Genomic DNA, 57,671 nt, shown 5'->3' on the forward strand with positions numbered 1-57,671 from the left:
AACACCCGCCCGCAGGTGCCACTGCTCGTGCTGCAAGCCGACAACGATGAAGTGGTGCCGGCGCCGCTCACCAGCAAGATGGTGACGCGGTTTAAAACCTTGGGGGTGGACGTGCAAGCGCGCAATTACAAGATTGGCGACAAGGGCGCGGCGCGCACCTATCACCAGGCGACAGTGCCGGCGGTGTCAGCCGATGCCATGGCGTGGGCGCAGGAGCGGTTACCGGCTGGGCGGTGAGGAAAGTCAGCGACTGCCAAACGGCAGCACGATGCGCCGAAACGCCGCCAGCACGCGGTTAGGCCCTTTCGGCGCAGTGACTTTGCGATAGACCCTCAGCACCTCGTCTGCGGCGTCCTGAATGTCCTGCATGCTGCGCCGCGACTTGGTCATTTCCCGGATGACGGCCAGGGCGATTTGTTTTTCGTTCTCAGGGAGATCGTTCATCCACTGTCACCTTTGCCCATTTGATCAGCCCAACGGTTGATTGCCATCAACCTAATAGGCAGGAGTAATCCGTAGCGCTACCTGCAAGAGCGTAGACAGGGTGGCGCAGCAAAGTGGGAAAGAGGGAGAAAACCTGACTCTAGAAGGAGGCAACCCCCACCAGCCACACCCCGGCACACAATGTTCCCGCTGTGGCTGCTTCCTTCCGGACCTGACCAGGTTAACGGGTAATCGTTGCGGGGGGACCGATGGGGGTCACCATAACGCGTGCCTTCAAGGCTGAAGGCCGCGCCATTGTACCGGCTTGTCGATAACTTACAACCGCCTCGTGCGGTTTAAAAAAGCATCCGCTACAAGCACTTGCGACGCCCTGCCCTATAACCCGCAGCCGGCGTATTTGTGCCCGGCGGTGGCGTTTGGCAGGCCGAGGAAGTCGAGGATATGCGGGGTGGCGCCGTCGATTTGCAGCAGCGGGGTGGCGCTCATATCGCCGACGCAGTAGGCGGTTTTGCCGGGGTTCTGGTAGCTGTTGTTGAGGATCAGGATGGTGCTGCGCTCGCCGGCGCTCTGCCCACCGTGGCCGCTGTTCAGGCCGCCGTGGTCGGAGGCGACGACGATCAGCCACTCTTCGTTGGCGTAACCGGGGCGCGCGGCCAGGGTGTCGAGCACTTGCTGGATCTGCGCGTCTTCGCCGCGAATCTTGCTCTGGTAGTTGGCGTTCAGCGGCGCGTAGCTGGCGGCGTGGATGTCGACGTTGTGCAGGTAGTAGAAGATCGCGGTGGGCGGGTTCTTCCAGGCGAGCCAGCCCTTGACGGTGTCGGTGGCTTGCTGGGAGTTCTTGGCGCTGTTGGCGACGACGAAGTCGGCCCCTGCGGGTTTGAGGTTGTGGGTGATGTTGTACCAGTCGCCCACCACGCCGACGGTGGCGGTTGGGTAGCTTTGTTTGAGCAGGTCGAAGACGTGCGGTTTGAGCATCGGCAGGGTTTCGCTGTTGCTGGTCACGCCGTGGGCGTCGGCCCAGAAGCCGGTGAAGTTGGTGGCCCAGCCGGGGCCGCTGACGGTATCTTGCGGGCCGCCGGCCAGCACGTTGCGGTGAAACGCGCCGCCGTTGGCCAGGGCGCTCAGGGCCGGGGTGACGGCGCAGCCTTCGCAGAACAGGGCGTCGCCGCGCAGGCCGTCGATACCGATGAACAGCACGTGTTTGTTGCCCGGCACCGGGCTGGCGATGCCCTCGCCGGCCACCACGAAGTAGTGGTCATAGGGGTTGCCGCTGTAGTTGGTTTTCAGCCCGCCGACGTCGCTGGCACGTTTGTCGCTGAGGTCGCAGGCGCTCGTGGTTTTGTTGTAGTCGAAGGATTTGCACCAGCTGCTGCGGCTGGCGTCTGTGCAGGCGCTGGCGCAGTCCTTGGGGGTGACGCTTTTCAGGTTTTCCACGTTGTAGCCGGAGATGGCGGCATTGCTTACGCGGGCGAACGCTTTGAGTGGATCGGGCTTGAGCGAGTAGTGGTCGTAGGGGTTGTCGCTGTAGTCGGTTTTCAACCCGCCGACGTCTTCGGCGCGTTTGTCGCTGAGGTCGCAGGCGCTGGTGGTGCGGTTGAAGTCGAACGACACGCACCAGCCGGAACGCTCACTGCCCTGGCAGGCCTCGGCGCATTGCGCGGGGGTGACGCCGGTGAGGTTCTCGCGGTTGAAGCCGGAGATGGCGGCGTTGGCGGTGAGGGTGAAGTCGGCCAGGCCGCTGGCTTGAGCAAACAGGGGAAAACAGGCGGCTAGTGAGAGGCTCAGGAAGATCGGTTTCATGGCAATTCCATAGCGATGAAGGAGCTCGCACGGTAGGAAAGGCAGATGACCGGGGGGCTATCAAATCGATATGGAAATTGGCGGGTAGGTATTGAGTGGGGCTATGGGAGCTTCTTTTTCAGGTCCGGCCAATCACGGCTGAAGCCGCTCCTACAGGACCGTGGCATCGCACGATTCGTAGGAGCGGCTTCAGCCGCGATGCTGTTAAACGCGGAAGCTGCCCACCAGCTTGGCCAACCCGGACGACAACTCGGAAAGACGCTGACTGGCTTCGGTGCTTTTTTCCGAGGTGGCGGCGGCTTCGTTGGAGAGGTCGCGGATGTCGCTGATGTTGCGGGCGATCTCTTCGGTGACGCTGCTTTGTTCTTCGCAGGCGGTGGCGATCTGCGCGGCCATGTCGTTGATGCGGCCCACCGAGTCGCTGGACTCGGAGAGAATCTGGTCGACTCCGGCGGCGCGGTCGACGCTGTCGCGGGCTTTGATGCTGCCAGAATCCATGGCCTTCACGGCGTTCTGCACGCCCACTTGCAGGCGTTCGATCATGTTCTGGATGTCTTTGGTCGAGTCCTGGGTACGTGCTGCCAAGGCGCGTACTTCGTCGGCAACCACGGCGAACCCACGGCCCTGCTCCCCTGCCCGTGCGGCTTCGATGGCGGCGTTTAGGGCGAGCAGGTTGGTCTGCTCGGCAATGCCTTTGATCACGGCCAGCACCGCGCCGATGTTGGCGGTTTCCTGTTCCAGGGTCTGGATGGTGCCGGAGGCGCTTTCCACTTCATGGGCCAGTTGGCGCATGGCGGTGATGGTGGCGCCGACCACCTGGGCGCCTTCGCGCGATTGGGTTTCGGCGGTGCGTGCGGCATCGGCGGCGTTCTGCGCGTTGCGCGCGACTTCGTTGACTGCGGCGCTCATTTCGGTGGCGGCGGTGCTGACCTGGTCGACGGCGGCGTGCTCGCTGCTGATCAGGCGGTCGTTGGCGGCGGCCATGCCGGCCAGGCTCTGGGCCGAGGCGGCGACTTCGCCGGTCACCCGGCCGACTTCTTTGATCAGCGGTTGCAACTTGTCGAGGAAGCGGTTGAACGCGGTGCTGAGTTTGCCCAGTTCGTCGCGGGACAACACGTCGAGGCGCACGCGCAAATCGCCATCGCCGTCGGCGATCTGTTCGATGCGGTGCAGCAGGTTTTCCAGCGGACGGGTCACCAGAATCGGGAAGCCCACCACCAGAATCAGGCACACCAGCAGGCCGAAGCCGACGATGCCGCCTTGTTGCCAGGTGAGCTCTTCACCCTGGGTGATGGCAGAGGTGCCTTCAGCGTTGGCGGCGTTGTCTTCCAGCTCGCCGAGTTTGTCGATGGCATCGCGCATGCTCTCGAACTGCTTTTCGCTGTCGCCGAAGCTGAGCACGCTGGCGGCGTCCGGGTCGCTGGTGGTGAGCGAAACCACCTTGAGGGTGGTGGCTTTCCAGATCGCGTAGCCCTGGTCGAACTGGCTTACCAGGGCCTTCGCTTCGGTGCTGGGGTCCATGGCGGCGTATTTGTGTACGCGGTCGTAGGCTTGCTGCAGGTTTTCGGCGTGGGAGCTTTTCAGGGCGTCCATGTGCGAACTGGCACCCTCGTCCAGCATGCTCCGCTCGGCGACGAAGGCCTGGTACAGGTCACGGTCGGCGTTCAGCAGCAGGCTGATGGCGGGCAAGTAGCGGTTGGTCAATTTGCTGCTGGAGTCAGCCACTTGGGTGATGCCACGCACCCCCAGTACGCCCATCAGCACCAACAACACCGCCAGTACCAGAATCGGCAGGGCGATTTTCCAACGAAAACCCAGGTCGGCGAACACACGCAGCATGATGACTCTCCCAACGACAGGACAACTAGTGCAAGCGTAGACGCTTGCCGCGGTTTTATCGGGCGCCGTGCAGGCAAAGTGAGATCAGTGCAACGCGCCCCGCTTGTCTGTCTTATCGGCCACTACTGGCGGGCGCTTGAAGGGAGGGATGAAAATTCCGTGTCACGCCTGAATGGCCAAGGCTTTTGTGCTAGCGTGCCGGCTTTCGCGCAACACCCCTCAAGAATCCGTTTAAGGAAGCACCAGCATGGCCATGAGCAAAGACCAACTGATCAGCGATATCGCCGAAGCCACCGACGCCTCGAAAGCGACCGTGCGGGCGGTGTTGGAACAACTGAGCGAGATCGTCAGCGATGCCCTGGAGAACTACGACGAAATCACCTTGCCGGGCATCGGCAAGCTGAAAGTGGCCGACCGCCCGGCCCGCACCGGCCGCAACCCGCAGACCGGCAAAGCGATCGAAATCGCGGCGAAAAAAGTGGTCAAGTACGTACCGGCCAAAGCGTTGACCGACGCGATCAATTGATTCACTAGATCAACAGCATCGCGGCTAAAGCCCCTCCCACAAGAATCGCGTTTTTTTGTGGGAGGGGCTTCAGCCGCGACTCCTGCAAACCTCGGTTGGCAGGGTCAAACCTCAATGCCGTAGCCCGCCAACGCCTTCAAGAACTCGGCTTCGTCGAGTACTTTCAGCCCCAGCTCATTGGCCTTGGCCAACTTCGAGCCAGCCCCCGGCCCCGCCACCACGCAGGTGGTTTTCGCCGAAACAGAACCCGCCACCTTCGCCCCCAGGCCTTCGAGTTTTTCTTTGGCGATGTCGCGGCTCATGATTTCCAGGCTGCCCGTCAGCACCCAGGTCTGGCCCGCCAGCGGCAAGCCTTCGACCACGCGTTTTTCGCTTTCCCAGTGCATGCCGAACTCGCGCAGTTGCGCTTCGATGGCCAGGGCACGCTGCTTGTTTTCTTCGACCGCAAAGAACTCGCGCACAGCGTTCGCCGGCTTCTCGCTGAGGGCTTGGCGCAGGTCGAGCCAGTCAGCGTCGAGCACCTTTTGCAGCGACTCGCCGAACTTGGCCGCCAGGGTTTTCGCCCCAGTGGGGCCGACCGAAGAAATGTGCAGTTTGTCGAGCAAGCCAGCCAGCGTGGTGCTGGCGGCATACTCTGCGCCGAGCTCGCCCTGGCCCTGGATATCCAGCACCTGTTCGAGCTGCTCGATCACGCTCTGGTTGTGGCTGTCGCTGAAGAACTCGTGAATCTCATGCGCCACTTCCAGGCCGACGTCGGGCAGGTAGGTGAGCACTTCCGGCAGCGCTTGTTTGATTCGCTGCAACGAGGCCAGTGAACGCGCCAGGACCTTGGCCGTCTCTTCGCCGACATCGGGAATGCCGAGGGAGAAAATGAACCGCGCCAGCTCAGGTTTGCGGCTGTTTTCGATGGCGGCCAACAGGTTTTTGCTCGACAGCTCGGCAAAACCTTCGAGCTCAACGATCTGTTCGAAGGTCAGTTTGTACAGGTCGGCGGGCGAGCTGATCAGCCCTTCGTCCACTAGCTGTTCGACGCTCTTGTCGCCCAGCCCTTCGATGTCCATGGCGCGGCGCGAGACGAAGTGAATGATCGCCTGCTTGAGCTGCGCGCCGCAGGCCAGGCGGCCGACGCAGCGGTATACCGCGCCTTCGCTGACGGTTTCACGGCCCTTGCTGCGTTTCACCAGTTGCGTGCGCTCCACATGGGAGCCGCATACCGGGCAGTTTTCCGGAACATGCACGGGTTGGGCGTCGGCGGGACGACGGTCGAGCACCACTTGCACCACTTGCGGAATCACATCGCCGGCACGGCGGATAATCACGGTATCGCCGACCATCAGGCCCAGGCGCGCCACTTCGTCCATGTTGTGCAGCGTGGCGTTGGCCACCATCACGCCGGCCACTTTCACCGGGCGCAGACGTGCCACAGGGGTGACGGCGCCAGTGCGGCCGACCTGGAACTCCACGGCAAGCAACTCGGTCAGCTCTTCGCTGGCGGGGAATTTATGCGCGATGGCCCAGCGTGGTTCGCGGGCACGGAAGCCCAGTTCACGCTGCCAGGCCAGGTTGTTGACCTTGAACACCACGCCATCGATTTCGTACGCCAGGGCGTCGCGGCGCTCTCCGATATCGCGGTAGTAGGCCAGGCATTCCTCGGCGCCCTTGGCCAGCTTCAGCTCGCGGCTGATGGGCATACCCCAGGCTTTGAGGGCGTTGAGGATGCCAATCTGGGTGTCGGGCAGTTCGCCCTGTACCTGGCCGATGCCATAGCAGCAGAACTCCAGTGGGCGCTTGGCGGTGATGCTCGAGTCGAGCTGGCGCAGGCTGCCGGCAGCAGCGTTGCGCGGGTTGGCGAAGGTCTTGCCGCCCAGCTCCAGTTGGCTGGCGTTCAGGCGTTCAAAACCGGCGCGGGACATGAACACTTCACCGCGCACTTCCAGCACCGCCGGCCAACCGCTGCCCTGTAACTTGAGGGGAACGTTGCGGATGGTGCGTACGTTGACGCTGATGTCTTCACCGGTGCTGCCATCGCCGCGGGTGGCGCCGCGCACCAGCAGGCCGTCGCGGTACAGCAGGCTGACAGCGAGGCCATCGAGTTTGGGTTCGCAGCTGTATTCCACATTGGCACCGCCGCCGAACAGGTCGCCGGCCGGCAGCTCATCGGCCAGGCCTTCGCGCACGCGGCGGTCGAAGTCGCGCAGGTCGTCTTCGGCGAAGGCGTTGCCGAGGCTGAGCATCGGCACTTCGTGTTTGACCTCACCGAACGCCGACAACGCCAGGCTGCCAACGCGCTGGGTCGGCGAGTCGGCAGTGACCAATTTCGGGTGCTCGGCTTCCAGCGCCTTGAGCTCATGGAACAGACGGTCGTACTCGACGTCCGGAATGCTCGGCTCGTCCAGCACGTGGTAGCGGTAGTTGTGCTGGTCCAGCTCACTGCGCAATTGGCTGATACGGGTGGCGGCGGTTTGGGCGTCGGTCATAACGGGCAGCTCTCATTTGGCAGGCGACGAGTCACCTGCCGGCAAAACGAAAAAGAGCAGCCGAAGCTGCTCGATTAAAACGTTAAAACGCGCCGGATGAATCAGCGCTTGTTGGTCAGTGCCTTGCGCTCGAACTCGACGATGCGCTGGCGGTAGTGTTCGATGGTCTGCGCGGTCATTACGCTGCGCTGGTCATCTTTCAGTTCACCGCTCAATTCATGGGCCAGTTTGCGCGCGGCAGCCACCATCACGTCGAACGCTTGTTTCGGGTGACGCGGGCCGGGCAGGCCGAGGAAGAAGCTCACGGCGCGGGTGCTGAAGTGGTCGATGTCGTCCAGGTCGAAGGTGCCGGGTTTAACCCCGTTGGCCATCGAGAACAGCACTTCACCATTGCCAGCCATGCTTTCGTGGCGGTGGAAAATATCCATCTCGCCAAAGCGCAGTCCGCTTTCCAGAATGTTCTGCAACAGGGCCGGGCCGTTGAAGCCTTCGCCCTCTTTGGCCACCACGTTGATCACCAGCACTTCTTCTACCGGCGGCAGATCGCGGCTGTCTTGCGGGACGGCGGGGTTGCGTTTTTTCGGTTCATCGTCAACCGGGTTGAGCAGGGTTGGCACCGGCTCGTCGAGGCCCAGGTTGAGGTCGCCCTGGCTCGGCTCTACCACTTTGCCGCGACGACGATTGAGTTCGCGCGGGCTCATGGCCGGCAGGTCTTCTTCTTCGATCTTGGGTTCGGCATGGCGCTCAAGGACGCGCGGCGGGCCGAGCAATTCGGGGGCGCCATCGTCATCGGGAAGATTGGAGAAACTCCGATCCAGCTTGAACTTCAACTTGCCTTTGCCACCGCGCATACGGCGCCAGCCATCAAACAGAATGCCAGCGATAACAATGATGCCGATGACGATCAGCCACTCACGCAGACCGATTTCCATGTAATTCTGTAGCCCCTGAAAAAATAATAAAGAAGGGCATCCGCCCTGTGACTCAACGCTATAACCCAACAAAAACTGCCGTCAGTAACTTCGGACTGCGTGTATCAACTCCATGTTCTGACTGACATTTCCCGGATACAAAAAAGAGTGGGCAATAAGCTAGCACGACGAAAGGCAACTTTACACCGCTGCACGCGTTATGCCTCCACCAAAGCCAAGGCTTCCTCGACATCTACTGCGACAAGCCGTGAGCAGCCAGGTTCATGCATTGTTACGCCCATCAACTGATCGGCCATTTCCATAGCGATCTTGTTGTGGGTGATATAGATGAACTGCACGGTCGCTGACATCTCTTTCACCAGGCGCGCATAACGTCCAACGTTGGCGTCATCTAATGGCGCATCCACTTCGTCGAGCATGCAGAACGGCGCCGGGTTGAGTTTGAAAATAGCGAATACCAGAGCCAATGCGGTTAGCGCTTTTTCACCCCCGGAGAGCAGATGAATGGTGCTGTTTTTCTTGCCCGGTGGTCGCGCCATGATGGTTACGCCGGTGTCGAGTAAATCGTCACCGGTTAATTCCAGGTAGGCATTGCCGCCACCGAAGACTTTCGGGAACAACGCCTGCAGGCCACCGTTGATTTGGTCGAAGGTTTCCTTGAAGCGATTGCGGGTTTCTTTGTCGATCTTGCGAATGACGTTTTCCAGGGTGTCGAGGGCTTCCACCAGGTCGGCGTCCTGAGCATCCAGATACCGTTTGCGCTCGCCCTGCTGCTGGTACTCGTCGATCGCCGCGAGGTTGATCGGGCCCAGACGTTGAATGCGCGCAGCGAGGCGTTCCAGCTCTTCGTCCCAGGACTTTTCGTTCGCATCATTGGGCAACGTACCAAGCACGCCGTGCAGGTCGTAGTTATCTTCCATCAGCTGGTCGTGGATGGCTTTACGCCGCACATTCAGCGACTGCCATTCCATCCGCTGCTGTTCCAACTGGGTACGCAGCAGCTGCGATTGCTGCTCGGCCGAGCTGCGACGTTTTTCCGCGTCGCGCAGTTGCCGGTCGGCATCTTCCAGGGCCAGGCGCGCCAGCTTGAGTTCGTCTTCCACGCCCATGCGTTTGTCCAGCAACTCTTCGAGCTTCATGCGCAGCTCTTCCAGCGGCGCCGCGCCCTCGTCGAGGTTGAGGTTCAGTTGCTCGCGTTTTTCGTGCAGGCGCTCGGCTTGTAGTTCCAGGCGTTCCAGGGCCTGGCGCGTGGAGTCGTGCTGGGCCTTGAGCGAGCCCAGGCGCACGGCCAACTGGTGGGCGTGGTCTTTGTGCTGGCGGGCTTCCTGACGCACCCGGTCGAGGCGTTCGCGCAGGGCGTCACGCTGGGCCATCAGCAGCTCACGCTGCTCGGTGTCGATGGCCATGGCGTCGAGGGCGTCTTGCAGTTGCAGGCGCGACTCACCCAGTTGTTCGGCTTCGATGGCGCGTTGCTCGCCGAGCTCGCTGAGTTCTTCGTCGAGACGGCGGCGGCGCAGGGTCAGCTGTTCGACCTTGGCCTGACCTGCGGACAACTGCGCCTTCAGCTCGCCCTGACGGCGCGCTTCATCTTGTAGGCGGCGGCGTTGCTGTTCGCGGGCCTCTTCTTGCTGCTGCTGAGTTTCGCGCAGCGCTTGCAGGCGTTCGTCGAGGCTGGCCAGGCTGGCTTCGCGTTCATCACGCTCAAAGCCCAGGCGCTCGATTTCCTGGCCACGCGCCAACACGCCACTCTCGGCTTCGCTGGCACGCCGTACGCGTAAAAAGTGCCGACCAACCCAGTAGCCGTCGCGGCTGATCAGGCTTTCGCCGTCGCCCAGTTGGCCGCGCAGGGCCAAGGCCTGGTCCAGGCTCTCAACCGGCTTGACCTTGGCCAGCCAGGGCGCCAAGTCGACGCTGGCGTCGACCTTGTCGAGCAAGCTGCCGGCCACCCGCGCGCCGCCCTTGGCTGGGCTGAGTAGGCGTAAATCACCTTGTTCGAAACTGGCCAGATCGAGGCTGGACAATGCTTGCGGGTCGTCGAGCAAGACCGCTTGCAGGTCGGCGCCGAGCACGGTTTCTACCGCCAGTTCCCAGCCTGCTTCTACCCGCAGGCCTTCGGCCAGGCGTGGACGTTGATTGAGGTGCTGTTCGCGCAGCCAGTCGGCGGTGCCTTTGCCCGGGTCCAGCGCGGCTTGTTGCAGCGCCTCCAGGGAAGCCAGTCGGCCGTTCAGGCGCTGCAGTTCGCCTTGCGCCTGCTGCTGGGCCTGGCCGGCTTGCAGCAGTTCGCCGCGCAATTGTTCCAGGCGCTCGACCAGGGCCTGCTCGGCGCTTTGCAGTTCCTCCAGGGTCAGCTCGCTGCTGGCTACTTGCTCGCTAAGTTCGAGAATCGCGGCGTCTTCCGGGTCGGCAGACAGCAGCACCAACTCATCATTCAGGCGGCGTTGGCGCTCGGCCAGGCGTTCCAGGCTCTGTTCCAGTTGCTGAATGCGCGACTGCTGCACTTCGGCCTGACGCCGAGGCTCGGCAGAGCGCTGGTTGAAGTCGTCCCACTGGCCCTGCCAGCCCTGCATGGCGCTGTCGGATTCTTCCAGGGCAGCGGCGGCTTCTTCGGCGGCGGCGTTGGTGACTTCCTGCTCGGGCTCGAGCGCCGCCAGCTCTTCACCCAGGGTGGCGAGCAAGGTGCGGTCGTGGCCTAGGTGCGATTCGGTTTCCAGGCGCGCGCGTTCGGCTTCGTTGAGGTCGTCCTGCAGTTGGCGCAGGCGCTGCTGGCCGTGCTGGATGCTCTGCTCGACGCGGGCGATATCGCCGCCCACGGAATAGAAGCGGCCCTGCACCTGGTTGAAGCGCTCGGACAGCTCGTGGTGGCCGTCACGAAAACGCTCGATGCTGGCGTCGGCATTGCGTTGCTCGGCGACCAGGGCTTCGAAGCCGATTTCCTGGTTGCCAATGATGGCTTCGCGCTGCCCCACCTGCTCGTTCAGTGCCTGCCATTTGAGCGCCGACAGCTGGGCCTTGAGCTGACGCTCTTCGGCTTTGTATTCCTGGTACTTCTCCGCCGACTGCGCCTGGCGATGCAGGCGGTCGAGCTGGCGCTCCAACTCTTCGCGCAGGTCGGTCAGACGCGCGAGGTTTTCGTGGGTACGGCGAATGCGGTTTTCGGTTTCGCGGCGGCGTTCCTTGTACTTGGAAATGCCGGCGGCTTCTTCGATGAAATTGCGCAGGTCTTCGGGCTTGGCTTCGATCAGCTTGCTGATCATGCCCTGCTCGATGATCGAGTAACTGCGCGGCCCCAGGCCAGTGCCGAGGAAGATGTCGGTGATGTCACGGCGCCGGCATTTGGTGCCGTTAAGGAAATAGGTGTTCTGGCTGTCGCGGGTGACCCGGCGGCGAATCGAGATTTCGGCATAGCCGGCGTATTCGCCGACCAGGGTGCTGTCGCTGTTGTCGAAGATCAGTTCGATGCTGGCCTGGGTCACCGGCTTGCGGGTATTGGAGCCGTTGAAGATGACGTCGGTCATCGACTCGCCGCGCAGGTTCTTCGCCGAGCTTTCGCCCATCACCCAGCGCACGGCGTCGATGATATTGGACTTGCCGCAGCCGTTAGGCCCGACCACCGCCGCCATGTTGCTCGGGAAGTTGACCGTGGTGGGGTCGACGAACGACTTGAAACCCGCCAGCTTGATGCACTTCAGCCGCATAGAACGCCTTCCTTAGCCACGTGGGTTTAGCGCTCAGCCATGGCGGCAAGCACCATCTGGCAATTGTGTTTGCTGTAGGCGGTGAGGGTTTCACGCACTTGGGCCGGGTCGCGGGCAATCACCGCTTGCAACAAGCCGGCAAACGCATTGAGGAACTGGCTCATCTCGGTTTTGCGTTTTTCCAGGGCCAGGTGGTAGGTGCGGCTCATCGCTGGCAACAGGTTCTCCAGGGTTTCCTGCAAGTACGGGTTGTTGGCGAACGGGAAGGCGGCACGCATCACATCGAAGCTGCTCTGCACGAAGCTGTCGATGTCACCCTGGGCGGCGTTGTCGCTCAGGCGCTGTTGGATCAGTACAAAGGGCTGCAGGTCTTCAGTGGTTTTCCAGCGCTCGGCGACGGCAAAGCCGAGCAGGATGTACAGCTCGACCACCAGCGTGTACAGGCTCTTGACGTTATGCGGGGTCAGCTCGCTGACGTGGGCACCACGGCGCGGCAGGATGGTGATCAGGTGCCGGCGCTCGAGTATCAGCAAGGCCTCGCGTACCGAACCCCGGCTGACGTTCAGCGCCAGGGTGACTTTCTGTTCTTGAATCCGCTCACGTTCTTTCAATTCCCCGCGAATGATGCGCTCGGCCAGATGATGGGCGATCTGCTCGGCGAGACTGTCAGGGGCTTTGAAAGTCATGTTGGTCCTTCAAGGGAGAAAGTGGGCAAACGTAGCGAGCGAAGGGTAGGCAAGGCAAAAAGTCGGTGAAAAAGCGGAGTTGGCTGTAGCCAATGAGCATTTTTCACCGACTTTTTAACGCCGCCTAACCGAGCGCAGTAGCTTGCCAAAACGCGCGGGAGTGTAACACAGCGTGTTACCCCGCCAAGGTTACAGCCAAGCGGCTTGCCGTCCAAAAGGTTGGGTTGGGAACGGACTTTCGGCAAGTGGATTGTCCTACAATTTTGCCGGTCGACTCCCCTCTCAAAAACAACGGAGCTCACCATGTTTGCGTACCTGCCCTCCTCCTGGATGATCGCCCTGAAAAAAGCCGGTTACTGGATCTGGCTGATTCCCGTACTGGGCGTGCCCATGAGTTTTTACTGGTCCATTGGCAGCGAGCATGCCGATGCCTGGGCCTATCTGGTCGTCACCATCGTGTTTGGCGTGATCCCGATTCTGGATGCCATTGTCGGCCGCGACCCGGCCAACCCCGACGAAGTGGCCGATGTGCCGAAGATGGACAAGCAGGGTTACTACCGCCTGCTGAGCCTGGCCACTGTGCCGTTTCTGCTGGGCATGCTGGTGTGGGCCGGCTGGGCCTTTGTGCACTATGAGGCGTGGAGCTGGGTCGGCCGCCTGGGCTGGGTGCTCTCAGTGGGCACCGTGACCGGCGCCATCGGCATTACCGTGGCCCACGAGTTCATCCACAAAGACCCTCAGTTGGAACAGAACGCCGGCGGCCTGCTGTTGGCGGCGGTGTGTTATGCCGGCTTCAAGGTCGAGCATGTGCGTGGCCACCATGTGCATGTCTCCACCCCGGAAGACGCCTCGTCGTCACGCTATGGCCAGAGCCTGTATGCGTTCCTGCCGCACGCCTATAAACACAACTTTCTGAATGCCTGGGCGCTGGAAAAAGAGCGCCTGCAACGCCGCGGCCTGCCGGCCATGCATTGGCGTAACGAGTTGGTCTGGTGGTACCTGATCAGCGCGGGTTTTCTGCTCGGTTTCAGCCTGGCGTTTGGCTGGATGGGCGCGCTGTTTTTCCTTGGCCAGTCGTTCGTGGCGCTGACCCTGCTGGAGATCGTCAACTACGTCGAACACTACGGCCTGCACCGGCGCAAGCAGGACAACGGCCGGTATGAACGCACCAACCCCAGCCATTCGTGGAACAGCAACTTTCTGCTGACCAACCTGTTCCTGTTCCACCTGCAACGCCACTCCGACCACCACGCCTACGCCAAGCGTCGCTACCAGGTGCTGCGTCACTTCGACGACAGCCCGCAGTTACCCAATGGTTATGCCGGAATGATTGTGCTGGCGCTGTTTCCCCCGCTGTGGCGCAAGGTCATGGACCCGCGGGTGCGCAGCTACTACGCAGGGGAAGAGCATCAGTTGAGTGAATCGCAGCTGGCCTGAAACCTTGGAATAAACAACCGTCGTCCCAGCGCAGGCTGGGACCCAGACTCCTGGAACGTACACCATCATCTGCAAAATTCTGGATCCCAGCCTGCGCTGGGATGACGGTGTCTGTTGGCGCCCTACAGGTTTTACTTCCGGCAGCCGGCAAACATATCCAAGCCCTTGTCGTAGACCTTGGTGTTCACCTGCAACAACCCCAGCATCGAGCTGAACAAATTGTCCTGGCTCACCGGCTGCTCCCGCTGGGCACGCAGGCAGTCGGCATCCACTTGAAACTCCTGCTGATAACTGTCGGAGAACCAGGCCACCATCCCCACGTGCTTCTGTTGCTCCGGCGCCATCATGTACGGCGTGCCGTGCAGGAACAGGTTGTACTCACCCAGCGACTCGCCATGGTCAGACATGTACAGCATGGCGCTGTCGACTTTGTCCTGGTTGCTGCGCAGCACGTCGATCAGGGTCGACAGCACATGGTCGGTGTACAGAATGGTGTTGTCGTAGCCGTTGACGATGCTTTCGCGTGAGCATTCATTGAGGGCGTTGCTGGTGCACACCGGGGTGAACTGCTCGAAGGCTTTGGGGTAACGCTTGAAGTATTCCGGGCCGTGGCTGCCCATCTGGTGCAGCACCAGCACGGTGTCGTTCTTCAGGTTGTCGATAAAGCCCTGCAGGCCTTGCAGGAGGATTTCGTCGTGGCACTCGCTGTTGGCACACAGGGTCGGGTCTTTGAAGTTGCTGACGTCTTCGAAACTCACCCGGTCGCAGGTGCCTTTGCAACCCGATTGGTTGTCGCGCCACACCACATCAAGCCCGGCACGCTTGATCACATCCAGCAGGCCTTCCTGGGAATAGGCTTTGCTCGCGCTGTAGTTGCTACGCCCCAGGTTGGAGAACATGCAGGGCACCGACACGGCCGTTTCAGTGCCGCAGGAATGGGCATCCGGGTAGGCGATGACGCCCGCCTGCGCCTTCAGTTTCGGCGTGGTGTCACGCTCGTAACCGAGGATGCCGAAGTTATCAGCGCGGGCACTCTCGCCCACCACCAGCACGGTCAGCGACTTGTGCCGACGGCTCTGCCAGGCCGGCGCCTTCACCGCGTCTTCGCCGAGGGTGCGAAACGCTTGCTCGCCGGTGGCGATTTGCTCACGCAGCAGGCTGAACGAAGCGCCGACGTAGTTGCTCGGCACCACCATCAGGCGCAGTTCATGGTGGTTACGAAACAGCGAGGCCAGGCCCTGGTAGTTGACCAGCGCCACGCTGCCCAGCACCGCAACACAGGCCACGCTCACCAGCACCTTGCTCAGCAGCTCACGCGGCCAGCTGCGATAGTTCACCGGGGTAAGCCACAGCAACACGGCCGGCAAAATGCCCAAAAACAGGACATAACCCGCCAGCTTGAGCGACAACAGGTCACGCACTTCGGTGGGGTTGGTCTGCGCGGCGTTGCGCAGCATGCCCAAATCGATCAATACGCCGTACTGGCTCATGAAGTACGCCACACCGGCGCTGACCAGCAACAGCAGGGTCAATACCGGCTTGAGCAGCCAGCGAAACGCCAGCACCGTCAGCACCAGGTTGAACAGCGCCAACACAATCAGACCAAAGGCCACGCGCATCATCAGACCCGCACCGGTGCTCGGCGTAATGCTGAAGATATGCCCCCACAACACCGGGTTGCAGGCCAGCAGGAGAAATGCGCTGCCGATCAGGGTCAGCATCTCTGGGCGTATCGCCTTTACTTTCAGCATTGCGTTCACGTCGTCCTTCCGCCCTTGGGCTAATGGAGGCGGATGCTAGAAACGCAGCGATCAAATTTTCGTGAAAAAAACCTGAACAAAGGGTTAGCCCGAAAACCCCAGGAGCACGCGGGCTAAACCTATTTCGTCAGTGCTGGGAAAAGACTGATCGTCGGGCACGCGGATTGCTTGACTAAAGAGTCAAATATTTTATTGACCCAAAAGTCAGAATTCTCTAAATTCGCCAAACAAATTCAACGGCTGTTCACCCCTCTCCCGCCTGCGGGAGAGGGGCCGGGGGAGAGGGTTAGCCATAACGCAACCCTCGCCCCGCCCAAAAACGCGTGCCATACAAAACAAGAAAGTGCCTGGAGGTCGTCCTTGATCCAGTTTTTACTCAACCGTGAGCTGCGTACTGAGCAGCGTCTCGACCCAAATGTCACCGTGCTCAATTACCTGCGTGAGCACGTGGCCAAACCCGGCACCAAAGAAGGCTGTGCTTCCGGTGACTGCGGCGCCTGTACCGTGGTGGTCGGCGAGCTGGACAACTCGTCCGGCACCCCGCGCATCCGCTACCGCACCCTCAACTCCTGCCTGACCTTTGTTTCCTCGCTGCACGGCAAACAGCTGATCAGCGTTGAAGACCTCAAGCACCAGGGCCAATTGCACAGCGTTCAGCAAGCCATGGTCGACTGCCACGGCTCGCAATGCGGGTTCTGCACCCCAGGCTTTGTCATGTCGCTGTTTGCGCTGCAAAAGAACAGCGACGGCTTCGACAAAGGTCAGACCATGGAAGCCCTCGCCGGCAACCTCTGCCGTTGCACCGGCTACCGCCCGATCATCGATGCCGCCGAACAGGCCTGCTGCCAGAAGCAGCCAGATCAGTTCGACGCCGCCGAAGCTGAAACCATCGCCAAGCTGCAAGCCATCGCGCCACAGGAAACCGCCGAGCTCAACAGCGGTGACAAGCGCTGCCTGCTGCCGCTGACCGTCGCCGACCTGGCCGACCTGTATGCCGCCAACCCGCAAGCCCGTCTGCTCGCCGGTGGTACCGACCTGGCCCTGGAAGTCACCCAGTTCCACCGTGAACTGCCGGTGATGATCTACGTTGGCCACGTGGAAGCGATGAAACGCGTCGAGTTCACCGACGATGCCATCGAGATTGGCGCCGCCACAGCGCTGTCCGACTGTTACGGCGCACTGGCCAAGGAATACCCGGACTTCGGCGAGCTGCTGCACCGCTTCGCTTCGTTGCAGATCCGCAACCAGGGCACCCTCGGCGGCAACATCGGCAACGCCTCGCCGATCGGTGACGCCCCGCCCCTGCTGATCGCCCTCGGCGCCCGTGTGGTGTTGCGCAAAGGTGGCCAGACCCGCAGCCTGCCAATCGAAGATTACTTCCTCGATTACAAGGTCACTGCCCGTCAGGAAGCCGAATTCATCGAGAAGGTCGTGGTGCCGCGCCACCAGACCAACCAGGCTTTCCGCGCCTACAAGGTGTCCAAACGTCTGGACGACGACATTTCTGCCGTGTGTGCCGCGTTCAATATCGTGGTCGCCGATGGCGTGGTGCAAAGCGCCCGCGTCGCGTTCGGTGGCATGGCCGCGATCCCCAAACGTGCTGCTGCGTGTGAAGCCGCGTTGCAAGGCAACGCCTGGGACATGGACGTGATCGAACAGGCCTGCGAAGCCCTGGCCCAGGACTTCAGCCCGCTGAGCGACTTCCGCGCCAGCAAGGAATACCGCCTGCTCACCGCACAGAACCTGCTGCGTAAATTCTTCCTTGAGCTGCAAACTCCAGACGTCGAAACACGGGTGACCGCTTATGTCTAACCACCACGCCCCGAAAAGCCAGGCCGAACTGGCCGAACTGTTCCGCGCCGGCATCACCACCGGCGTCGGCAAGAGCGTCAAACACGAAAGCGCCGAGAAGCATGTGTCCGGCGAAGCGGTGTATGTAGACGACCGCCTGGAATTCCCCAACCAACTGCACGTGTATGCCCGCATGAGCGACCGCGCCCATGCCCGCGTCACCAAGATCGACGTGTCGCCCTGCTACGCCATTCCCGGCGTAGCCATTGCGATCACCCACAAAGACGTACCCGGCCTGCTGGATATCGGCGCCGTGGCCCCCGGCGACCCGCTGCTGGCCGATGGCCTGGTGCAGTACGTGGGCCAGGTGGTAATTGCCGTGGCCGCCGACACCCATGAAAACGCCCGCAAAGGCGCCATGGCGGCGATCATCGAATACGAAGACCTGGAGCCGGTGCTCGACGTGGTCGAAGCGTTGCGCAACAAACACTTCGTGCTCGACAGCCACCAGCACAAGATCGGCGACTCAGTGAGCAAGCTGGCTACGGCCCCGCGCCGCCTGCAGGGTTCGCTGCATATCGGTGGCCAGGAACACTTTTACCTGGAAACCCAGATTTCCTCGGTAATGCCCACCGAAGACGGCGGCATGATCGTCTACACCTCGACGCAGAACGCCACCGAAGTGCAAAAACTGGTGGCCGAAGTATTGGGCGTGCCGATGCACAAAATCGTTATCGACATGCGCCGCATGGGCGGCGGTTTTGGCGGCAAGGAAACCCAGGCTGCCAGCCCGGCGTGCCTGTGTGCGGTAATTGCGCACCTGACCAAACGGCCGACCAAAATGCGCCTGCCGCGTGTTGAAGACATGCAGATGACCGGCAAACGTCACCCGTTCTACGTCGAGTACGACGTCGGCTTTGACGACGACGGCCTGCTGCACGGTATCGAGATCGAACTGGCCGGTAACTGCGGCTACTCGCCGGACCTGTCGAACTCCATCGTAGATCGCGCCATGTTCCACTCCGACAACGCCTACTTCCTGGGCAACGCCACGGTGAACGGCCATCGCTGCAAGACCAACACCGCGTCGAACACCGCCTACCGCGGCTTCGGTGGCCCGCAGGGCATGGTGGCGATCGAAGAGATCATGGATGCCATCGCCCGCGACCTCGGCAAAGACCCGCTGGAAGTGCGCAAGCTCAACTACTACGGCAAGACCGAGCGCAACGTCACCCACTACCACCAGACGGTCGAGCACAACGTCATCCACGAGATGACTGCCGAACTGGAAGCCAGCAGTGACTACGCCAAACGCCGCCTTGAAATCGCTGAATTCAACAAGAAAAGCCCAGTGCTGAAAAAAGGCCTGGCGCTGACTCCGGTCAAATTCGGCATCAGCTTTACCGCCAGCTTCCTCAACCAGGCCGGCGCGCTGATCCATATCTACACCGATGGCAGCATCCACCTGAACCACGGCGGCACCGAGATGGGCCAGGGCCTGAACACCAAGGTGGCGCAAATCGTCGCCGAGGTGCTGCAGGTGGATATCGCCCGTATCCAGATCACCGCCACCAACACCGACAAGGTGCCGAACACGTCGCCGACTGCAGCGTCCAGCGGTGCAGACCTGAACGGCATGGCGGCCAAGAACGCCGCCGAAACCATCAAGGCGCGGCTGGTGGACTTCCTCACCCGCGAGTACAAGGTTTCCCCGGAAGACGTGGAATTCAGCAACAGCCAGGTACGCGTGCGTGACCAGTACCTGTCGTTTGAAGAGATGATTCAGAAGGCCTACTTCGGCCAGATCTCGCTGTCGGCCACCGGCTTCTACCGAACGCCGAAGATTTTCTACGACCGCAGCAAAGCCGCTGGCCGGCCGTTCTATTACTTCGCCTACGGCGCTGCCTGCATCGAAGTGATCGTCGACACCCTCACCGGCGAGTACAAGTTCCTGCGCGGCGACATCCTGCATGACGTCGGCAACTCGCTGAACCCGGCCATCGACATCGGCCAGGTGGAAGGCGCGTTCGTGCAAGGTCTGGGTTGGCTGACCATGGAAGAGCTGGTGTGGAACGCCAAGGGCAAGCTGATGACCAATGGCCCGGCGAGCTACAAGATTCCGGCCATCGCCGACATGCCGCTGGATTTGCGCGTGAAGCTGGTGGAAAACCGCAAGAACCCGGAAGACACCGTGTTCCACTCCAAGGCCGTCGGCGAGCCGCCGTTCATGCTCGGCATCGCCGCTTGGTGCGCGATCAAAGACGCCGTCGCCAGCCTGGCTGACTACCGCGTGCAACCCTCGATCGACGCCCCGGCAACTCCTGAGCGCGTGCTCTGGGGTGTGGAGCAGATGAGAAAAGTGCTGAAGGCGCAGAAGGCCGAGGCTGCCGCGACAGTCGAGACCGCATGACCCCGTGGGAGGGGCTTTAGCCGCGAGCTTTTAAAATCAGAAGCATCGCGGCTAAAGCCCCTCCCACAAAAGCTCTATCAAACACAAAACGGTGAACAACAATGACAACACACACCGCACAGACAACCACTCCAGCCGCGCCACAGAGCCCCGACGCTCTGCCGCGTCTGGTCCTGCTGGAACAAACCGCCGCCCCATCGAAAGCCGATGACGACTGGCGCCTGTCCCGTTCCGCCAAACCGCTTCGCACCTGGAGGCTGAGCAAATGAGTTGGATCAGCGCCCTCGCCGATTTGCAGCAGCAGGGCCAGCCCTGCGTGCTGGTGACCATCATCGAAGAGCTCGGCTCAACCCCGCGTAATGCCGGCTCGAAGATGGTTGTGACCGCTGACCGTATCTACGAAACCGTAGGTGGCGGCCATCTGGAATTCAAAGCGATGGAGCTGGCCCGCGAAATGCTCGTCAGCCGCACCCAGGACACCCGCCTGGAGCGCTTCAGCCTGGGCGCCAGCCTCGGCCAGTGCTGCGGCGGCGCCACCGTGCTGCTGTTCGAACCGATGGGCCAACCGCAGGCGCATATCGCCGTGTTTGGTGCCGGCCACGTCGGCCGCGCCCTGGTGCCGTTGCTGGCCAGCCTGCCGTGCAAGGTGCGGTGGATCGACTCGCGGGAAAACGAATTCCCCAAGCAGATTCCCCATGGCGCCACCAAGGTGGTGAACGAGGAAGTGGTCGATGAAGTGGAGAACATGCCGCCTGGCAGTTACTACATCGTCATGACCCACAACCACCAGCTCGACCTGGAACTGACCGCCGCCATCCTCAAGCGCAACGATTTCGCCTACTACGGCCTGATCGGTTCGCAGACCAAGCGGGTCAAGTTCGAACACCGTCTGCGTGACCGCGGCTTCAGTGCCGAGGTGATGCAGAAAATGCGCTGCCCGATGGGCATCGCCGAAGTCAAAGGCAAGCTGCCGGTGGAGATCGCCATCTCCATTGCCGGTGAAGTGATCGCCACCTACAACGCCAATTTTGGCCAGGGCGAAAAGAGCGGCGAAAGCGTCGCCAAGCTGATCCCCGCCTCGCGCCGCGCCAAAGCATAAATTGCGATGTTGGGCTTCGCCTGCGGCTCAACCCAACCTACCTGGATAACGGAACGTAGGTTGGGTTGAGCACCGCGAAGCCCAACAGCCCCGAACACCAATAAATACGCACCACGAGACTGCCATGACTAGCCACGTAAAAGCCTACCGCGCCGCCATCCTGCACAGCATTGCCGACCCCGCCCTGGTGGGTGACGCGCAGTCCTATGAGTATTTCGAAGATGGCGTGTTGGTGGTCGACAATGGCCAGGTGGCCAAAATCGGCCACGCCAAGGATCTGCTGCCAACCCTCAAGGGCGTGGACGTTATCGAATACCGCGATGCGCTGATCACCCCGGGCTTTATCGACACCCACATTCACTACCCGCAAACCGGCATGATCGCCGCCTATGGCGAGCAACTGCTGGACTGGCTGAACACCTACACCTTCCCCACCGAAAAGCAGTTCGCCGACCCGGCCCACGCCGCCGATGTGGCGCAGATTTTCCTCAAGGAACTGCTGCGTAACGGCACCACCACCGCCCTGGTTTTTGCCAGCGTGCACAAGCAGTCGGTGGACGCCTTCTTCGAGGCCAGCCAGGCCCTGAACCTACGCATGATCGCCGGCAAGGTGATGATGGACCGCAACGCGCCGGACTACCTGACCGACACCGCGCAGTCGAGCTACGACGACAGCAAAGAGCTGATCGAACGCTGGCACGGCAAGGCGCGCCTGCACTACGCCGTGACGCCGCGTTTCGCTCCGACCAGCACCCCGGAACAGCTGGCAGCCGCTGGCAAATTGCTGGCCGAATACGACGACCTGTATATGCACACCCACCTCTCGGAGAACGTCGACGAGATCGCCTGGGTGAAGTCGCTGTTCCCCGAGCAGAAGGGCTACTTGGATGTGTACGATCACTTCCAACTGCTCAGTGAGCGCTCGATGTTCGCCCATGGCGTGCACCTGTGCGACGAGGAATGCCAGCGTCTGGCCGAGACAGGTTCGGCCGTGTCGCACTGCCCGACCTCCAACCTGTTCCTCGGCAGCGGCCTGTTCAACCTCAAGCAGGCGGAGCAGTTCAAGGTCAACGTCGGTTTGGGTACCGACGTCGGCGCCGGCACCAGCTTCTCCATGCTGCAAACGCTGAACGAGGCGTACAAAGTGCAGCAGCTGCAGCGCAACAAACTGAGCCCGTTCAAATCGCTGTTCCTGGCCACCTTGGGTGGCGCGCAGGCGCTGCGTCTAGACGACAAGATCGGCAGCTTCGCCCAGGGTAACGACGCGGACTTTATCGTCCTCGACTACCACGCCACGCCGCTGCTGTCGTACCGCCTCCAGCAGGCCAAGAACCTGGAAGAGAAGTTGTTTGTGCTGATGACCATTGGCGACGATCGGGCGGTGCAAGAGACGTTTGCGGCGGGTCAGAGCGTGCATAAGCGCTAAAAGCCATCGCGGCTAAAGCCGCTCCTACGGACCGCACCATTCGTAGGAGCGGCTTCAGCCGCGAAGCTTTTGATCTAGCCATAAAAAAACCGCCCAACGAGGGCGGTTTTTTATTGACCGGAGAAACTAGCGCGGCGCAGCTGAGCGCGGTGCTTTTTTCTTGGTCTGCAGCAAATGCGAGAACACCGCATGCAGGTCATCCGAAGCGCTGTCTTCGTCGAGGTTGAGCTTGCTGTCGATGTGATCCATGTGATGCATCATCAGGCTGACAGCCTTCACTGCATCGCGCGCTTCGATGGCGTCGATCAATTGGTTGTGTTCATCGTAGGAGCAGTGCGAGCGGCTGCCGCTTTCGTACTGGGCAATGATCAACGAGGTCTGCGACACCAGGCTGCGCTGGAAGCTGATCAGCGGGGCGTTTTTTGCCGCTTCGGCCAGCTTGAGGTGGAATTCGCCGGAGAGGCGGATGCCGGCACCACGGTCGCCACGGGAAAAGCTGGTCTGCTCGTCGGCGACCATCTGGCGCAGTTCGGCCAGTTGCTCGGCGGTGGCGTGTTCCACTGCCAGCTCGGTGATGGCGCGCTCGACCATGCGGCGTGCGTAGAAAATCTGCCGCGCATCTTCAACACTGGGACTGGCCACAACCGCGCCACGGTTAGGGCGCAGCAGCACCACGCTTTCATGGGCCAGGCGCGACAGGGCGCGACGAATAATGGTGCGGCTGACGCCGAAGATCTCACCCAGCGCTTCCTCGCTCAGCTTGGTGCCAGGCGCCAGGCGTTGTTCCAGGATGGCATCGAAGATATGCGCGTAAACCACGTCATCCTGAGTGCCGCTGTGGCTGGCTTTAACAGCACGCGGTTGCTTCTTTAGGGGCTGCAATTGTTCGTTCATTCGGGCTCGCGTCAGAAGTTCTGCGGTCATGCGCGACTCTACTGCGTTCCCCCCCAGTGCTGGCAAGCCTTTGGCGGGAAAATAGAGGGTGAAAATACCGGCGCATTGTACACAATCGAAGCGGCAGCTCCTAACTCGCTCGGCTTACCGCCAGCCCCAGCCCGTTTCGCTGCCGACCTACGCCCTGTGCATTTCTTAGTTTTTTCCGGCGTAACAGGACAAAAGCACCGGCTTTTTTGCACCAAACACGCCCATGTCAACCGCAAAAACCCTCCCTCATGGAACGCCAGGCGCCTAGCCTGAAAACAAGAAGCAACCGTACCTTGTTGTTTTAAAACATATTATTAGAAAATCTGAAATCAAACTGTCGCATACAATCTGCTTATCAAGCACCGGACAATCAATAAGAGCAATTTGCGCAACAGTGAAAACATTAATTGCTTTTTTTGTATACAAACGCATAATCGCGCTCGTGTGACTTCCTGACCAAAGAGTCAACAAAACACCAGCAAGCGCACCACGTAAGCCACCTACCTCAGAGCTCTGCCACCCTTCTTATAAGGATGCAGGACTCGGTGACCAAAATAAGAGAATTGAGGAGTACCCCGCTGTGGAAAGCACAAAACAAGAACAAATCTACGCCGCGACGCCTGCGCGCACCGGCCTGCTGGAAAGGCTGTTCAAGCTGAGCCTGCATGGCACCACCGTCAAAACCGAGCTCGCCGCCGGCCTGACCACGTTCATCACCATGGCGTACATCATCTTCGTCAACCCCAACATCATGGCCGACGCCGGCATCGATCACGGTGCGGCCTTCGTCGCCACCTGTATCGCTGCAGCATTCGGTTGCTTCCTGATGGGCCTCTACGCCAACTGGCCAGTTGGCCTGGCACCGGGCATGGGCTTGAACGCGTTCTTCACCTACACCGTGGTCGGCACCATGGGGTACAGCTGGCAGATCGCGCTGGGGGCGGTATTCCTCTCCGGCATTCTGTTTATGATCCTCACCTTCTCGCGCATCCGTGAATGGCTGCTCAACAGCATCCCGGCAAGCCTGCGCTTTGCCATGGGCGCCGGGGTCGGTCTGTTCCTTGGCCTGATCGGTCTGAAAACCGCCGGTATCGTGGTTGCAAGCCCTGCCACCCTGATCAAGATGGGTGACCTGACTGCAGCCGGTCCGCTGCTGGCTGCCATCTGCTTCCTGATGATTGCGGTACTGGAATACCACCGCGTTTTCGGCGGCATCCTGATCAGCATTCTCACCGTCACCTTGATTGGCTGGGGTCTGGGTGAAGTGCAATTCGGTGGCATCTTCTCCATGCCACCGAGCCTGGCGCCGACCTGGCTGGCCATGGATATTTCCGGCGCGATGAACGTCGGCATGATCAGCGTGGTTCTGGCCTTCCTCTTTGTGCACATGTTCGACACCGCAGGCACCCTGATGGGCGTTGCCCAGCGTGCCGGCCTGGTGGACGACAACGGCCACATCGAAAACCTCAGCAAAGCCATGAAGGCTGACAGTACCTCCAGCGCCTTCGGTGCCCTGGTCGGCTGCCCGCCCGTCACCAGCTACGTGGAAAGCGCCGCTGGTGTGGCCTCCGGTGGCCGTACCGGTCTCACCGCCGTTACCGTTGGCGTGCTGTTTATTGCGGCGATGTTCTTCGCGCCGCTGGCCGGCATGATCCCTGCCTACGCCACCGCTGGCGCGCTGATCTATGTGGCGATGCTGATGATGAGCGGCATGGCCCACATCGACTGGGAAGACCACACCAACACCATCCCGGCGATCATTACCGTGGTGATGATGCCGCTGACCTTCTCGGTCACCGATGGTCTGGCCATGGGCTTCATCACCTTCGTGGTGCTTAAACTGGCCACCGGCAAACACAAAGAAATCACCCCAAGCCTGTATGTGCTGTCGATTATTTGCGCGGCGAAATTCGCCTTCTTGTAATCTCTGCACCCACACGCAACCCGCAATAAAAAGCCCCGGCGTTCGAGCGTCGGGGCTTTGCTGCTTCTAAACGAGGACCGTATGAGCTTTGAAACCTGGCTGCTGTTCAGCACCGCCGCGCTGATCGTGATCATTATTCCCGGCCCTCTGTCCCTGCTGATGGTCAGCAACAGCTTGAACTACGGCCTGCGCCGCTCCGCGCCAGCCTTTCTGGGCGGAGTCAGCGCATCGATCTGCTTGTTGAGCGCCTCGGCCCTGGGCCTGGGGGCGCTGCTGCTGGCCTCGGCCACCTTGTTCGGCGTATTGAAAATTGTCGGCGCGCTGTACCTGTTCTACCTCGCCTACCAGAGCTGGCAGGAATCGCGCCTGGCGGCGAAACCGGTGCGCACCGAAGAAGAGGCGCCTACACCGCCAAGCTGGCGCAGCATGTTTCTCAAAGCTTTTGGTTTGGGCGCCAGCAACCCGAAAGACATTCTGTTTTTCGCCGCGTTTTTGCCGCAGTTCATCAGCGCCGGGGAGCCGATCCTCAAACAACTGATGGTGATGATCGCCACGTGGGCGATTCTGGATCTGGGCTGCAAGCTGTTCTATGGCCTGGGCGCGCGTGGGGCAGCGCGGTTTCTGCGTTCAGGCAAGGGGCAAGTGTGGTTCAACCGCGTCAGCGCTGCGCTATTTGCCGGGGCCGGCACGGCATCGCTGTTGAGTCGGTAAGAGAAGGGATGACACATATCCTGTAGGAGCGGTTTCAGCCGCGATGCTTTTCAACATCAAGAGCATCGCGGCTGAAGCCGCTCCTACGGGGAAGCGGACTAGCTGCCGCGGTACGTCGAATAGCTGTACGGCGAAATCAGCAGCGGCACATGGTAGTGATCCTGGCCGGCATCGATACCAAAGCGCAGCACCACCACATCCAGAAAAGCCGGTTCCGGCAGTTGCACACCACGGGCGCGGTAGTAGTCGCCGGCGTGGAAATGCAGTTGGTAAACGCCTGAGGCGTAGTCTTCACCTTGCAGCACGGGCGCGTCGCAACGGCCGTCATCGTTGGTGTGCAGGGTGTTGATCAGGACCACGCTGGATGCTTCAACGCGGTACAACTCAACCTTGATATTGCTACCTGGGCAGCCATGCGCGGCGTCCAGTACGTGGGTGGTTAAACGTCCCATCGGTTTCGGGCAGCTGCGTTGAACGCAGGCGCCACGCCTCCTCTATGCAGTTGAATTCGGAGCGCCAGGCCAGCGGCTTCGCCGGGGCGCGGTCGGAGCATAGCACGCGCGCTTTTGTTTTCGAGACATTCCAATGAAAAATTGTACACAATCACTCACACCAATTTGTTCAACGCTTTCTTGCCCAGTCGCAGCGCGACTTTTCCCCGCATGCACCACAATGGCACGCCACGCAGCCAAGGCCGGGCGTTGGGCTACGCTTAATGATCATGTGCAAATGGAAAAAACAGTGAAATTTTCCATTTACAAAACACCCACTACTTTGTATACAATCGCTCCATCACGGTTGCCCACCGCCTACCAGGCATTTGCAGCGACCGCACCCATTCATAAGAAGGAATACCTGCAGTGAGCGCTGACTACCCTCGCGACCTGATCGGTTACGGCAACGACATCCCCCATCCGCACTGGCCAGGCAATGCCCGCATCGCCATCTCCTTTGTGCTCAACTACGAAGAAGGCGGTGAACGCAACGTGTTGCACGGCGACAAAGAGTCGGAAGCCTTCCTCTCGGAAATGGTCGCCGCTCAGCCACTGCAAGGCGTGCGCAACATGAGCATGGAGTCGTTGTACGAATACGGCAGCCGCGCAGGCATTTGGCGCATTCTCAAGCTGTTCGAGAAAACTGGTATTCCGCTCACCGTATTCGCCGTGGCTATGGCCGCCCAGCGCCACCCGGACCTGATCCGCGCCATGGCCAACGCCGGCCACGAGATCTGCAGCCACGGCTACCGCTGGATCGACTACCAATACATGGACGAGGCCCAGGAGCGCGAGCACATGCTCGAAGCCATCCGCATCCTCACCGAAATCACCGGCGAGCGCCCGGTTGGCTGGTACACCGGCCGCACCGGCCCGAACACCCGGCGCCTGGTGATGGAGGAAGGCGGCTTCCTCTACGACTCCGACACCTACGACGACGACCTGCCCTACTGGGAACCGAACAACTCCACCGGCAAGCCGCATTTGGTGATCCCCTACACCCTGGACACCAACGACATGCGCTTCACCCAGGTGCAGGGTTTCAACAGTGGCGATGACTTCTTCAATTACCTGAAAGACGCCTTCGACGTGCTCTACGCCGAAGGTGGCGAGGCGCCGAAGATGCTTTCCATCGGCCTGCATTGCCGCCTGATCGGCCGTCCGGCGCGTCTGGCCTCGTTGCAACGTTTTATTGAATACGTGCAGGGCTTCGAGCAGGTGTGGTTCGCTCGCCGCGTCGACATCGCCAAGCACTGGCACGCCACTCACCCTTTCAGCCAAGAGAGCGCGAAATGAGCCGCTTCCAGACCCTGACCCCGTCCACCCTGAGCCGCGACGCGTTCGTTGCCGCCTTCGCCGATATCTACGAGCACTCCCCGTGGGTTGCCGAGAAAGCCTTTGATCTGGGGGTTGATTCCAGCGTCGATGACATCGACGGCCTGCATAGCCGCATGGCCGACATCCTTTTGAGCGCTGATCACGCCGCACAACTGGCACTGATCAACGCTCACCCGGACCTCGCCGGCAAAGCCGCGGTCCGTGGCGAACTGACTGAAGCCAGCACCTCGGAACAATCCGGTGCCGGCATCCACGAATGCACGGCTGAAGAGTTCCAACGCTTCACCGAGCTGAACGACGCCTACAAAGCGAAGTTCGCGTTTCCCTTCATCATGGCGGTCAAGGGCAGCAATCGGCACCAGATTCTCGCGGCTTTCGAGGAGCGTATTCATAACTCCAAAGAAGCAGAGTTCACGCGGGCACTGGCCGAAATCAACAAGATCGCGCTGTTCCGGCTGCAGACCCTATAGGGCCTCAGCTCCTAACGCCGCCACCTCCCACGCCCCCACTAAGGCAGACAAACAATGAAAGCTTACGCCGTACCTTTCGAAAAATACGTCAACCTCGCCGACGCCCGCCTGGGCACCAAAGCCATCTCGGTTACCGATGACTGGTTCGCCGACGTCAACCGCCTGTTCCAGCCCACACCAGCGGTGTGGAAAGAAGGCGTGTTCGATGACAACGGCAAGTGGATGGATGGTTGGGAATCGCGCCGCAAGCGCTTCGAAGGCTACGACAGTGCCGTGATCAAACTGGGCGTACCCGGCTCGATCAAAGGCGTGGATATCGACACCAGCTTCTTCACCGGTAACTTCCCGCCGTCGGCGTCCCTGGAAGGCTGCTTCGTAGCCGATGGCGACCCGAGCGACAGCACCGAGTGGACTGAAGTACTGGGCGCCGTGGAGTTGCAAGGCAACAGCCACCACTACCACGAAATCGCCAACAGCCAGGCCTTCACCCACCTGCGTTTCAACATCTACCCGGACGGCGGCGTTGCCCGTCTGCGCGTTTACGGCGTGCCGTTCCGCGACTGGTCCAATGTTGGTGACAACGAACAGGTCGACCTGGCCAGCGCCCTCAACGGCGGCCGTGCCCTGGCGTGCTCCGACGAGCACTTCGGCCGCATGAGCAACATCCTCAACCCGGGCCGCGGCATCAATATGGGCGATGGCTGGGAAACTGCCCGCCGCCGTACTCCGGGCAACGACTGGGTGATCGTCGCCCTTGGCCACCCGGGCGAGATCGAACGCATCGTCGTCGACACCCTGCACTTCAAAGGCAACTACCCGGACAGCTGCTCGATCCAGGGCGCCTTCGTAAAAGGCGGCACCGACAGCCAGATCGAAACCCAGAGCCTGTTCTGGCGCGAACTGCTGCCAAGCCAGAAGCTGCAGATGCACGCCGAGCACGAGTTCGCCGAGCAGATCAAAGCCCTGGGCCCGATCACCCACATCCGCCTGAACGTGTTCCCGGATGGTGGTGTCAGCCGTCTGCGGTTGTTTGGCAAAGTGGCGAAATAAAGAGCAACGCACGACCTGTGGGAGGGGCTTCAGCCGCGAGCTTTTCAAAATAAAAGCATCGCGGCTAAAGCCCCTCCCACAAAAAGCAAAAAACCAAAAGCAATCAAAGAACAGAAGACCAACATGCGCACACTGATCATCGAACCGCTGAGCAAAGAAGCCTTCGCCCCCTTTGGCGATGTGATTGAAACCGAAGGCAGCGACTACTTCATGATCAACAACGGTTCCACCCGCCGTTACCACAAGCTGGCAACGGTTGAGACCGCGCAGCCGGATGACAAGGCGATCATCAGTATTTTCAGCGCTGAAAAGCTGGAGATGCCGCTGACCATCCGCATGTTGGAGCGCCATCCGCAGGGCAGCCAGGCGTTTATACCGCTGCTCGGCAACCCCTTTCTGATCGTGGTCGCGCCACTTGGCGATGCACCTGAATCAGAGTTGGTCCGTGCGTTTGTCAGCAATGGCAAGCAGGGCATTAATTACCATCGCGGCGTTTGGCACCACCCGGTGCTGACGATCGAAAAGCGGGATGACTTCCTGGTGGTTGATCGCAGTGGTTCAGGCAACAACTGCGATGAGCATTTTTTTACCGAGGATGAACAGGTTCTCCTCAACCCCCACCAATAAGAGAAGCCTGGCGTTCGGCGTGCCGAGCCCGGGAAAGAGGTAAAGACTGTGGAAGCACATTTGATTGAATGGGCGAACCTGGCGGTGCGCTGGGTTCACATGATCGTCGGCATCGCCTGGATCGGTGCCTCGTTCTACTTCGTCTGGCTGGAAAACAACCTCAACCGGGTCAACCCGCGCGACGGTCTGGCAGGCGATCTCTGGGCCATCCACGGTGGCGGCATCTACCACCTGGAAAAATACAAACTGGCTCCGCCAAAAATGCCGGACAACCTGCACTGGTTCAAATGGGAAGCCTATTGGACCTGGATGTCGGGCGTTACCCTGCTGCTGATCGTCTACTACCTCAACCCATCGCTGTACCTGATCATGCCCGGCAGCGACCTCAGCCCGGCAGCGGCCATCGCCATCGGCGTCGGTTCTCTGGTCAGCGGCTGGTTCATCTACAACTTCCTCTGCGACTCACCCCTGGGTAAACAACCGGCCCTGCTCGGCCTGGTGCTGTTCGCCTTGCTGGTTGGCGCGGCGTACGGCCTGAGCCAGGTGTTCAGCGGTCGCGGCGCGTACATCCATGTCGGCGCCATCATCGGCACGATCATGGTCGGTAACGTGTTCAACACCATCATGCCCGCCCAGCGCGCGCTGGTGAAAGCCATCGAAGAGAACCGCACACCAGACCCGGCCCTGCCGGCCAAAGGCCTGCTGCGTTCGCGCCACAACAACTACTTCACCTTGCCGGTGCTGTTCATCATGATCAGCAACCACTTCCCGAGCACCTACGGCAGCCACTACAACTGGCTGATCCTGTCGGGCATCGCGGTACTGGCAGTGATCGTGCGTCACTACTTCAACACCCGTCACACCAGCAACAGCTTCAGCTGGGCATTGCCGGCCGGCGCCCTGGGCATGATCTGCCTGGCGTTTGTCACCGGCCCGAGCCTGTCCACCGTTAGCGGTGCGAGCGATGCTCAGGCGGCGAAAACCATCGAGTACCAACCGCTGCCAGCAACCGCCATTGGTGGCAAGACCGCCAAGCAAGCCGCTGAAGAAGCCGCCAAGCAGCCAGCCCCGGCTGAGCAACCGGTAGCCCAGGCGACTGCGCCAGCGGCCGGCGCGGGTTTCGACAAGGTGCATGAAGTGATTCAAGTGCGTTGCGCGGTGTGCCACTCGGCCAAGCCCACCAACAGCATGTTCAGCGCGGCACCGGCTGGGGTGATGTTTGATACGCCGGCACAGATCCAGCAAATGGCCCCGCGCATTCAAGCGCAGGCTGTGGCCACTCAGGCCATGCCGCTGGGTAACCTGACCCAGATGACGCCGCAGGAGCGTGAGCTGATCGGGGCGTGGATTGCCAAGGGTGCGCAGGTGAACTGAGTTACCCGCCATAAACAAAAAACCGCGCCTTGAGCGCGGTTTTTTGTTTGGGTAAATCGATTACCCGTAGGTTGGGTTGAGCGCAGCGAAGCCCAACAAATCGCGTAACGTTGGGCTTCGCTGCGCTCAACCCAACCTACAACACGTTCGGCTCAATCTCCAATTCCACGCCAAACTTCGCCAACACATCCGCCTGAATCCGCTTGGCCAACGCCAGCAACTCGCTACCGGTGGCGCCCCCGTAATTCACCAACACCAACGCCTGCAACTTATGCACGCCGGCATCGCCTTCACGAAAACCCTTCCACCCTGCCCGCTCGATCAACCAGCCAGCAGCCAATTTCACTTGGCCATCGGCCTGCGGATAGGCCACTACATCAGCGTGCTCAGCACGCACCTTGGCCGCCAACTCGGCACTCACCAACGGGTTCTTGAAGAAGCTACCGGCATTGCCCAGCACCGCCGGGTCCGGCAGCTTTTCCGCACGGATTAAGCAAATGGCACGGCTGACATCGCTGGCTGTCGGGCTGTCGATGCCCTGCTCGCTCAGGCGCTGACGCACCGGCCCGTATTCCAGGTGCAACGTCTGCTGCCGGCTCAACACAAAGCGCACGCGCAGAATCAGCCAGCGCCCGGCCTGCTGTTTGAACAGGCTGTCACGGTAGGCGAAGTTGCAGTCGGCCAGGCCGAATTCACGCAGCTCGCCGGTTTGACGGTCCAGCGCGGTCAGGCTGTGGAAGACGTCTTTGATCTCGACGCCATAGGCGCCGATGTTCTGCATCGGTGCCGCACCGACAGTGCCGGGAATCAGGCTGAGGTTTTCCAGACCAACCAGGCCCTGGGCCAGGGTCCATTGCACAAAAGGGTGCCACGGCTCGCCGGCCTCGGCTTCAATCAGCACCTGCTCGCCGTCTTCGACAATGCGAATGCCACGGCTGGCCATGCGCAGCACCAGCGCCTGCACATCACCAGTGAGCAGCAGGTTGCTGCCGCCACCAATCACCAGCAACGGCAGCTGCCGTTGCTCGGCCAGTTGCAGGGCGGCACGCACGTCGGCGTCGTTATCGGCTTCGGCAAACAGCGCCGCCTTCACGTCGACGCCAAAGCTGTTCAACGGCTTGAGCGAGACCTGCTCGGACAACTTCATAGGCGGCCCCGCACTTCGTTGAGCAACTGCGCGCCGGCGCTTTCCAGCAGGTCAAGCACATGCTCGAAACCATCGGCGCCGCCATAGTAAGGGTCGGGCACTTCGTCTTCATCCAGTTGGTAGCGACGCAGGTACAGGTCCAGCTCGGCGCGGCTATTGGCCGGCTGCAAGGCCTTGAGGTCGGCGAAGTTGCTGTGGTCCATGGCCAGGATCAGGTCGAAGCGCTCGAAGTCGGCCTTGCTCACCTGCCGGCCGCGCAGGGCCGAGAGGTCATAACCGCGTTGCAGCGCCGCAGCGCTGGCGCGGCTGTCTGCCGGTTTGCCCACATGCCAGGGGCCGGTGCCGGCGGAATCAACTTCCACCAGGCCATCCAACCCGGCCTGCAACAGCTGCTGGCGGAACACGCCCTCGGCCGAGGGCGAACGGCAGATATTGCCCAGGCACACGAACAGAACCCGCATCAGGCCCCCAGCAGGCGCCGAACGCGCTCCAGGTCTTCCTGGGTGTCGACACCGGCTTGCGGTGCTTCGAGGGCGTCGGCGACATGAATGCGCTCACCGTGGAACAAGGCACGCAGTTGCTCCAGGCATTCGGTGTCTTCCAGCCAGCACGGGCCCCAGCTGACAAAGTTGTGCAGGAACTGCGCGCGGTAGGCGTAAATGCCGATATGACGGCGATACGGCACACCGGCCGGCAGTTGCTCGCGGCTGGCAGCAAAGGCGTCGCGGGCCCAGGGCAGCGGCGCGCGGCTGAAGGTCAGGGCCAGGCCGTTCTGGTCGGTGACCACCTTGACCACGTTGGGATTGAACAGCGCCGCCACTTCTTCGATCGGCTCGGCCAAGGTCGACATCGCCGCCTCGGGGTGGGCGGCCAGGTTGGCTGCAACCTGGTCGATAACGGCCGGCGGAATCAGCGGCTCGTCGCCCTGCACGTTGACCACGATGGCATCGCCCGCCAGGCCCAGGGCACTGGCCACTTCGGCGAGGCGGTCGGTGCCGGAGTTGTGGTCGACGCGGGTCAGCACCACCTCGGCGCCAAACCCTTTGCAGGCCTCGACGATGCGCGCGTCATCAGTGGCCACCACCACCCGTTGAGCGCTGCTTTTTTTCGCCTGTTCCCAGACGTGCTGGATCATCGGCTTGCCGCAGATGTCTTGCAGCGGCTTGCCTGGAAGGCGGGTAGAGGCGAAACGGGCGGGAATTACGACGGTGAAAACTGTGCTCATTTACTTGTCCAGGCGCTCATCGACATTCAGGCTGCGGGCTTCGGTTTCCAGCATCACCGGGATGCCTTCACGCACCGGAAAGGCCAGGGCATCGGCCTTGCACACCAACTCGGACTTGTCATCAGCCAGCTTCAGCGGGCCTTTGCACAGGGGGCAGGCGAGGATATCGAGCAGTTTCGGGTCCATTGCATGATCCTTAAAACGGTTGAATGGAGAGCTTCAGCGGGACGCCAGCAGGCTTTCAAGGCGGCCATCGAACCAGGCCAGAAAGGCCGGCGAAGGCTGCGCATCAACGGCCAGGTACCACCAGTCATCGGCGGCAAAGGCGCGGCACTTCACGGCGTCTTTCTCAGTCATCACCAGTGGCAATGCAGGGCTGAAATTCAGCTGCGCGGCATCGAACTGGGCATGGTCGACGAAGGCATGGGGAATCGGGCGCCAGTGTAACGCCTGGAGGGTGTTGAAGAAACGCTGCGGGTTACCGATGCCGGCGACGGCGTGCAGGGCCTGGCCAGCAGGAAAATGCTCCAGGCCCACCCGCTCGCCACTGCGCACGTTGACCAGCGCCGAAGGCTGCAAGGTAAAAGCGAAGCCCTCGGCGCTGTCGCTGCTGGCGCCGTTGAACAGCACGGCGTCGACGCTATCCAGGCGCTCCACCGGTTCACGCAACGGCCCGGCCGGCAGGCAGCGGCGATTGCCCAGACCGCGCGCCGCGTCGATCAGCACCAGCTCGATATCCCGTGCCAGACGGTAGTGCTGCATGCCGTCGTCGCAGAGGATCAGGTCCAACGTCTCTTCTGCCAGCAAGGCACGCACGGCACGGGAGCGGTCGGGGTCGATCATCAGGGGCACGCCGGTGCGCTGCACGATCAGCAGCGGCTCGTCGCCAGCTTCGCTGGCAGACTGCTCGGCACGCACCCGCCACGGCAGTTGGGGCGGCGTGGCGCCATAACCCCGGCTGACCACTCCGACCTTGAGGCCACGGGCCTGGCAGTGGGCGATCAGGCTGAGGATCATCGGCGTTTTTCCGGTGCCGCCCACGGTGATATTGCCGACCACCACCACTGGCACCGGAGCGCGGTAGATCTCGCCCTCGCCGGCCAGAAAACGCTGGCGCTTGCGCTGCACTACCGCGCGGTACAGGCATTCCAGCGGCCATAGCAGGCGCAGGGCCGGATGGCCCTGGTACCAGGCGTTAAGCAGTTTTTCCGAAGCAGCCATCAGAGGCCGGCCTTTAGCGGCGATACATCAAGGCGCCGACGGCGCCTCGATGGTGGTGATGCGCAGGTGGCTGAAACCCAGCTTACCGGCGGCATCCATGGCGGTGACCACCGCCTGGTGGGTGGCTTTGCCATCGGCATTGATGGTCAGCAGCAGGCTGTTGTCGCCATCCGACTCACGTTGAATGGCCGCCATCAGCGTGGCCAGATCACTCTTGGCCAACACCTGGTCGTTCAACGAGTAGGTGCCGTCGGCGGCAATCGCCACTTCCATCTGCTTCAGTTGGGTCGCTTCCGGCGGCGTGCCGCTGGCGGCTTCCGGCAGGTCGATTTTCAGCTGGGTCGGGCGGCTGAAAGTGGTGGTGACGACAAAGAACAGCAGCAGCACGAAAATCACGTCGATCAGCGACGTCAGGTTCAGGAACACCTCATCGCGGGCGACACTGTTGGCTCTGCGGCGAAATTTCACGGCTTGCTGTCCTCAACGAAATCGACTTCGCGATCGCCCTGGGTCACTTCCACCAGCTTGATGGCTTCCTGCTCCATGGTGATCACGATCTCATCGACGCGGCGCAGCAGGTAACGGTGGAAGAACACCGCCGGAATAGCCACGATCAGGCCGGCAGCAGTGGTTACCAGCGCCTTGCCGATACCGCCCGCCAGTTGCCCGGCGTTGGCCTGGCCGTTGTCCATAAAGCCGCTGAAGATTTCGATCATGCCGAACACGGTACCGAGCAGGCCGAGCAGCGGCGCCATGGCAGCAATGGTGCCGAGGGCATTGAGGTAACGTTCCATCTCATGGATAACGCGGCTGGCCGACTCTTCGATGCACTCTTTCATGATCTCGCGACCATGTTTGGAGTTGGTCAGGCCGGCAGCGAGAATCAGCCCCAACGGCGAGTTGTTGCGCAGTTCCTTGAGCTTTTCTTTGTTCAGCTGCTTGTCTTTGATCATGCGCCACACCTGGCCCAGCAAATGGGGCGGTGCAACACGATTGACCCGCAGGGTCCACAGGCGTTCGGCAACGATGGCCACGGTAGCGATGGAACACAGGATGATCGGTAGCATCATCCAGCCACCTGCTTTGACTAGCTCCCACACGGCGTTGGCTCTCCTTGGTAAAGCGGCCTGGTTAAGCGGGCCTTATTGGAAAGTGGCCCTGACAAAAGTGGCGCCACTCTAGCATAGGGTCGCCAGCGCGCCGACCGTCGCGGTTCTCATTTTTCCCGCCAAAATCGATGTTCTTCACGCTGGCCCGAAGCTGGAGTGCGAGCGCCCAGGCGAACCCGCACCGCGCCCTGCTCGACACTGTCGTACACCCGCAACCCCAACGCCTGATAACGCGCCATTACCAGCGGGTGCGGATGGCCAAAGCTGTTGTGTGCGCCGCGGGACAGCAGCACCGAATGCGGCGCCAGCGCTTGCAGAAAACGCAGCGACGAGGAACTGCGGCTGCCATGGTGCGGCGCCTGCAACCACTCGGCCTGCACGGTCGGGTTGGCCGCCAGCCAGGCAGCTTCGGCGGCGGCATCAATATCGCCAGTGAGCAGCAGGCGCTCGCCTTGGGCCTCGATCCACAACACACAGGAGGCTTGATTGCCCTCGCCGGCTTGCGGCCAGCGCCAGGTGCGAAACTGCACGCCATCCCATTGCCAGCTTTCGCCATTGGCACAGGGCTGGGCCGCCAGGGCGGCAGGCAGTTCGTTCGGCTCGCCACTGAGCACCCGCGCCACGTTCAGGCCGCGCTGTACGGCCAGGGCGCCGCCGGCGTGGTCGTTGTCGGCGTGGCTGATCAGTAGCAGGTCGAGCTGGCGCAAGCCAAGGCCGCGCAAGGACGGCACCACCACCCGCTCGCCACTATCAAAGTCGACGGAGCGTGGGCCGGCGTCGTACAGCAGCGCGTGGTGACGGGTGCGCACCAGCACCGCCAGGCCCTGGCCGATATCCAGTTGCCACACCTCGGCCTGGCCCATCGGCACCTCGGCTTGCGGAGGAAATAGCATGGGCAGCAGCATGGCCAGGCCCAGCGCCCGACCTGATACGCCCGCTGGCGCCAGCAGCAGTGCGGCCCCTGCAACGCCCAGCAGCAAGGTCCAAGCGGGTGCCCGGGTTGCCAGCCAGGCTGGCTGCCAATCGGCCAATAACGTCAGTAAGCGGAACAACACCTCCAGCGACCCACCGGCCAGTTGCAACAGGCCCTCCCCCAGCCAGGGAATCGGCAGCGTCAGGGTGCCGAGCAAGGCCACCGGCACCACTGCCACACTGACCCACGGCCCGGCGAGCAGATTGGCCAGCGGCGCGCTGAGGCTGAGCGGTAAACCCAGCCCCAGCATCAAAGGCAACAGGCCGATGGTCATGGTCCACTGCGCCCGCCCCCAGGTACGCCACCAGGGCCAGGCGCCGAGACGCCCGGCAAATACCCAGAGCAGCACCAGCACTGCGCCGAACGACAGCCAGAAACCCGCCTGCAAGCTGGCCAGGGGCTCGGCCAGCAATACCAGATCGAGCGCCAACAGGATCGGTAACCACACCCCTAGGTGGCGGAAGCGCAGGCGCCAGAGCAACACCAACGCCACCATCAGGCAGGCGCGCTGCACCGGCACCTGGAAGCCGGCCAGCACGCCGTAGCCCAGTGCGCCAATAGCCGCTAAAGCGCAGGCCACGGGCAACCATGGCCACCGCGCCGGCCACCATCCCAGCCGCGCCAAACCGGCCACCAGGCCATAGAGCAGCCCCGCCAGCAACGCAACATGCTGACCAGAGATGACCATCAGGTGCACCGTGCCAGTGTCCTGCAACACTCGCCAATCGGCGCTCGAAACACCGGAATCATCACCCAGCACCAACGCTGCAAGCCCGCCCTGACGACCAAAAGCATCCACCGCCAACAGGCGCTGACGCAATTGATCACGCCAGGCCAACGGACCATTGGCGGCCTGCAAGCGCATACCGTGCTTCACCGAGCCCTGGGCGCCGATGCGCTGCGCCAGCAACCAGGCTTCATAGTCAAAGCCCTGCGGGTTGACCAAGCCGCGCGGGCGCTTGAGTTTGACCGCCAGGCGCCAGGTCTCGCCCGCTTGCAGCGCCGGCCCGCCGTGCCAGTTCAAGCGCAACCGCCCCGGCAACTGCGCCCGCCGCGCGCTGACCTCCTGCAACTGAAAACGTACGCCCTCGCTACCTTGCGCCGGCAAGCCGACCACCCGCCCCTGCAGCCACACCACCTGACCATCGAGCTGCGGCGCCAAGCGGTCCTCCAACGCTGCGCTGGCCGACAAGCAGGCCTAGGCGAACCCGAGCAACGCCAGGCCCAGCGCTCGTCCTTGTGTGCTGCACCAATAGGCTCGAGGCCAAGCCAGCAAAAACCCGCCCACCAGTGCAATCGCCAGTAGCCAACCGCCCGACGGCAACGCCGGGACAAACCGCAGCGCCATCAGGCCCACGGCCAGCGCCAACATCCTTGTGCGCATAACAGCTGCTCCTGCCGGCGCTATTTAAAGCAAACCGGCGCTGCTTATTTGTTGTCACAAAGTCAACGCATTGCCCCCGCACAATCTGGGCATAATCCGCCTTTTTCCGCCTGCCAGAGATGCCCTATGCCGCGCCGCCTGTTCAAGCGCTACATGCCCAATCCCGACCTGATTCGGGAGCACAAGTCGCTGCGCTTTCTCGGCACGCTGATGCATGACCCCAACCTCTGGCACCTCAATCGTCACTCAGTCGCGCGCGCGATGGCCGTCGGCTTGTTCGCCGCGTTCATCCCCCTGCCTCTGCAAATGCTGCTAGCCGCTTCCCTGGCCATTCCCCTGCGTGGCAACCTGCCGATCTCTGTGGGCCTGGTATGGCTGACCAACCCAATCACCATGCCGCCGGTGTTTTATTGCACCTACAAACTCGGCTCCTGGGTCCTGCAAATACCGGCGGGGGAAATCACCACCAACGTTTGGCCGCGCATCAGCCACTTCTTCGAAGCGCCGTCGTGGGAGCTGATTCAACTGCTGTGGAAACCGATCCTGGCGCCGTTCCTGCTGGGCTCGGTACTGGCCGGGCTGATTGCCGGCGTGCTGGGCTATGCGCTGACCATGCTGTATTGGCGCTGGTGGGTGCGTAGTAGTTGGAAGAAGCGTCAGAAAGTCAGACGGGAGCGGGCAGCGCTTTGATGGGTATCGCTGCGCGCCACCTATCCTACGAACGGATGCCCCCAACAAAAAACGCCGCTTTATGCGGCGTTTTTTGTTACTCGTAGCGCAGCGCCTCTGCCGGCTGTATCTGCGCCGCTCGCCAGGAGGGATAGAGGGTGGCGAGGAAGCTGAGGATAAACGCAGCGCTGCAGATCAACACAACGTCCAGACCTTGCAGTTCGGAGGGCAGGTTGCTGACGAAGTACACGTCGGAGCTGAAGATCTGCTGGCCGCTGATGCGTTCCAGCCAGCCCACCAGGGCGCTGACGTTCAAGGCGGCCAACACGCCGAGCACACCGCCGACCACGGTGCCGATCACGCCGATGATGGTGCCCTGAACCATGAACACGCCCATGATCTGCCGAGGTGTGGCGCCCAGGGTGCGGAGTATGGCAATGTCGCCGCCTTTGTCGGCGACCACCATGATCAGGGTGGCGATGATGTTGAACGCGGCCACGGCGACGATCAGCAACAGCAGCAGCCCGATCATGGTCTTTTCCATTTTCATCGCACTGAACAGGCTGCCCTGGGTCAGGGTCCAGTCGCTCGGGCGATAGCCTTCGCCCAGTTGCCTGGCCACCTCCGCCGATACTTTCGGTGCTTGGTACAGGTCTTTCAGCGCCAGGCGCACGCTCTGTACCTGGCCGCTTTGCAGGCGTTGCAACTGGCCGGCATCAGCGATGCTGATCAGGGCCATGGAGCCATCCAGCTCGGCGCCGACCTTGAACACACCGACCACATTCAGACGCTGCATGCGCGGGGTGATGCCGCCGGGGGCGTTGCTCAGCTCGGGGATGATCAGGGTCAGCTTGTCGCCGACATTCAGGCGGAAACGGCGCGCGGTGATTTCACCGATTACCACGCCAAACTCGCCGGGCTGCAACGCATCCAGGCTGCCCTGGACGATGTGCTTGCCGATGATCGAGACCTTGGTTTCTTCCTTGGGGTCGATGCCGTTGATCTGCACCGGCTGCATCAACCCTTTGTAGGAGAGCATGCCTTCCAGCTCGGCGAACGGCACGGCGGCAGTCACTTGCGGATTCTTCAGCGCCGCCTCGGCGACCTGGTGCCAGTCGCCAATCGGTTGCACACCGGCGATGGTCGCGTGCGGCACCATGCCGAGAATCCGCGAGCTCATTTCACGCTGGAAGCCGTTCATTACCGACAGCACCACGATCATGGCCAGCACGCCCAGGGCCAGGCCGATCATCGAGGTCAGGGAAATGAACGAGATGAAATGGTTGCGGCGCTTGGCGCCGGTGTAGCGCAGGCCGATGAAAATGCTGAGCGGGCGGAACATCAGGCGTCCACCAACTTGCCGTCTTGCAGGCGCCAGATCCGGTCCATTTGCTGCGCCAGCTCCATCGAGTGGGTCACCACCAGGAAGGCGGTTTTCGAATCGCGGCTGAGCTCCAGCATCAGGTCCTGAATGCCTTGGGCGGTGTGGTGGTCGAGGTTGCCGGTGGGCTCGTCGAGCAGTACCAGACCGGGGTTGTTGACCAGGGCACGGGCAATCGCCACACGTTGGCGTTCGCCACCGGACAGCTCGGCCGGCTTGTGTGCCAGGCGATGGCCGAGGCCGACGCGCTCCAACAGCTTGGTTGCCCGCAGGCGGGCTTCCGGGATCGCCACCTTGCCGATCAACAGCGGCATGCAGACGTTTTCCAGGGCGGTGAATTCCGGCAGCAGGTGGTGGAACTGGTAAACGAAGCCGAGGGCGCGGTTACGCAGCAGGCCACGTTTTTTCTCGCTCAGTGCCGACAGCTCTTCACCCGCCAGCCAGACGCTGCCGGTGCTCGGCGTATCGAGGCCGCCAAGCATATTGAGCAAGGTGCTCTTGCCCGAGCCGGAGCTGCCGACAATCGCTACGCGCTCACCGGGGTGCAGTTCCAGTTGCAGGTCGGCCAGCACGGTGACCGATTGCGGGCCCTCGTCGTAGCTTTTGCCCAGGTTGCGGCAGCTGAGAACGGCGTGGCCGGGCTTGTCTTGGTTGGCTGTGGCTTGCATAGCGACATTACTCATAACGGAGCGCCTCCGCAGGCTGGGTGCGCGCCGCGCGCCAGGCCGGGTAAAGAGTGGCGAGGAAACTCAGCACCAAGGCCGCGCCGCATACCTGCAGCACGTCCTGGGCCATCAATTGCGAAGGCAGGTAGTCGATGAAATACACATCGGAATTGAGGAACTTGAACCCCAGCAGCCTCTCGACACTGGCAATCCAACTGCTCACATTCAACGCGGCGACGATGCCCAATACCGCGCCGATCAAGGTGCCGACCACACCGATCACGGTGCCTTGCACCATGAACACCCGCATGATCTGCCCAGGTGTGGCGCCGAGGGTACGCAGAATGGCGATGTCGCCTTTCTTGTCGTTCACCACCATCACCAGGGTGGAAATGATGTTGAACGCGGCCACCGCGACGATCAGCAGCAACAGCAGGCCGATCATGGCTTTTTCCATGCGGATGGCCTGGTACAGGTTGCCGTGGGTGCGGGTCCAGTCGCGGGCGTAGTAATCGCGGTCACCCAACTGCCCGGCAATTTCCCAGGAGATGCGTGGGGCCTGGAACAGGTCAGCGAACTTGAGCCGCAGGCCTTGCACCTGATCGGGTTTCCAGCGGTGCAGACGGGCGATGTCGTGGATGTTGGCCAGGGCCAGGAAGCCGTCGATCTCGCCGGCGCCGACGTGGAAGATGCCGGTCACGGTGAAACGCTTGAGGCGCGGGAACATGCCGGCCGGGGTGACGGTGACTTCCGGGGCGACGAAGGTCAGTTTGTCACCGACCTTCACGCCGAGTTTGCTGGCCGCCTTGTCGCCGATGATGATCGAGAACTCGCCTTCCTTGAGCCCGTCGAGGCTGCCCTCTTTGAAGAACTTGTCGATGATCGAGACCTTCGCCTCTTCGACCGGGTCGATGGCATTGATCAACACCTTCTGCACCTTGCCGTCGTGGGTCAGCAAGCCCTGCATCTGGGTGAAAGGCGCCACCGCGACCACCTGACGGTGTTGCAGCACCTTGTCGGCCATGGCGTGCCAGTCGCTGATCGGTTCCGGCGACTCGACGGTAGCGTGGGGCACCATGCCCAGCACGCGGGTGCGCATTTCATAGTCGAAGCCATTCATCACCGACAGCACCACGATCATCACCACCACGCCCAGGGCGAGGCCGATCATCGAGGTCAGGGAGATGAACGAAACAAAATGATTTCGGCGTTTGGCACGGGTGTAACGTGCACCGATGAAAACGGACAGCGGTCTGAACATAGAAGGAGAGTTTTCGCTGCGAAGGAAGGGGCATCCTGCTGTACAAAATCCAACAGTGGCGAGGCACGGCTTGCGGCCTTACACTTTCGGCACACTGCTTAGAGCTCAGGCTCTGACAACCACCGCAGCCATGGGTTCGCCATGACGTCAAACGATGCAAGTGATCGCCGCGAATACTATCGCATCAACGATACGATCGCACTGGAATTCAGCCTGCTGTCCGGCGCCGAAGCGGTGGCCAGCGAAGCCCTGCACGACGACTCGCCGCTGTTCAACCTGCTCAGCGATCTGCACCTCTCCGACTTCGAATCACAGCATTTGCTGCGCCATATCGGCGAGCGCGACCGCACCCTGGCCAGCTACCTGAAGGTGGTCAACAAGCGCATCGACCTGCTCGGCCAGGCCCTGGCGCAGAACCTGGTGCGTGAAGTCGGTGCCCCCAAGCGGGTGACTCTGTCCGAGGGTGGCGTGAGTTTCGAGCACCCCCAGCCAGTGCCGGCCGGCAGCCACTTGGCGGTGAAAATGGTCCTGATGCCGCAAGCCCTTGGCCTGCTGTTGCGCGCGCAGGTGATTCACTGCCGCCAACAGGAAAACGGCCAGTTCGAAATCGGCACCGAGTTCGAAGCGTTGACCGACGCACAACGGCAATTGCTCGCTCGGCATATTCTGCAAAAGCAGGCGATGGAACGTCGCCAAGCCCGCGAAACACCCAGCGACTAATCTACTGAAATGCTGGCTACTGAAACGCTCGCCGCTGACAGACTTGCCAAAGAGATGCCCATGCCCCGCCCGACTTTGTTTTTAAGCCTGCTCCTCAGCCTGCTGCCCTTGGCGGCGCAGGCCGACACCCTGGAAATTCCCCTCGGTGAGCAAGGCACCAGTAACATCCCCCTGCCCGCGCGTGGCCAACTGCAGCGCAGCGTGCTCGACCAGTTCGGCCTGCCGGACGAAGAGCACAAGCCGGTCGGCAACCCGCCGATCACCCGCTGGGACTACCGCGATTTCAGCGTGTATTTCGAGAACACCCATGTGGTCGACGCCGTTCGCCACTTCCAGCCGCGCGCCGTTCAGCCGGCCGCGCCTACCCCGTCCAACTGAATACGATTCCAGCAAGGAGCAACCGTGACCCTGATCTACGGCCACCGCGGCGCCAAGGGCGAAGCACCGGAAAATACCCTGGCGAGCTTCCAGCAATGCCTCAAACACGGCGTGCGCCGCTGCGAACTGGACCTGCATCTGTCCCGCGACGGCGAGCTGATGGTGATCCACGACCCGACCCTGAAACGCACCACCGGCCACCGCGGCAAGGTGGTCGAGCATGACGCCGCCGAACTGGTGACCTACGACGCCCGTAAAGGCGGCCCGGGTTCAGTGCAGCCAACGCCCATTCCTCGCCTGGCCGAGCTGTTCGAGAAGTGCGATTTCGAGCACTGGCAGCTGGAAGTCAAAAGCGCCTCGCGGGTGCGCGCCGCGAGCACCGTGCTGGCCATTCGTGAACTGGCCCAGGAATACAACTTGCTCGACAAGGTGACGATCACTTCAAGCTCACGGGAGGTCTTGCGCGCTGCTGCAAACCTGACGCCGGACCTAAGCCGTGGCCTGGTGGCTGAATACGCCTGGCTCGACCCGCTGAAAGTGGCGCAGAACTACGGCTGTACGCTGTTGGCGCTGAACTGGACGCTGTGCACCCCCGAGCGTCTGCTAAAAGCGCAGAAACAGGGGCTGCATGTGTCGGTATGGACGGTCAACGAACCGGCACTGATGCGCCGACTCGCTGACTTCGGTGTGGACAGCCTGATTACAGACTTTCCCGGTTTGGCCAGCGCCACGCTCGCGAATCGCTGACCCCGAAACAGTCCTGCTCCCCGACCGGCTCAGGCCACCGGTCGGTGCTGCTCAAAAAAGCCGGTTGAGGCCGTCGAACGCAGCCACCCGATAGGCTTCGGCCATGGTCGGGTAATTGAACGTGGTGTTGACGAAATACTTGATGGTATTGGCTTCACCCGGCTGGTTCATGATCGCCTGGCCGATGTGCACAATCTCCGAGGCCTGATAGCCGAAGCAGTGCACGCCGAGAATCTCCAGGGTTTCGCGGTGGAACAGCAGCTTGAGCATGCCCACCGGCTCGATGGCGATCTGCGCCCGCGCCATGCCTTTGAAGAACGCCTTGCCCACTTCGTAGGGGATTTTCGCCGCGGTCAGTTCCTGCTCGGTTTTACCGATGGAGCTGATTTCCGGAATTGTATAAATGCCGGTCGGCACGTCGTTCACAAACCGCCAGCTGCCATTCTCGATGATGCTGCCCGCAGCCGAACGACCCTGGTCGAAGGCAGCGCTGGCCAGGCTTGGCCAACCGATCACATCACCGGCGGCAAACACATTGGAAACGCTGGTGCGGTAGCTCTGATCGACTTCGACCTGGCCACGGCTGTTGACCTTGATGCCGATGTTTTCCAGGCCCAGTTTGTCGGTGTTACCGGTGCGGCCGTTACACCAGAGCAAGGCGTCGGCCTTGATCTTCTTGCCGGACTTGAGGTGCAGCACCACGCCGTTGTCCATGCCCTCGATGCGCTCGTATTCCTCGTTGTGACGCACCAGCACATTGTTATTGCGCAGGTGGTAGCTCAAGGCATCGGAGATTTCGCCGTCGAGGAAGCTCAGCAACTGGTCACGGTTGTCGATCAGATCGACCAACACGCCCAGGCCACTGAAGATCGAGGCGTACTCGCAACCGATCACGCCGGCGCCGTAGATGATCAGGCGACGCGGGGTGTGGCTGAGGGTGAGGATGGTGTCGCTGTCGTACACCCGCTCGTGGTGGAAGTCGATATCGGCCGGGCGATACGGGCGCGAGCCGGTGGCGATGATGATCTGCGCGGCCACCAGCTTTTCCACCACGCCGTTGGGGCAAACCACTTCGATGGTTTGCTCGTCGGAGAAGCTGCCGGTGCCATAGAACAGATCAACGCGATTGCGCGCGTAGTAGCTGGTGCGCGAGGTGACTTGTTTGGAGATCACCCGCTCGGCGCTTTTCAGCACGTCCGGGAAGGAGAACCAACGCGGCTCGCCAATCTGGCGGAACATCGGGTTGGTGTTGAACTGCATGATCTGCCGAACCGAGTGACGCAGGGCCTTGGACGGGATGGTGCCGAGGTGCAGGCAATTACCGCCGACCTCGCGACGGTTGTCGACCACCGCCACTTTTTTCCCGGCCTTGGCGGCGTTCATCGCTGCCCCCTCGCCCGCCGGACCCGAACCCAATACCACCACGTCGTAGTTGTAGACCGCCATGTTCACTCCTCTGAAACAGCTCAAAACTGCTGCGCAGCTTAGCTGCGGCTTTGTGTTGCGCACATTAGCGATTGGTAGCGACGTAGGCGAGCGTTGAATGCACTACATCGCGAGTTCCTGCTAACGGCGTGTGGGCCTTTGCAAACTGACGGCTGAATGCCGCCGTGGCCCGGCTGCTGAAACCGCTGGCCGTGCGACTGACAAACAACGCCGCAATGCCGCGCTCCTCGGCGAAGGCAAAACCGCGCTCGGGGCCCAGCACCATCAGTAAAGTCGATAGTCCGTCGGCGCGCAGGGTGGAGCGATCGAGCACCGTCACTTCGGCCAACTGATGGGAGATCGGCGCGCCGGTGCGTGGGTCAAGGGTGTGTGAGTAACGCTGGCCGTTGCGCTCGAAATAGTTGTGGTAGTCACCAGAAGTCGACACCCCCCAGCCGTCCAGCGCCAGCACCTGCTCGGCCACCTGCACATCATCGCGCGGTGCCTCGATGGCGATTTTCCACGGCGTGCCGTCAGGCTTGTGGCCGGCAGCCTTGAGCTCGCCGGTGACATCCAGCAGATAACTGTCGATGCCCAGGGTGCCGAGCAGCGCGGCGATGCGGTCCACCGTGTAGCCGGCGACGATGCTGTTGAGGTCGAGCTGCAGGGCAATGTCCTTGCACAGCTGCTCGCCGTCGATACGCAGGTAGGCCTGGCCGACCAACCCCTTCGCGGCGACAATCTGCTCGGCCGATGGCACCTGCTGGCCACGGGATTGCGGGCCGAAGCCCCAGAGGTTCATCAGCGGTTCGACGGTGATATCGAAAGCGCCATCGCTGTCTTCCCACAGCGTATTGGCGAAGATCACCAGCTCGCGCACGGGCGCGGGCATCGCGGCGCAGCTGCCGGCGGGCAAGGCATTGAAGCGCGACAGATCAGAGTCGGCGCGCCAGGTGGAGAACTGCTGATCGACCTCGGCCAGCACGCGCTCCACCTGCGCTTGCACTTCGGCCTGGGCCGGCGTGTGTTCGCCGGCAACGTATTTCAGTGTGTAGTGGCTGCCCATGGTCGGGCCACCGAACTCAGCAACCTGCGGGCCGCAGCCAACCAGCAATAAACAAACCAGAACAGCAAGATAGCGGCAGGACAAGGCGGCACTCGGAGGTCAACGCGGGCGAGCAAGGATAACGCGCGGGCTTGGCCCTCGACAGCAACGATTGCGACCAACACCTGGTAGCAGTCGGCAACAGTGCAAAAGTGGCCAAACAACTGTCATCGCCAACGTCGTATGCTGGCAACGCATTTGTCTGCACGAGCCCTGCCATGCGTCTGACCTTCACCCTGTTGTTACTGCTGCTGAGCAATGCCCTGTGGGCCAGCGAACCGCTGCAACAAGCCGCCTTCCCGAGCGAGCGCGAGCAGCTGCAACTCAAGAGCCAGACTGTGCTCACCTACCTGTGGGTAGACCTGTATGCCGTAGCGTTCTACACCGACGCAGGCGTGAGCCCGCGCGATGCCGTCAGCCAAATGCGCGACCAGCGCCTGGAGCTGTATTACCTGCGCGCCATCGACCGTAGCGACGTAATCAAAGCGGCCTGGACCACCCTCGAACGGCAACAGCCTGCCGACCGCCTGCAAGCCTTACGCGCGGAAATCGAACCGATGGAAGCCAACTTCAAGGATATCCAGCCCGGCGATCGCTACGCCCTCAACTACAGCGCTGAAGGTGGCCTGGTGCTGGAACTCAACGGCAAGCAGGTGTACCGCAACCACAATGCCGAGTTTGCCCGGGCGTATCTGGGACTTTGGTTGGCGCAGGATGGATTGTCGGAGGAGCTGCGCGAGCGCTTGCTCACCACCCCGTAGGAGCGGCTTTAGCCGCGAAGAGCCGGGCCTGCAAACCTTAACCCCAGATCAAACGCATCGCGGCTGAAGCCACTCCTACAGCGTTGGCGACTCACCAAGAAAATCGAGATAAAAAAACGGGAGCCGAAGCTCCCGTTTTTTATGCCTGTACCGCGCTTACTGCGGGAAAGCCGGAGGATTTACATCCGCCATGTCTTCCATCACACGCACAACCTGGCAGCTGTAACCAAATTCGTTGTCGTACCAAACGTACAGCACAACGCGGTTGTCGTTGCAGATGGTGGCTTCAGCGTCGACCACACCGGCGAAGCGCGAGCCGACGAAGTCGGTCGATACCACTTCCAGCGAATTGACGAAGTCGATCTGGCGATGCAGGTCCGAGTGCAGTGCGACGTAGCGCAGGTACTCGTTCATTTCTTCGCGGGTGGAGGCCTTTTCCAGGTTCAGGTTGAGGATGGCCATCGACACGTTCGGTGTCGGTACGCGAATGGCGTTGCCAGTCAACTTGCCAGCCAGTTCCGGCAGGGCTTTGGCGGCAGCAGTGGCGGCACCGGTTTCGGTGATCACCATGTTCAGCGGCGCGCTGCGACCACGACGGTCGCCCTTGTGGAAGTTGTCGATCAGGTTCTGGTCGTTGGTGTACGAGTGAACGGTTTCGACGTGGCCGTTAACGATGCCGAACTTGTCATTCACCGCTTTGAGCACCGGCACGATGGCGTTGGTGGTGCAGGAAGCGGCGGAGATGATCTTGTCGTCCGGGGTAATTTCACCGTGGTTGATGCCGTGCACGATGTTCTTCAGTTTGCCTTTGCCCGGTGCGGTCAGCACCACGCGGTCAACGCCTGGGCACGCCAGGTGCTGGCCGAGGCCCTCGGCGTCACGCCATACACCAGTGTTGTCGACCAGCAGCGCATTGCTGATGCCGTACTGGGTGTAGTCGACTTCTTTCGGGTCTTTGGCGTAGATGATCTGGATCAGGTTGCCGTTGGCGGTGAGGGTGTTGTTTTCCTCATCAACGGTGATGGTGCCGTTGAACGGACCGTGTACCGAGTCGCGACGCAGCAGGCTGGCGCGTTTCACCAGGTCGTTGCTGGCGCCTTTGCGAACCACGATGGCGCGCAGACGCAGGCCGTCGCCGCCACCGGTTTTCTCGATCAGGATGCGTGCCAGCAGACGGCCGATACGACCGAAGCCGTACAGAACTACGTCGGTGCCTTTACGCGGGGTGCCGTTTTGTTTGCCGACAACAGCGGCCAGTTCGTCACGCACGAACTGCTCGATGGCGCGGCCATTGCCTTCGGCTTTGAATTTGACCACGAGCTTGCCGAGGTCCACCGAAGCGGCGCCGAGCTTAAGGCTGCTCATTTCTTTCAGAACAGCGAAGGTCTCGTGAACCGAGAGTTCGCTTTCATCCGACTGACGGTGACGGGCAAAACGGTGGGCTTTGAGAATCTGGATAACCGAGCGATTGATCATGCTGCGGCCGTAAATCGAGGTCACCACGTTGTTATTGCGGTAGAGCTGACCAATCAGCGGAATCATCGCCTCCGCGAGTGCTTCACGATCAATCCATTCACCAAGACACTGATCAGGCTTCTGAGTCACGGGCAATACCTTCAACAATATGTAGGGGCTGAAAAAACGGGCTACATTATGACGGCCTCCGCAACCGGCGGCAATCTGCAGCGGACGAAACACTGACAGCATAGAGCTCGGATAGTTACAATCGGCCGGGTTAATCCTAACCGGAGCCACGACCTCTCGTGTCCGTATTGCGCCTACCCAGCCTTCCCGCCGCCTCTGGCAAACAAACGTGGGGCAACCTTCCCGGCGCCGCACTAAGCCTGGCGATTGCCGAAGCCGCCAATGCGGCGAAACGTTTCACCCTGTTGCTGACCGCCGACAGCCAGAGCGCCGAGCGCCTGGAGCAGGAGTTGCGTTTTTTCGCCCCGGAACTGCCGGTGCTGCACTTTCCCGACTGGGAAACCCTGCCGTACGACCTGTTTTCGCCACACCAGGACATCATTTCCCAGCGCATCGCCAGCCTCTACCGCCTGCCAGAGCTGAGCCACGGCATTCTTGTAGTGCCGATCACCACCGCCCTGCACCGCTTGGCGCCGAAGCGCTTTCTGCTCGGTAGCAGCCTGGTGCTGGATGTTGGCCAGAAGCTCGACGTGGAGCAAATGCGCACGCGCCTGGAGGCCACCGGCTACCGCTACGTGGAAACCGTGTACGAACACGGCGAGTTCACCGTGCGTGGCGCGATCATCGACCTGTTTCCCATGGGCACCGCGCAGCCCTACCGCATCGACCTGTTCGATGACGAAATCGAAACCCTGCGCACCTTCGACCCGGAAACCCAGCGCTCCATCGACAAGGTCGAGTCGATCCGTCTGCTGCCGGCGCGTGAATTCCCGCTCAATAAAGAAGCCGTAACCGGTTTCCGCGCGCGCTTTCGCGACCGTTTCGACGTGGATTTCCGCCGCTGCACCATCTATCAGGATCTGAACAGCGGCATCACACCGGCCGGTATCGAGTACTACCTGCCGCTGTTCTTCGATGAAACCGACACCCTGTTCGACTACCTGCCCAGCGACACCCAGGTGTTCTCCCTGCCGGGCATCGAGCAGGCGAGCGAGAACTTCTGGAACGACGTGCGCAACCGCTACGAAGAGCGCCGCGTCGACCCTGAGCGGCCGCTGGTGCCGCCGGGTGAGTTGTTTCTGCCAGTGGAAGATTGCTTTGCTCGTCTGAAAAACTGGCCGCGCGTTGTCGTCAGCCAGCAGGATGTCGACGTTGGCGTCGGCCGCGAGCGCTTTGCTGCCCAGGCCCTGCCCGACCTCGCGATTCAGGCCAAAGCCCAGCAACCGATGGCCGCTCTGGAAAACTTCCTCAACGATTTCCCTGGCCGCGTGCTGTTTACCGCCGAATCCGCCGGGCGCCGCGAAGTGCTGCTGGAGTTGCTGGCCCGCTTGCGCCTCAAGCCGATCGAGGTTGAAGGCTGGAGCGACTTCACCACCGGCAAAGAGCGCCTGGCGATCACCATCGCACCGCTGGACGACGGCTTGCAGCTCGACGATCCGGCCCTGGCGCTGATTGCCGAGAGCCCACTGTTCGGCCAACGCGTGATGCAGCGCCGGCGCCGGGAGAAAACCCGCGGCGACCATGGCGACGCGGTGATCAAGAACCTCACCGAGCTGCGCGAAGGCGCTCCGGTGGTGCATATCGACCACGGTGTTGGCCGCTACCTGGGCCTGGCGACGCTGGAAGTGGATAACCAGACCGCTGAATTCCTCATGCTGGCGTATGCCGACGAGGCCAAGCTGTATGTGCCGGTGGCCAACCTGCACCTGATCGCCCGCTACACCGGCAGCGACGACGCCCTGGCGCCGTTGCACCGCCTGGGTTCGGAAACCTGGCAGAAGGCCAAGCGTAAAGCCGCCGAGCAGGTGCGCGATGTGGCGGCCGAGCTGCTGGATATCTACGCCCGCCGGGCTGCGCGTGAAGGGTATGCGTTCAAAGACCCGCTGGTGGATTACGCCACCTTCAGCGCCGGTTTCCCGTTCGAAGAAACCCCGGACCAGCAAACCACCATCGAAGCAGTGATGGCCGACATGCTCGCGCCGAAACCTATGGACCGCCTGGTGTGCGGCGACGTGGGTTTCGGCAAGACCGAAGTGGCCATGCGCGCCGCCTTTATTGCCGTGCACAGCGGCAAGCAGGTGGCGATTCTGGTGCCCACTACCCTGCTCGCCCAACAGCACTACAACAGTTTCCGCGACCGCTTCGCCGACTGGCCGGTGACCGTGGAAGTGATGAGCCGTTTCAAGTCCGACAAGGAAGTGAAAGCCGCCGTCGCACAACTGGCTGAGGGCAAGATTGACATCGTGATCGGCACCCACAAGCTGCTGCAGGACGATGTGAAGATCAAAAACCTCGGCCTGGTGATCATCGACGAAGAGCACCGTTTTGGCGTACGCCAGAAGGAGCAGCTGAAGGCGCTGCGCAGCGAGGTAGACATTCTCACCCTCACCGCCACGCCGATTCCGCGCACCTTGAACATGGCGGTGTCGGGCATGCGCGACCTGTCGATCATCGCCACGCCACCGGCGCGGCGTTTGTCGGTACGCACGTTTGTGATGGAGCAGCAAAAGCCGGTCATCAAGGAAGCGCTACTGCGTGAACTGCTGCGCGGCGGTCAGGTGTACTACCTGCACAACGATGTGAAAACCATCGAGAAGTGCGCGACCGACTTGGCTGAGCTGGTACCCGAAGCGCGGATCGGCATCGGCCACGGGCAGATGCACGAACGCGAGCTGGAACAGGTGATGAGCGACTTCTACCACAAGCGCTTCAACGTGCTGATCGCCTCGACCATCATCGAAACCGGCATCGACGTGCCAAGCGCCAACACCATCATCATCGAGCGCGCCGACAAGTTCGGTCTGGCCCAGTTGCACCAGCTGCGTGGCCGCGTCGGCCGCAGCCACCACCAGGCCTACGCCTACCTGCTGACGCCGCCGCGCAAGCAGATGACCCCGGACGCGGAAAAGCGCCTGGAAGCCATCGCCAATACCCAGGACCTGGGCGCCGGCTTTGTGCTGGCTACCAACGACCTGGAAATCCGTGGCGCCGGCGAACTGCTCGGCGACGGCCAGAGCGGGCAGATTCAGGCGGTCGGTTTTACCCTGTACATGGAGATGCTCGAACGCGCGGTGAAAGCCATCCGCAAGGGCGAGCAACCGAACCTGGAGCAACCGCTTGGCGGCGGCCCGGAAATCAACCTGCGGGTGCCGGCGCTGATTCCCGATGCTTACCTGCCGGATGTGCATACGCGGCTGATCCTGTACAAACGCATCGCCTCGGCCGCCGACGAAGACGCCCTGCGCGACTTGCAGGTGGAAATGATCGACCGCTTCGGCCTGCTACCCGAGCCGACCAAGAACCTGATGCGCCTGACACTGCTCAAACTGCAAGCCGAGCAGCTTGGCATCAAAAAGTTGGACGCCGGCCCGCAAGGCGGCAAGATTGAATTTGCCGCTGACACCCAGGTCGATCCCCTGGTGCTGATCAAGCTGATCCAAGGCCAGCCCAATCGCTACAAATTCGAAGGCGCCACGCAGTTCAAATTCCAGGTGCCAATGGAACGCCCGGAAGAGCGTTTCAATACTCTAGAGGCGCTGTTCGAACGCCTGACGCCCAAACAAGCTTGATTAATAAAGGACTACCGAATGCGTGCCCTCCGTTGTTTCGCCCTGCTCCTCAGCCTGGTTACCCCCATGGCATTTGCCGATGGCCTGTACCAGGTTGAGCTGATCATCTTTCGCCAAGCCGGCGAGCCGATTCCTGCCAGCCAGACCGCTCCGGATGACTGGGCTGCCGGCGTGCAAGGCAGCGCTGCCGACAATGCCCGTGGCACAGCGCTGAATGGCGAAGCCGCCAAGCTGAACCAGAACAACGGCTACACCGTGCTGCTGCACCAGGCCTGGCAACAGAGCATGGGCGAGGCGCCTACCAAGATCGCCATCAACACCGGCAACCAACAGTTTGGCCACTACCCGGTGGAAGGCACCCTGAGTTTGAAGCAGGTGCGTTTTGTCGATCTGGACGCCAACTTCTGGATCAACCAGTTCGATGGCACCGGCTTGCTCACCGGCAGCGAGCGTTTGAAACAGACCGCGCGCCTGAAAACCGGCGAGCTGACGTATCTGGATCACTCTAACCTGGGCATGTTGATTCGTATCAGCCCGCTTTGATCGGGATCGCGCAGCGAAGCCCAACAAAGCAAAAAGCCCGGCATTTGTGCCGGGCTTTTTATTGGACGATGGAATTAGCTGGCAAACAAATACGCCTCAACATCCATCCCCGCATCGCGCATCTGCGCCAGCTTGTACCGCAAGGTACGCGGGCTGATGCCCAGGCGTTCAGCGGCTTCCTTGCGGCGGCCGCGCTCGGCACGCAGGGTGTCGATGATCATCTGGAACTCATGGCGGCGCAGGTCGTCGCCCAGCGCACCGCTGTCGCTACTGTCATCACTCACGGGCAGCAGCGGGCTCCCGCTGACCACCGCCACCAGGGTCGGTGCCGGGCTGGCCAGGGGTGCCAGACCGATCGGGCCGCTCAGGCACAGGTCCTGCGGCTGAATCACGCCACCCTGTTGCAAGATCAGGGCGCGCTGAATGGCGTTATCCAGCTCACGCACATTGCCCGGCCAAGGGTAGCCAGTCAGCGCGTGTTGCGCCTCGGCAGAGAGACGCGCCGGGGCGTGGTTCATTTTCTTCGCGTGCTTGGCCAGCAGACGCTCGGCCAGCGGCAGAATATCGGCGGTGCGCTCGCGCAGCGGGCGCCAGCCCAGCGGGAACACCGAAAGGCGATAGAACAGGTCTTCACGGAAGCGCCCCGCCGCCACTTCGCCAGCCAGGTCACGGTTGCTGGTGGCCAGCACACGGATGTCCAGATCAATGGGCTTGCGTGCGCCTACCCGCTCCACTTCACGCTCCTGCAGCACCCGCAGCAGCTTGGCTTGCAGGCCCAGGGGCATCTCGGAAATCTCGTCGAGCAGGATGGTGCCGCCTTCAGCCAGCTCGAACTTGCCCGGCTGTGAAGCGACAGCGCCGGTAAAGGCGCCCTTCTCGTGACCGAACAGAGTGGCTTCGAGCATGTTGTCCGGAATCGCCGCACAGTTGATGGCGATAAAGGGTTTGTTCGCCCGTGGCGATTGCTGGTGAATGTAGCGCGCCAGCACTTCCTTGCCAGTACCCGACTCGCCGGAAATCAGCACGGTGGAATCGCTTTGCGCTACCCGCTTGGCCAGGTCGAGCAATTGCCGGCTGGCGGGCTCCAGTGCTACCGGGCCGTCGCCGTCGTCTTTGCTCATGCGCCCCAGGGCGTGACGCTCGACCAGTTCCAGCAAGGCCTTGGGTTCGAAGGGTTTGACCAGGTAATCGGCGGCACCGCGACGCATGGCGTCTACCGCGCGCTCAACCGCGCCAAAGGCAGTCATCAGCAGCACCGGCAGTTGCGGATAACGGCTGCGGATCAGGCCGAGCAACTGGTGGCCGTCCATGCCGGGCATGTTGACGTCGCTGACCACCATGCAGAACGACTCGCGCGCCAGAGCATCCAGCGCCGCTTCGGCACTGCCTACCGCGCAGAACTCATAGCCGCCAATAGTCAGGGTATCGGCCAGAGCCTCACGCAAAGCGCGATCGTCTTCCACCAGCAAAACGTTGCTAGCCATGGGGTTACTCCTGGAAAACCGTTGGGGCCACCGAGATCAGCGGCAAAACAAGAATGGCGCAGGTACCACGCCCTGGACGCGAGCGCAGCAGCAGCTCGCCCTGATGGGCACGGGCCACCGCCTTGACCACCGCCAGACCGAGGCCAGTGCCGGTGGTCTTGGTGGTGAAGAACGGCTCACCGAGGCGCGCCAGGGTATTGGCGTCGATGCCTGGACCGTTGTCGCTGATGCACACACGCAGGTTTTGACCACGGGTGTAGAAATGAATTTTCAAACGGGCGTCGCGACCGGCCGCTTGAATGGCGTTCTCCACCAGATTCAGTACGGTGCCGACCAATGTGTCGCGATTGCACAGCAGCTCGCCGCCATGGGCATCACATTGCCAGCGCACGTTCATGCCCTGCACATGGGACTCGGCCGCAGAACGCAGGGCGTCGTAGAGTTTTTTCGGTGCCAGGCGGTCCGGCAGCGGCAGCTCGCCACGGGCGAACACCAGCATGTCGCGAACCTGATGCTCGAGCTCGTGCAGGCGCTCTTTCAAGCGGCTGGCGAAACGTTGCTGCTGATCGACCGGCAGCACCTGTTCGGTCAGGTGGCTGGCGTACAGCAAGGCAGCGGAAAGGGGGGTGCGAATTTGATGGGCGAGCGAGGCAACCATGCGGCCGAGGGCCGACAGCCGCTCGTGGCGAGCCAGTTGGTCTTGCAACTGACGGGTTTCTGTCAGGTCGTTAAGCAGCACCAGCTGACCAGGCTCGGCGGACAGAGAGCGGGTAGCGATGGACAGGCGCCGGCCGTTTTTCAGCGACACCTCGTGGCCATCGTCTTTACGCGGGGCAAAATTGCGTGCGATCACTTCGCGCCAAAGCATGCCCACCAGCGGCTTGCCCAACAGCGCGCAGGCCACGGGGTTGGCCTCGCGCACCACGCCCTGGCCGTCGATGACGATTACGCCACCGGGCAGCACGTCCAACAGACTCTGCAGACGGTGCGCCAGGCGCTCCTTCTCCGCCAACTCCTGCATACGCTGGGCGCTGACCAACGCCAACTGGCCCTTGAGCTCGGTAACCCGCGCTTCCAACAGGTTGTAGGAGTCACTGAGCTGGGTCGACATCTGGCTGAACATGGCGAACGCCTGCTCAAGCCCCTCGCGGCTGGAGGCCTCGATGTCTTCGGCAGTGCTGGACGTTGGGAGTGCGGTTGGCTTCATGGTTCTCTCTCACCCGGTGAGCCGTCATAAGACGGTCAGTCGAGAGAAAACTAGCAATCGCCGTGCCTAAAAAAATATCCTTATTTTTCAAGGCACTAGTTATAGCTTAGGAAATTTCGCGTCAATCATCCGACTGTTCATCGTCATCCCGACGACTCATGCCGTACTTACGCATCTTCTCTACCAGGGTGGTGCGGCGGATGCGCAGACGTTCGGCAGCACGGGCGACAACGCCGCCGGCATCGTCCAGAGCCTGTTGAATAAGGCCTTGCTCGAGGTTGCCGAGGTAGTCCTTCAGGTCCAGGCCTTCGGGCGGCAGCATGGCGGTGTTATCGGAACTGGGCACGTTGCTGTTAAAGGAGAAACGCTCTTCCAGGTCGTCGCGCACGCTGGCGGCTTGCTGATCGTGCTCGTCATCCACCTGACGGAATTTCTTCGGTAGCTCCAGTACACCGATCACGCCATAGGGGTGCATGATCGCCATGCGCTCCACCAGGTTGGCCAGTTCACGAACGTTGCCGGCCCAGTCATGGCGGCACAGCGACATGATGGCGGCGGAGTTGAAACGGATCGAACCGCGCTTCTCCACTTCCATGCGCGAGATCAGCTCGTTCATCAGCAGCGGAATATCTTCCACACGCTCACGCAGCGGTGCCATCTCGATCGGGAACACGTTGAGTCGGTAATAGAGGTCTTCGCGGAAGGTGCCCGCTTCGATCATCTGCTCGAGGTTCTTGTGGGTCGCGGCAATGATGCGCACGTCCGCACTCTGGGTCTTGTTGCTGCCCACACGCTCAAAGGTGCGTTCTTGCAGCACACGCAGCAGCTTGACCTGCATGGGCAGTGGCATGTCGCCGATTTCGTCGAGAAACAGGGTGCCGCCATTGGCCAGTTCGAAGCGCCCTGCCCGGCTGGTGATCGCGCCGGTGAACGCGCCTTTCTCGTGGCCGAACAGTTCGCTTTCCAGCAGCTCGGCCGGAATCGCGCCACAGTTCACCGGTACAAACGGCGCATCCCGGCGTTTTGAGTGGTAATGCAGGTTACGTGCGACCACTTCCTTGCCGGTGCCGGACTCGCCAAGGATCAGCACGCTGGCCTCGGTATCGGCCACCTGCGACATCATCTGCCGCACTTGCTGAATGGCGCGGCTGGTACCGACCAGGCTGCGGAACAGGTTCGGCTCGCGGGCACGCGCGCCGCGCGCCTGGTCGTACATTTCGCGGTAGACCTGGGCACGGTGCAGAGAATCGAGGAGTTTGTTGTAGCTGGGCGGCATTTCCAGGGTGCTGAGCACCCGGCGACGGACATCTTCGGGCCATTCGGCCGGCGCCGCTTCGCCGACCAGCAGCACGGGCAGCTGTTCGTCCCACACGGCGAGTTGTTTAAGCAGTTCCAGCGAGCCACCTTTGCTGGTGACTTCCCCGAGCAACACACTCAACACATCGCGGGGGCTCTCGAGCTTGTCGACCGTGTCGCGCCAGTTCTGGCTGGTACAGGCCAGGTGTTCTTCCCCAAGAAAATTAAGAATCACCGCCAGGTCGCGGCGGCGTTCGCTGTTGTCATCGACCAGTAGAATTTTGGTTTCACGCCACATAGTGTCTGGTTCTGATCCTGGGAGTGAAGAAAGCGCCAATAGCGAAAAATGAAAATAAACGAGAGCAATTGGCCACTAGTAGAGTCAATTTTTTGTACGCAGTCAATTTTATGACGTGATTTTTTCTACCCAGTTCAACCAGGTACGTCATTGTATTGAGAAATTAACGCAGAGCTTTGTAGCTAACCCCTCTAGCCGAAAGGTTAGCTACAAAGAATTGACTAG

At 61.6% G+C, this 57,671-nt stretch carries 49 protein-coding genes, 1 other RNA gene and 2 pseudogenes (2 of these 52 running past the window's edge); 22 read left to right on the plus strand and 30 right to left on the minus strand.

Annotation, left to right across the window (positions count from 1 at the left end):
* A protein-coding gene (locus C8K61_RS14950; protein WP_108097065.1) for a S9 family peptidase crosses the window boundary here: on the plus strand, positions 1-237 show its 3' end. Its footprint begins 792 nt before the window's first position; only the last 237 of its 1,029 coding nucleotides appear in the window; the start codon falls outside the window, past its left edge; its stop codon occupies positions 235-237.
* Positions 238-243: 6 nt separating this feature from the next.
* Here the strand turns inward: C8K61_RS14950 and C8K61_RS14955 are convergent, their stop codons facing one another.
* The 5 genes and pseudogenes from C8K61_RS14955 to C8K61_RS27260 form a co-directional block, all read right to left on the minus strand.
* Positions 244-444 carry a hypothetical protein gene (locus C8K61_RS14955; RefSeq protein ID WP_108097066.1) on the minus strand — a complete coding sequence of 67 codons (201 nt, stop codon included), beginning with the start codon at positions 442-444 and terminating at the stop codon, positions 244-246.
* A 154-nt stretch (positions 445-598) separates the two neighbouring features.
* An RNA gene (gene ffs / locus C8K61_RS14960) (signal recognition particle sRNA small type) lies at positions 599-695 on the minus strand.
* A 124-nt stretch (positions 696-819) separates the two neighbouring features.
* Positions 820-2,244 (minus strand): PAN domain-containing protein, encoded by a 1,425-nt coding sequence (locus tag C8K61_RS14965; protein WP_108097067.1) that lies wholly within the window; start codon positions 2,242-2,244, stop codon positions 820-822.
* Positions 2,245-2,448: 204 nt separating this feature from the next.
* Positions 2,449-3,228: a methyl-accepting chemotaxis protein gene (locus C8K61_RS27255; RefSeq protein ID WP_371919998.1), complete on the minus strand. Its 780-nt coding sequence runs from the start codon at positions 3,226-3,228 to the stop codon at positions 2,449-2,451.
* Positions 3,229-3,306: 78 nt separating this feature from the next.
* Positions 3,307-4,083 (minus strand): annotated as a pseudogene (locus C8K61_RS27260) (MCP four helix bundle domain-containing protein); the annotation flags it as partial.
* A 247-nt stretch (positions 4,084-4,330) separates the two neighbouring features.
* Between C8K61_RS27260 and C8K61_RS14975 the strand changes: the two are divergent.
* Entirely contained in the window at positions 4,331-4,609 is a 279-nt protein-coding gene (locus C8K61_RS14975) for an HU family DNA-binding protein (RefSeq protein WP_108097069.1), read from the plus strand.
* Positions 4,610-4,713: 104 nt separating this feature from the next.
* Here the strand turns inward: C8K61_RS14975 and ligA are convergent, their stop codons facing one another.
* The 4 genes from ligA to C8K61_RS14995 form a co-directional block, all read right to left on the minus strand.
* A complete protein-coding gene (gene ligA / locus C8K61_RS14980; RefSeq protein WP_108097070.1) occupies positions 4,714-7,086 on the minus strand; it encodes an NAD-dependent DNA ligase LigA in 2,373 nt (790 codons plus the stop codon).
* A 101-nt stretch (positions 7,087-7,187) separates the two neighbouring features.
* Positions 7,188-8,018, minus strand: coding sequence for a cell division protein ZipA (gene zipA / locus C8K61_RS14985; RefSeq protein WP_108097071.1), 831 nt, complete (start codon positions 8,016-8,018; stop codon positions 7,188-7,190).
* Positions 8,019-8,215: 197 nt separating this feature from the next.
* The gene (smc, locus tag C8K61_RS14990) at positions 8,216-11,713 is read right to left on the minus strand and encodes a chromosome segregation protein SMC (RefSeq protein WP_108097072.1); all 3,498 of its coding nucleotides are present in this window, start codon (positions 11,711-11,713) and stop codon (positions 8,216-8,218) included.
* Positions 11,714-11,739: 26 nt separating this feature from the next.
* Positions 11,740-12,399 carry a GntR family transcriptional regulator gene (locus tag C8K61_RS14995; protein ID WP_108097073.1) on the minus strand — a complete coding sequence of 220 codons (660 nt, stop codon included), beginning with the start codon at positions 12,397-12,399 and terminating at the stop codon, positions 11,740-11,742.
* A 303-nt stretch (positions 12,400-12,702) separates the two neighbouring features.
* Here C8K61_RS14995 and C8K61_RS15000 point away from each other — a divergent pair, with 303 nt between their 5' ends.
* On the plus strand, positions 12,703-13,836 hold the full coding sequence (locus tag C8K61_RS15000) for an alkane 1-monooxygenase (RefSeq protein WP_108097074.1): 1,134 nt from the start codon (positions 12,703-12,705) through the stop codon (positions 13,834-13,836).
* 131 nt (positions 13,837-13,967) lie between these two features.
* Here the strand turns inward: C8K61_RS15000 and C8K61_RS15005 are convergent, their stop codons facing one another.
* The gene (locus C8K61_RS15005) at positions 13,968-15,587 is read right to left on the minus strand and encodes a phosphoethanolamine transferase (RefSeq protein ID WP_108097075.1); all 1,620 of its coding nucleotides are present in this window, start codon (positions 15,585-15,587) and stop codon (positions 13,968-13,970) included.
* A 369-nt stretch (positions 15,588-15,956) separates the two neighbouring features.
* Between C8K61_RS15005 and xdhA the strand changes: the two genes are divergently transcribed.
* From xdhA to guaD, 5 genes are all read left to right on the plus strand, one after another.
* The gene (xdhA, locus tag C8K61_RS15010; protein WP_108097076.1) at positions 15,957-17,408 is read left to right on the plus strand and encodes a xanthine dehydrogenase small subunit; all 1,452 of its coding nucleotides are present in this window, start codon (positions 15,957-15,959) and stop codon (positions 17,406-17,408) included.
* A complete protein-coding gene (gene xdhB, locus C8K61_RS15015) occupies positions 17,401-19,797 on the plus strand; it encodes a xanthine dehydrogenase molybdopterin binding subunit (RefSeq protein WP_108097077.1) in 2,397 nt (798 codons plus the stop codon). The genes xdhA and xdhB overlap by 8 nt, the downstream gene beginning before the upstream one ends.
* Before the next feature lie 101 nt (positions 19,798-19,898).
* Complete coding sequence (locus tag C8K61_RS26755; RefSeq protein ID WP_156684111.1) at positions 19,899-20,066, plus strand: hypothetical protein; 168 nt, start codon at positions 19,899-19,901, stop codon at positions 20,064-20,066.
* The gene (gene xdhC, locus C8K61_RS15020) at positions 20,063-20,896 is read left to right on the plus strand and encodes a xanthine dehydrogenase accessory protein XdhC (protein WP_108097078.1); all 834 of its coding nucleotides are present in this window, start codon (positions 20,063-20,065) and stop codon (positions 20,894-20,896) included. The genes C8K61_RS26755 and xdhC overlap by 4 nt, the downstream gene beginning before the upstream one ends.
* 124 nt (positions 20,897-21,020) lie before the next feature.
* Complete coding sequence (guaD, locus tag C8K61_RS15025) at positions 21,021-22,322, plus strand: guanine deaminase (protein WP_108097079.1); 1,302 nt, start codon at positions 21,021-21,023, stop codon at positions 22,320-22,322.
* A gap of 126 nt (positions 22,323-22,448) precedes the next feature.
* On the opposite strand, the gene C8K61_RS15030 is transcribed toward guaD, so the two are convergent.
* Positions 22,449-23,216 carry a GntR family transcriptional regulator gene (locus tag C8K61_RS15030; RefSeq protein WP_108097080.1) on the minus strand — a complete coding sequence of 256 codons (768 nt, stop codon included), beginning with the start codon at positions 23,214-23,216 and terminating at the stop codon, positions 22,449-22,451.
* Between the two features lie 610 nt (positions 23,217-23,826).
* On the opposite strand from C8K61_RS15030, the gene C8K61_RS15035 reads away from it, so the two are divergent.
* Complete coding sequence (locus tag C8K61_RS15035; RefSeq protein ID WP_108097081.1) at positions 23,827-25,170, plus strand: NCS2 family permease; 1,344 nt, start codon at positions 23,827-23,829, stop codon at positions 25,168-25,170.
* Between the two features lie 81 nt (positions 25,171-25,251).
* Positions 25,252-25,881 carry a LysE family translocator gene (locus C8K61_RS15040; protein ID WP_108097082.1) on the plus strand — a complete coding sequence of 210 codons (630 nt, stop codon included), beginning with the start codon at positions 25,252-25,254 and terminating at the stop codon, positions 25,879-25,881.
* A gap of 98 nt (positions 25,882-25,979) precedes the next feature.
* On the opposite strand, the gene uraH is transcribed toward C8K61_RS15040, so the two are convergent.
* Positions 25,980-26,333 carry a hydroxyisourate hydrolase gene (uraH, locus tag C8K61_RS15045; protein WP_108097083.1) on the minus strand — a complete coding sequence of 118 codons (354 nt, stop codon included), beginning with the start codon at positions 26,331-26,333 and terminating at the stop codon, positions 25,980-25,982.
* 408 nt (positions 26,334-26,741) lie between these two features.
* Between uraH and puuE the strand changes: the two genes are divergently transcribed.
* The 5 genes from puuE to C8K61_RS15070 all read left to right on the plus strand — a co-directional run bounded on the left by puuE (position 26,742) and on the right by C8K61_RS15070 (position 31,234).
* The gene (gene puuE, locus C8K61_RS15050; RefSeq protein ID WP_108097084.1) at positions 26,742-27,671 is read left to right on the plus strand and encodes an allantoinase PuuE; all 930 of its coding nucleotides are present in this window, start codon (positions 26,742-26,744) and stop codon (positions 27,669-27,671) included.
* Positions 27,668-28,183 (plus strand): 2-oxo-4-hydroxy-4-carboxy-5-ureidoimidazoline decarboxylase, encoded by a 516-nt coding sequence (uraD, locus tag C8K61_RS15055; protein ID WP_108097085.1) that lies wholly within the window; start codon positions 27,668-27,670, stop codon positions 28,181-28,183. The genes puuE and uraD overlap by 4 nt, the downstream gene beginning before the upstream one ends.
* 54 nt (positions 28,184-28,237) lie before the next feature.
* On the plus strand, positions 28,238-29,233 hold the full coding sequence (alc, locus tag C8K61_RS15060; RefSeq protein WP_108097086.1) for an allantoicase: 996 nt from the start codon (positions 28,238-28,240) through the stop codon (positions 29,231-29,233).
* A 123-nt stretch (positions 29,234-29,356) separates the two neighbouring features.
* Positions 29,357-29,860, plus strand: a complete 504-nt coding sequence (locus C8K61_RS15065) for an ureidoglycolate lyase (RefSeq protein ID WP_108097087.1) — start codon at positions 29,357-29,359, stop codon at positions 29,858-29,860.
* Positions 29,861-29,908: 48 nt separating this feature from the next.
* Positions 29,909-31,234: a urate hydroxylase PuuD gene (locus tag C8K61_RS15070; protein WP_108097088.1), complete on the plus strand. Its 1,326-nt coding sequence runs from the start codon at positions 29,909-29,911 to the stop codon at positions 31,232-31,234.
* A 136-nt stretch (positions 31,235-31,370) separates the two neighbouring features.
* Here C8K61_RS15070 and murB read toward each other — a convergent pair whose 3' ends face one another.
* From murB to C8K61_RS15110, 8 genes and pseudogenes are all read right to left on the minus strand, one after another.
* Positions 31,371-32,381, minus strand: coding sequence for a UDP-N-acetylmuramate dehydrogenase (murB, locus tag C8K61_RS15075; RefSeq protein ID WP_108097089.1), 1,011 nt, complete (start codon positions 32,379-32,381; stop codon positions 31,371-31,373).
* Positions 32,378-32,842, minus strand: coding sequence for a low molecular weight protein-tyrosine-phosphatase (locus C8K61_RS15080; RefSeq protein WP_108097090.1), 465 nt, complete (start codon positions 32,840-32,842; stop codon positions 32,378-32,380). Before C8K61_RS15080 ends, murB begins: the two co-directional genes overlap by 4 nt.
* Positions 32,842-33,606, minus strand: a complete 765-nt coding sequence (kdsB, locus tag C8K61_RS15085) for a 3-deoxy-manno-octulosonate cytidylyltransferase (protein WP_108097091.1) — start codon at positions 33,604-33,606, stop codon at positions 32,842-32,844. The genes C8K61_RS15080 and kdsB overlap by 1 nt, the downstream gene beginning before the upstream one ends.
* Positions 33,607-33,792 carry a Trm112 family protein gene (locus tag C8K61_RS15090; protein ID WP_108097092.1) on the minus strand — a complete coding sequence of 62 codons (186 nt, stop codon included), beginning with the start codon at positions 33,790-33,792 and terminating at the stop codon, positions 33,607-33,609. It abuts the gene before it with no gap.
* Between the two features lie 33 nt (positions 33,793-33,825).
* Positions 33,826-34,827 (minus strand): tetraacyldisaccharide 4'-kinase, encoded by a 1,002-nt coding sequence (lpxK, locus tag C8K61_RS15095; protein ID WP_108097093.1) that lies wholly within the window; start codon positions 34,825-34,827, stop codon positions 33,826-33,828.
* Between the two features lie 27 nt (positions 34,828-34,854).
* Complete coding sequence (locus tag C8K61_RS15100) at positions 34,855-35,295, minus strand: biopolymer transporter ExbD (RefSeq protein ID WP_108097094.1); 441 nt, start codon at positions 35,293-35,295, stop codon at positions 34,855-34,857.
* Entirely contained in the window at positions 35,292-35,927 is a 636-nt protein-coding gene (locus C8K61_RS15105) for a MotA/TolQ/ExbB proton channel family protein (RefSeq protein WP_108097095.1), read from the minus strand. The genes C8K61_RS15100 and C8K61_RS15105 overlap by 4 nt, the downstream gene beginning before the upstream one ends.
* Positions 35,928-36,043: 116 nt before the next feature.
* Positions 36,044-38,293, minus strand: a pseudogene (locus C8K61_RS15110) (DNA internalization-related competence protein ComEC/Rec2).
* 126 nt (positions 38,294-38,419) lie between these two features.
* Here C8K61_RS15110 and C8K61_RS15120 point away from each other — a divergent pair.
* Positions 38,420-38,983, plus strand: a complete 564-nt coding sequence (locus C8K61_RS15120; protein WP_108097098.1) for a DUF2062 domain-containing protein — start codon at positions 38,420-38,422, stop codon at positions 38,981-38,983.
* Between the two features lie 76 nt (positions 38,984-39,059).
* Here the strand turns inward: C8K61_RS15120 and C8K61_RS15125 are convergent, their stop codons facing one another.
* Genes C8K61_RS15125 through C8K61_RS15135 form a run of 3 tightly spaced genes read right to left on the minus strand, consistent with a single transcriptional unit; the run spans position 39,060 to position 42,269 of the window.
* Positions 39,060-40,304 carry a lipoprotein-releasing ABC transporter permease subunit gene (locus tag C8K61_RS15125; protein ID WP_108097099.1) on the minus strand — a complete coding sequence of 415 codons (1,245 nt, stop codon included), beginning with the start codon at positions 40,302-40,304 and terminating at the stop codon, positions 39,060-39,062.
* On the minus strand, positions 40,304-41,011 hold the full coding sequence (gene lolD, locus C8K61_RS15130) for a lipoprotein-releasing ABC transporter ATP-binding protein LolD (protein WP_108097100.1): 708 nt from the start codon (positions 41,009-41,011) through the stop codon (positions 40,304-40,306). Before lolD ends, C8K61_RS15125 begins: the two co-directional genes overlap by 1 nt.
* A gap of 7 nt (positions 41,012-41,018) precedes the next feature.
* Positions 41,019-42,269, minus strand: coding sequence for a lipoprotein-releasing ABC transporter permease subunit (locus tag C8K61_RS15135; protein WP_108097101.1), 1,251 nt, complete (start codon positions 42,267-42,269; stop codon positions 41,019-41,021).
* Between the two features lie 141 nt (positions 42,270-42,410).
* On the opposite strand from C8K61_RS15135, the gene C8K61_RS15140 reads away from it, so the two are divergent.
* From C8K61_RS15140 to C8K61_RS15150, 3 genes are read left to right on the plus strand one after another with little or no spacing between them, the layout of a single operon-like run.
* Positions 42,411-42,989: a PilZ domain-containing protein gene (locus C8K61_RS15140; protein WP_108097102.1), complete on the plus strand. Its 579-nt coding sequence runs from the start codon at positions 42,411-42,413 to the stop codon at positions 42,987-42,989.
* Positions 42,990-43,049: 60 nt separating this feature from the next.
* A complete protein-coding gene (locus tag C8K61_RS15145) occupies positions 43,050-43,367 on the plus strand; it encodes a phosphodiesterase (protein WP_256589445.1) in 318 nt (105 codons plus the stop codon).
* A gap of 24 nt (positions 43,368-43,391) precedes the next feature.
* Entirely contained in the window at positions 43,392-44,114 is a 723-nt protein-coding gene (locus tag C8K61_RS15150; protein ID WP_108097104.1) for a glycerophosphodiester phosphodiesterase, read from the plus strand.
* A 51-nt stretch (positions 44,115-44,165) separates the two neighbouring features.
* On the opposite strand, the gene sthA is transcribed toward C8K61_RS15150, so the two are convergent.
* Both sthA and C8K61_RS15160 read right to left on the minus strand, forming a co-directional pair.
* Complete coding sequence (gene sthA, locus C8K61_RS15155) at positions 44,166-45,560, minus strand: Si-specific NAD(P)(+) transhydrogenase (protein WP_108097105.1); 1,395 nt, start codon at positions 45,558-45,560, stop codon at positions 44,166-44,168.
* Between the two features lie 64 nt (positions 45,561-45,624).
* The gene (locus tag C8K61_RS15160) at positions 45,625-46,689 is read right to left on the minus strand and encodes an FAD:protein FMN transferase (RefSeq protein WP_256589446.1); all 1,065 of its coding nucleotides are present in this window, start codon (positions 46,687-46,689) and stop codon (positions 45,625-45,627) included.
* A gap of 173 nt (positions 46,690-46,862) precedes the next feature.
* Between C8K61_RS15160 and C8K61_RS15165 the strand changes: the two genes are divergently transcribed.
* Positions 46,863-47,405, plus strand: coding sequence for a chalcone isomerase family protein (locus C8K61_RS15165; protein ID WP_108097272.1), 543 nt, complete (start codon positions 46,863-46,865; stop codon positions 47,403-47,405).
* Positions 47,406-47,561: 156 nt separating this feature from the next.
* Here C8K61_RS15165 and C8K61_RS15170 read toward each other — a convergent pair whose 3' ends face one another.
* Complete coding sequence (locus C8K61_RS15170) at positions 47,562-49,010, minus strand: glyceraldehyde-3-phosphate dehydrogenase (protein ID WP_108097273.1); 1,449 nt, start codon at positions 49,008-49,010, stop codon at positions 47,562-47,564.
* Between the two features lie 158 nt (positions 49,011-49,168).
* Between C8K61_RS15170 and mfd the strand changes: the two genes are divergently transcribed.
* Positions 49,169-52,618, plus strand: a complete 3,450-nt coding sequence (mfd, locus tag C8K61_RS15175) for a transcription-repair coupling factor (RefSeq protein WP_108097106.1) — start codon at positions 49,169-49,171, stop codon at positions 52,616-52,618.
* 18 nt (positions 52,619-52,636) lie between these two features.
* On the plus strand, positions 52,637-53,161 hold the full coding sequence (locus C8K61_RS15180; RefSeq protein ID WP_108097107.1) for a peptidoglycan binding protein CsiV: 525 nt from the start codon (positions 52,637-52,639) through the stop codon (positions 53,159-53,161).
* 74 nt (positions 53,162-53,235) lie between these two features.
* Here the strand turns inward: C8K61_RS15180 and C8K61_RS15185 are convergent, their stop codons facing one another.
* The 4 genes from C8K61_RS15185 to fliT form a co-directional block, all read right to left on the minus strand.
* Entirely contained in the window at positions 53,236-54,645 is a 1,410-nt protein-coding gene (locus C8K61_RS15185) for a sigma-54 dependent transcriptional regulator (RefSeq protein ID WP_108097108.1), read from the minus strand.
* 4 nt (positions 54,646-54,649) lie between these two features.
* Complete coding sequence (locus C8K61_RS15190) at positions 54,650-55,852, minus strand: PAS domain-containing sensor histidine kinase (RefSeq protein ID WP_108097109.1); 1,203 nt, start codon at positions 55,850-55,852, stop codon at positions 54,650-54,652.
* 121 nt (positions 55,853-55,973) lie between these two features.
* The gene (locus tag C8K61_RS15195) at positions 55,974-57,446 is read right to left on the minus strand and encodes a sigma-54 dependent transcriptional regulator (RefSeq protein WP_108097110.1); all 1,473 of its coding nucleotides are present in this window, start codon (positions 57,444-57,446) and stop codon (positions 55,974-55,976) included.
* A 221-nt stretch (positions 57,447-57,667) separates the two neighbouring features.
* Positions 57,668-57,671, minus strand: partial view of a flagellar protein FliT gene (gene fliT / locus C8K61_RS15200; RefSeq protein ID WP_108097111.1) — the 3' portion only. Its footprint extends 296 nt past the window's final position; 4 of the gene's 300 nt are visible here — the last part of the coding sequence; the start codon falls outside the window, past its right edge — the gene reads right to left on this strand; it ends in the stop codon at positions 57,668-57,670.

Source organism: Pseudomonas sp. GV071 (assembly GCF_003050835.1).
In the GTDB taxonomy this organism is placed as follows: domain Bacteria; phylum Pseudomonadota; class Gammaproteobacteria; order Pseudomonadales; family Pseudomonadaceae; genus Aquipseudomonas.

What these genes read in the sequence shown, in the direction of transcription:
- C8K61_RS15065 (WP_108097087.1), top strand. Translation starts at nt 29,357, where the DNA reads ATGCGCACACTGATCATCGAACCGCTGAGCAAAGAAGCCTTCGCCCCC.
- smc (WP_108097072.1), bottom strand. Translation starts at nt 11,713, where the DNA reads ATGCGGCTGAAGTGCATCAAGCTGGCGGGTTTCAAGTCGTTCGTCGAC.
- murB (WP_108097089.1), bottom strand. Translation starts at nt 32,381, where the DNA reads ATGAAGTTGTCCGAGCAGGTCTCGCTCAAGCCGTTGAACAGCTTTGGC.
- C8K61_RS15135 (WP_108097101.1), bottom strand. Translation starts at nt 42,269, where the DNA reads ATGTTCAGACCGCTGTCCGTTTTCATCGGTGCACGTTACACCCGTGCC.
- C8K61_RS15190 (WP_108097109.1), bottom strand. Translation starts at nt 55,852, where the DNA reads ATGAAGCCAACCGCACTCCCAACGTCCAGCACTGCCGAAGACATCGAG.
- C8K61_RS14995 (WP_108097073.1), bottom strand. Translation starts at nt 12,399, where the DNA reads ATGACTTTCAAAGCCCCTGACAGTCTCGCCGAGCAGATCGCCCATCAT.
- alc (WP_108097086.1), top strand. Translation starts at nt 28,238, where the DNA reads ATGAAAGCTTACGCCGTACCTTTCGAAAAATACGTCAACCTCGCCGAC.
- lpxK (WP_108097093.1), bottom strand. Translation starts at nt 34,827, where the DNA reads ATGGCTGCTTCGGAAAAACTGCTTAACGCCTGGTACCAGGGCCATCCG.
- C8K61_RS15080 (WP_108097090.1), bottom strand. Translation starts at nt 32,842, where the DNA reads ATGCGGGTTCTGTTCGTGTGCCTGGGCAATATCTGCCGTTCGCCCTCG.
- C8K61_RS15030 (WP_108097080.1), bottom strand. Translation starts at nt 23,216, where the DNA reads ATGAACGAACAATTGCAGCCCCTAAAGAAGCAACCGCGTGCTGTTAAA.
- C8K61_RS15140 (WP_108097102.1), top strand. Translation starts at nt 42,411, where the DNA reads ATGACGTCAAACGATGCAAGTGATCGCCGCGAATACTATCGCATCAAC.
- ligA (WP_108097070.1), bottom strand. Translation starts at nt 7,086, where the DNA reads ATGACCGACGCCCAAACCGCCGCCACCCGTATCAGCCAATTGCGCAGT.
- C8K61_RS15165 (WP_108097272.1), top strand. Translation starts at nt 46,863, where the DNA reads ATGCGTCTGACCTTCACCCTGTTGTTACTGCTGCTGAGCAATGCCCTG.
- C8K61_RS26755 (WP_156684111.1), top strand. Translation starts at nt 19,899, where the DNA reads ATGACAACACACACCGCACAGACAACCACTCCAGCCGCGCCACAGAGC.
- C8K61_RS15005 (WP_108097075.1), bottom strand. Translation starts at nt 15,587, where the DNA reads ATGCTGAAAGTAAAGGCGATACGCCCAGAGATGCTGACCCTGATCGGC.
- C8K61_RS15125 (WP_108097099.1), bottom strand. Translation starts at nt 40,304, where the DNA reads ATGTTCCGCCCGCTCAGCATTTTCATCGGCCTGCGCTACACCGGCGCC.
- C8K61_RS15090 (WP_108097092.1), bottom strand. Translation starts at nt 33,792, where the DNA reads ATGGACCCGAAACTGCTCGATATCCTCGCCTGCCCCCTGTGCAAAGGC.
- xdhB (WP_108097077.1), top strand. Translation starts at nt 17,401, where the DNA reads ATGTCTAACCACCACGCCCCGAAAAGCCAGGCCGAACTGGCCGAACTG.
- C8K61_RS15180 (WP_108097107.1), top strand. Translation starts at nt 52,637, where the DNA reads ATGCGTGCCCTCCGTTGTTTCGCCCTGCTCCTCAGCCTGGTTACCCCC.
- C8K61_RS14965 (WP_108097067.1), bottom strand. Translation starts at nt 2,244, where the DNA reads ATGAAACCGATCTTCCTGAGCCTCTCACTAGCCGCCTGTTTTCCCCTG.
- C8K61_RS15185 (WP_108097108.1), bottom strand. Translation starts at nt 54,645, where the DNA reads ATGGCTAGCAACGTTTTGCTGGTGGAAGACGATCGCGCTTTGCGTGAG.
- uraH (WP_108097083.1), bottom strand. Translation starts at nt 26,333, where the DNA reads ATGGGACGTTTAACCACCCACGTACTGGACGCCGCGCATGGCTGCCCA.
- kdsB (WP_108097091.1), bottom strand. Translation starts at nt 33,606, where the DNA reads ATGAGCACAGTTTTCACCGTCGTAATTCCCGCCCGTTTCGCCTCTACC.
- lolD (WP_108097100.1), bottom strand. Translation starts at nt 41,011, where the DNA reads ATGCAAGCCACAGCCAACCAAGACAAGCCCGGCCACGCCGTTCTCAGC.
- C8K61_RS15195 (WP_108097110.1), bottom strand. Translation starts at nt 57,446, where the DNA reads ATGTGGCGTGAAACCAAAATTCTACTGGTCGATGACAACAGCGAACGC.
- C8K61_RS15145 (WP_256589445.1), top strand. Translation starts at nt 43,050, where the DNA reads ATGCCCCGCCCGACTTTGTTTTTAAGCCTGCTCCTCAGCCTGCTGCCC.
- uraD (WP_108097085.1), top strand. Translation starts at nt 27,668, where the DNA reads ATGAGCCGCTTCCAGACCCTGACCCCGTCCACCCTGAGCCGCGACGCG.
- guaD (WP_108097079.1), top strand. Translation starts at nt 21,021, where the DNA reads ATGACTAGCCACGTAAAAGCCTACCGCGCCGCCATCCTGCACAGCATT.
- C8K61_RS15120 (WP_108097098.1), top strand. Translation starts at nt 38,420, where the DNA reads ATGCCGCGCCGCCTGTTCAAGCGCTACATGCCCAATCCCGACCTGATT.
- C8K61_RS14955 (WP_108097066.1), bottom strand. Translation starts at nt 444, where the DNA reads ATGAACGATCTCCCTGAGAACGAAAAACAAATCGCCCTGGCCGTCATC.
- sthA (WP_108097105.1), bottom strand. Translation starts at nt 45,560, where the DNA reads ATGGCGGTCTACAACTACGACGTGGTGGTATTGGGTTCGGGTCCGGCG.
- C8K61_RS27255 (WP_371919998.1), bottom strand. Translation starts at nt 3,228, where the DNA reads ATGGCCGCCGCCAACGACCGCCTGATCAGCAGCGAGCACGCCGCCGTC.
- C8K61_RS15040 (WP_108097082.1), top strand. Translation starts at nt 25,252, where the DNA reads ATGAGCTTTGAAACCTGGCTGCTGTTCAGCACCGCCGCGCTGATCGTG.
- C8K61_RS14975 (WP_108097069.1), top strand. Translation starts at nt 4,331, where the DNA reads ATGGCCATGAGCAAAGACCAACTGATCAGCGATATCGCCGAAGCCACC.
- zipA (WP_108097071.1), bottom strand. Translation starts at nt 8,018, where the DNA reads ATGGAAATCGGTCTGCGTGAGTGGCTGATCGTCATCGGCATCATTGTT.
- C8K61_RS15000 (WP_108097074.1), top strand. Translation starts at nt 12,703, where the DNA reads ATGTTTGCGTACCTGCCCTCCTCCTGGATGATCGCCCTGAAAAAAGCC.
- xdhC (WP_108097078.1), top strand. Translation starts at nt 20,063, where the DNA reads ATGAGTTGGATCAGCGCCCTCGCCGATTTGCAGCAGCAGGGCCAGCCC.